This window comes from Acidovorax sp. (assembly GCF_046341535.1).
In the GTDB taxonomy this organism is placed as follows: Bacteria; Pseudomonadota; Gammaproteobacteria; order Burkholderiales; family Burkholderiaceae_C; genus Acidovorax.
The window spans coordinates 1-53,179 of sequence record NZ_JBKDRI010000042.1 but is presented as its reverse complement, the minus strand read 5'-3'; the positions used below and the strand labels follow the sequence as shown (position 1 = coordinate 53,179).

The 53,179-nt window shown below is 65.1% G+C and carries 42 protein-coding genes; 15 read left to right on the top strand and 27 right to left on the bottom strand.

What is annotated here, in order from left to right:
* Positions 1–326: 326 nt before the first annotated feature.
* Positions 327–1,328, bottom strand: a complete 1,002-nt coding sequence (locus tag ACK543_RS03005; RefSeq protein WP_409941376.1) for an IS1595 family transposase — start codon at positions 1,326–1,328, stop codon at positions 327–329.
* Positions 1,329–1,594: 266 nt separating this feature from the next.
* Here ACK543_RS03005 and ACK543_RS03000 point away from each other — a divergent pair, with 266 nt between their 5' ends.
* Positions 1,595–2,632 (top strand): bifunctional nicotinamide-nucleotide adenylyltransferase/Nudix hydroxylase, encoded by a 1,038-nt coding sequence (locus ACK543_RS03000; protein ID WP_409941375.1) that lies wholly within the window; start codon positions 1,595–1,597, stop codon positions 2,630–2,632.
* 167 nt (positions 2,633–2,799) lie between these two features.
* Here ACK543_RS03000 and ACK543_RS02995 read toward each other — a convergent pair whose 3' ends face one another.
* The 6 genes from ACK543_RS02995 to cphA (ACK543_RS02970) form a co-directional block, all read right to left on the bottom strand.
* Entirely contained in the window at positions 2,800–3,219 is a 420-nt protein-coding gene (locus ACK543_RS02995; protein ID WP_409941374.1) for an HU family DNA-binding protein, read from the bottom strand.
* A 114-nt stretch (positions 3,220–3,333) separates the two neighbouring features.
* Positions 3,334–4,692 (bottom strand): SPOR domain-containing protein, encoded by a 1,359-nt coding sequence (locus tag ACK543_RS02990; protein ID WP_409941373.1) that lies wholly within the window; start codon positions 4,690–4,692, stop codon positions 3,334–3,336.
* A gap of 205 nt (positions 4,693–4,897) precedes the next feature.
* On the bottom strand, positions 4,898–5,896 hold the full coding sequence (locus tag ACK543_RS02985; protein WP_409941372.1) for a DUF533 domain-containing protein: 999 nt from the start codon (positions 5,894–5,896) through the stop codon (positions 4,898–4,900).
* A gap of 169 nt (positions 5,897–6,065) precedes the next feature.
* Positions 6,066–6,527 (bottom strand): CreA family protein, encoded by a 462-nt coding sequence (locus ACK543_RS02980; protein ID WP_409941379.1) that lies wholly within the window; start codon positions 6,525–6,527, stop codon positions 6,066–6,068.
* Positions 6,528–6,568: 41 nt separating this feature from the next.
* A complete protein-coding gene (cphA, locus tag ACK543_RS02975; RefSeq protein ID WP_409941371.1) occupies positions 6,569–9,148 on the bottom strand; it encodes a cyanophycin synthetase in 2,580 nt (859 codons plus the stop codon).
* A gap of 96 nt (positions 9,149–9,244) precedes the next feature.
* Entirely contained in the window at positions 9,245–11,449 is a 2,205-nt protein-coding gene (gene cphA / locus ACK543_RS02970; protein ID WP_409941370.1) for a cyanophycin synthetase, read from the bottom strand.
* A gap of 236 nt (positions 11,450–11,685) precedes the next feature.
* On the opposite strand from cphA (ACK543_RS02970), the gene ACK543_RS02965 reads away from it, so the two are divergent.
* The 3 genes from ACK543_RS02965 (at position 11,686) to ACK543_RS02955 (ending at position 15,581) form a co-directional block, all read left to right on the top strand.
* Positions 11,686–14,007, top strand: a complete 2,322-nt coding sequence (locus ACK543_RS02965) for an ABC transporter ATP-binding protein (RefSeq protein ID WP_409941369.1) — start codon at positions 11,686–11,688, stop codon at positions 14,005–14,007.
* A 22-nt stretch (positions 14,008–14,029) separates the two neighbouring features.
* Positions 14,030–14,533 carry a DUF1854 domain-containing protein gene (locus ACK543_RS02960; protein ID WP_409941368.1) on the top strand — a complete coding sequence of 168 codons (504 nt, stop codon included), beginning with the start codon at positions 14,030–14,032 and terminating at the stop codon, positions 14,531–14,533.
* A gap of 616 nt (positions 14,534–15,149) precedes the next feature.
* Positions 15,150–15,581, top strand: coding sequence for a hypothetical protein (locus tag ACK543_RS02955; RefSeq protein WP_409941367.1), 432 nt, complete (start codon positions 15,150–15,152; stop codon positions 15,579–15,581).
* A gap of 3 nt (positions 15,582–15,584) precedes the next feature.
* On the opposite strand, the gene ACK543_RS02950 is transcribed toward ACK543_RS02955, so the two are convergent.
* Positions 15,585–16,562 (bottom strand): 5'-nucleotidase, encoded by a 978-nt coding sequence (locus ACK543_RS02950; protein ID WP_409941366.1) that lies wholly within the window; start codon positions 16,560–16,562, stop codon positions 15,585–15,587.
* Positions 16,563–16,585: 23 nt separating this feature from the next.
* On the bottom strand, positions 16,586–17,818 hold the full coding sequence (gene gspF, locus ACK543_RS02945) for a type II secretion system inner membrane protein GspF (protein ID WP_409941365.1): 1,233 nt from the start codon (positions 17,816–17,818) through the stop codon (positions 16,586–16,588).
* A 289-nt stretch (positions 17,819–18,107) separates the two neighbouring features.
* Between gspF and ACK543_RS02940 the strand changes: the two genes are divergently transcribed.
* Positions 18,108–18,893, top strand: coding sequence for a hypothetical protein (locus ACK543_RS02940; RefSeq protein ID WP_409941364.1), 786 nt, complete (start codon positions 18,108–18,110; stop codon positions 18,891–18,893).
* 330 nt (positions 18,894–19,223) lie between these two features.
* On the opposite strand, the gene ruvC is transcribed toward ACK543_RS02940, so the two are convergent.
* From ruvC to ACK543_RS02920, 4 genes are all read right to left on the bottom strand, one after another.
* Entirely contained in the window at positions 19,224–19,772 is a 549-nt protein-coding gene (ruvC, locus tag ACK543_RS02935; RefSeq protein WP_409941363.1) for a crossover junction endodeoxyribonuclease RuvC, read from the bottom strand.
* A 57-nt stretch (positions 19,773–19,829) separates the two neighbouring features.
* The gene (locus tag ACK543_RS02930) at positions 19,830–20,822 is read right to left on the bottom strand and encodes a phosphatidate cytidylyltransferase (protein ID WP_409941362.1); all 993 of its coding nucleotides are present in this window, start codon (positions 20,820–20,822) and stop codon (positions 19,830–19,832) included.
* A gap of 96 nt (positions 20,823–20,918) precedes the next feature.
* Entirely contained in the window at positions 20,919–21,692 is a 774-nt protein-coding gene (locus ACK543_RS02925) for a lysophospholipid acyltransferase family protein (protein WP_409941361.1), read from the bottom strand.
* Positions 21,693–21,763: 71 nt separating this feature from the next.
* Positions 21,764–22,675, bottom strand: coding sequence for an AraC family transcriptional regulator (locus ACK543_RS02920; RefSeq protein WP_409941360.1), 912 nt, complete (start codon positions 22,673–22,675; stop codon positions 21,764–21,766).
* Between the two features lie 76 nt (positions 22,676–22,751).
* Between ACK543_RS02920 and ACK543_RS02915 the strand changes: the two genes are divergently transcribed.
* A complete protein-coding gene (locus ACK543_RS02915) occupies positions 22,752–24,200 on the top strand; it encodes a cytochrome P450 (RefSeq protein WP_409941359.1) in 1,449 nt (482 codons plus the stop codon).
* Positions 24,201–24,205: 5 nt separating this feature from the next.
* Here the strand turns inward: ACK543_RS02915 and ACK543_RS02910 are convergent, their stop codons facing one another.
* From ACK543_RS02910 to ACK543_RS02890, 5 genes are all read right to left on the bottom strand, one after another.
* On the bottom strand, positions 24,206–25,156 hold the full coding sequence (locus ACK543_RS02910; protein ID WP_409941358.1) for an MBOAT family O-acyltransferase: 951 nt from the start codon (positions 25,154–25,156) through the stop codon (positions 24,206–24,208).
* Between the two features lie 63 nt (positions 25,157–25,219).
* On the bottom strand, positions 25,220–25,954 hold the full coding sequence (gene mtgA / locus ACK543_RS02905) for a monofunctional biosynthetic peptidoglycan transglycosylase (RefSeq protein ID WP_409941357.1): 735 nt from the start codon (positions 25,952–25,954) through the stop codon (positions 25,220–25,222).
* A 146-nt stretch (positions 25,955–26,100) separates the two neighbouring features.
* Complete coding sequence (aroE, locus tag ACK543_RS02900) at positions 26,101–26,943, bottom strand: shikimate dehydrogenase (protein WP_409941356.1); 843 nt, start codon at positions 26,941–26,943, stop codon at positions 26,101–26,103.
* Between the two features lie 101 nt (positions 26,944–27,044).
* Complete coding sequence (locus ACK543_RS02895; protein WP_409941355.1) at positions 27,045–27,905, bottom strand: TonB family protein; 861 nt, start codon at positions 27,903–27,905, stop codon at positions 27,045–27,047.
* A 63-nt stretch (positions 27,906–27,968) separates the two neighbouring features.
* Positions 27,969–30,044 carry a ribonuclease catalytic domain-containing protein gene (locus ACK543_RS02890; RefSeq protein ID WP_409941354.1) on the bottom strand — a complete coding sequence of 692 codons (2,076 nt, stop codon included), beginning with the start codon at positions 30,042–30,044 and terminating at the stop codon, positions 27,969–27,971.
* 169 nt (positions 30,045–30,213) lie between these two features.
* Here ACK543_RS02890 and ACK543_RS02885 point away from each other — a divergent pair, with 169 nt between their 5' ends.
* Complete coding sequence (locus ACK543_RS02885; protein ID WP_409941353.1) at positions 30,214–31,803, top strand: Wzy polymerase domain-containing protein; 1,590 nt, start codon at positions 30,214–30,216, stop codon at positions 31,801–31,803.
* 166 nt (positions 31,804–31,969) lie between these two features.
* Here ACK543_RS02885 and ACK543_RS02880 read toward each other — a convergent pair whose 3' ends face one another.
* Both ACK543_RS02880 and ACK543_RS02875 read right to left on the bottom strand, forming a co-directional pair.
* Positions 31,970–32,944, bottom strand: a complete 975-nt coding sequence (locus ACK543_RS02880) for a hydroxymethylglutaryl-CoA lyase (protein ID WP_409941352.1) — start codon at positions 32,942–32,944, stop codon at positions 31,970–31,972.
* Between the two features lie 8 nt (positions 32,945–32,952).
* Positions 32,953–33,372 carry an Lrp/AsnC family transcriptional regulator gene (locus tag ACK543_RS02875; RefSeq protein WP_409941378.1) on the bottom strand — a complete coding sequence of 140 codons (420 nt, stop codon included), beginning with the start codon at positions 33,370–33,372 and terminating at the stop codon, positions 32,953–32,955.
* A 174-nt stretch (positions 33,373–33,546) separates the two neighbouring features.
* Between ACK543_RS02875 and ACK543_RS02870 the strand changes: the two genes are divergently transcribed.
* Entirely contained in the window at positions 33,547–34,653 is a 1,107-nt protein-coding gene (locus tag ACK543_RS02870) for an ornithine cyclodeaminase (RefSeq protein ID WP_409941351.1), read from the top strand.
* 88 nt (positions 34,654–34,741) lie between these two features.
* Here the strand turns inward: ACK543_RS02870 and ACK543_RS02865 are convergent, their stop codons facing one another.
* Both ACK543_RS02865 and ACK543_RS02860 read right to left on the bottom strand, forming a co-directional pair.
* The gene (locus tag ACK543_RS02865; RefSeq protein ID WP_409941350.1) at positions 34,742–35,170 is read right to left on the bottom strand and encodes a polyhydroxyalkanoic acid system family protein; all 429 of its coding nucleotides are present in this window, start codon (positions 35,168–35,170) and stop codon (positions 34,742–34,744) included.
* A 258-nt stretch (positions 35,171–35,428) separates the two neighbouring features.
* Positions 35,429–35,755, bottom strand: coding sequence for a DUF3579 domain-containing protein (locus ACK543_RS02860; RefSeq protein WP_409941349.1), 327 nt, complete (start codon positions 35,753–35,755; stop codon positions 35,429–35,431).
* A gap of 252 nt (positions 35,756–36,007) precedes the next feature.
* Between ACK543_RS02860 and ACK543_RS02855 the strand changes: the two genes are divergently transcribed.
* The 7 genes from ACK543_RS02855 (at position 36,008) to kynA (ending at position 42,854) form a co-directional block, all read left to right on the top strand.
* Positions 36,008–37,204, top strand: coding sequence for an aspartate aminotransferase family protein (locus ACK543_RS02855; RefSeq protein WP_409941348.1), 1,197 nt, complete (start codon positions 36,008–36,010; stop codon positions 37,202–37,204).
* A 17-nt stretch (positions 37,205–37,221) separates the two neighbouring features.
* Positions 37,222–38,154, top strand: a complete 933-nt coding sequence (argF, locus tag ACK543_RS02850; protein ID WP_409941347.1) for an ornithine carbamoyltransferase — start codon at positions 37,222–37,224, stop codon at positions 38,152–38,154.
* Positions 38,155–38,461: 307 nt separating this feature from the next.
* Positions 38,462–39,142 carry a hypothetical protein gene (locus ACK543_RS02845; RefSeq protein ID WP_409941346.1) on the top strand — a complete coding sequence of 227 codons (681 nt, stop codon included), beginning with the start codon at positions 38,462–38,464 and terminating at the stop codon, positions 39,140–39,142.
* A gap of 167 nt (positions 39,143–39,309) precedes the next feature.
* Complete coding sequence (locus ACK543_RS02840; RefSeq protein ID WP_409941345.1) at positions 39,310–39,642, top strand: YkgJ family cysteine cluster protein; 333 nt, start codon at positions 39,310–39,312, stop codon at positions 39,640–39,642.
* Between the two features lie 103 nt (positions 39,643–39,745).
* Positions 39,746–40,396 carry an arylformamidase gene (gene kynB / locus ACK543_RS02835; protein ID WP_409941344.1) on the top strand — a complete coding sequence of 217 codons (651 nt, stop codon included), beginning with the start codon at positions 39,746–39,748 and terminating at the stop codon, positions 40,394–40,396.
* Positions 40,397–40,485: 89 nt separating this feature from the next.
* Positions 40,486–41,823, top strand: a complete 1,338-nt coding sequence (gene kynU, locus ACK543_RS02830) for a kynureninase (RefSeq protein ID WP_409941343.1) — start codon at positions 40,486–40,488, stop codon at positions 41,821–41,823.
* 143 nt (positions 41,824–41,966) lie between these two features.
* The gene (gene kynA, locus ACK543_RS02825; RefSeq protein ID WP_409941342.1) at positions 41,967–42,854 is read left to right on the top strand and encodes a tryptophan 2,3-dioxygenase; all 888 of its coding nucleotides are present in this window, start codon (positions 41,967–41,969) and stop codon (positions 42,852–42,854) included.
* Between the two features lie 176 nt (positions 42,855–43,030).
* Here the strand turns inward: kynA and ACK543_RS02820 are convergent, their stop codons facing one another.
* The 5 genes from ACK543_RS02820 to ACK543_RS02800 form a co-directional block, all read right to left on the bottom strand.
* A complete protein-coding gene (locus ACK543_RS02820) occupies positions 43,031–44,665 on the bottom strand; it encodes a SpoVR family protein (RefSeq protein WP_409941341.1) in 1,635 nt (544 codons plus the stop codon).
* The gene (locus ACK543_RS02815; protein WP_409941340.1) at positions 44,662–45,927 is read right to left on the bottom strand and encodes a YeaH/YhbH family protein; all 1,266 of its coding nucleotides are present in this window, start codon (positions 45,925–45,927) and stop codon (positions 44,662–44,664) included. Before ACK543_RS02815 ends, ACK543_RS02820 begins: the two co-directional genes overlap by 4 nt.
* A 273-nt stretch (positions 45,928–46,200) precedes the next feature.
* On the bottom strand, positions 46,201–48,123 hold the full coding sequence (locus ACK543_RS02810; RefSeq protein WP_409941339.1) for a PrkA family serine protein kinase: 1,923 nt from the start codon (positions 48,121–48,123) through the stop codon (positions 46,201–46,203).
* A 343-nt stretch (positions 48,124–48,466) separates the two neighbouring features.
* The gene (locus tag ACK543_RS02805; RefSeq protein ID WP_409941377.1) at positions 48,467–49,735 is read right to left on the bottom strand and encodes an FAD-dependent monooxygenase; all 1,269 of its coding nucleotides are present in this window, start codon (positions 49,733–49,735) and stop codon (positions 48,467–48,469) included.
* Between the two features lie 23 nt (positions 49,736–49,758).
* Entirely contained in the window at positions 49,759–52,278 is a 2,520-nt protein-coding gene (locus tag ACK543_RS02800) for a putative bifunctional diguanylate cyclase/phosphodiesterase (RefSeq protein WP_409941338.1), read from the bottom strand.
* Positions 52,279–53,179 lie beyond the last annotated feature (901 nt).

Sequence of the window (53,179 nt, the reverse complement as noted above, 5' to 3'; positions counted from 1 at the left end):
GGGGCCGGTGTGCCTGGTTACCACGCCATAGCCTTTTGCAGCACATCAAAGCCCTGGCCAGAGCACTTGGCAGCCCAAAATCAACAGAAAAACTCGCTTCGCTCCGCCTTCGACCAATTGCCGTGAAATATTCGGGTTAGCCCAATGACGCTGCACAGCAGCTCAATCGTCGGAAAGACGTTGTGCGTCTTCCAGTAGGATCGCAGGCCTGCCAAATACTTCTCGTCGTTCACCACGTTCTCCCTCGAACACTTGTTCGCGTAGAGATACTGTATGCATAAAAGGGGTATCTATTTAGCTCCAGCAGCCCCATTGATGCTGTGATTTCATCCAGCCATCGTATCCGATTGCCCATCCCCGCTGCTCTTGCTCACAACATCCCCATAGGTCACTGGCGGCGTCACTACCGCCTGCTGCAGCAAGCGGTAAAAAAGCATCCCGCGTGAGCTGGATGTGCGTCGGTTGAACCGGAACACGAATTCATCGAGATAGGCGTCCAGGTGGTCTGGCTGCACGGAGCCATGATGCGTTCCCAGCACCCAGCGCTGCACCAATGAGGCGACCCGGTGCACTCCCGCCATGGAGACATGGGCAGGTACGCCTGAGCCGAGCATGACGGTGCGCTGGTGGGTGTAACCCAGCTCTCCCAGAGCGCGGTAGGCCGCCGAACCATCCGTGCGGACCTGGGCTCCGGGCTCGACCACTTCCTGCACGAAGGGGATGACGTGGTTGGTGGAGTCCCGGTCAATGCGGCGCAACCGGATGCGCCCGAACCCCTTGGGCTCCACGATCTCCACCGCCATGACCATCAACACTTTGGTGGTGCTGCTCTTGCGCCCTGCTGGAGTAGCGGGATTTTTGCGATCCGTGATGGACAGGTACGTTTCGTCCACCTCGACAAGCCCCTTGAGCTTGTCCCGGCCCGGGCGGACCATGGCGCGTCGGAACCGGTGCAGCATGGTCCAGGCAGTCTGGTAGCTCCCCAAACCCAATACGCGCTGCAGCCCCAGGGCGCTCACGCCTTGTTTCTGATTGGTCAGGTACCAAGCCGCAGCCAGCCAGACACGCAGCGGTGTGCGAGTCTTGTCAAAGATGGTGCCTGAGGTCACTGTGCCCTGGTACTGGCATGAGCGGCACATCAGGCGGGTGCGGCTGGCGCGGTACACATCACCAGCGTTGCCGCAACGCGGGCAGACGAAGCCTTGGGGCCAGCGAAGCTTCTCCAGGAACGCCTGGCAGGCTTCTTCGGTGGCAAACCAGTCAAGAAATTCATTCCAGGTGCGAGGGTGGTCCTGCCCGGGAGTTGGCGTTAGCATCTGGGTTTCCATCCAGCTATTGTGGCGCTGCTGGAGCTAAATAGACACCCCTTTTATTTATACAGTCATCATATCCGATGGATGCGTTTTGGCGCTACTGCTTTCGTCAGCAACTGGCCCCGAGCGATGCCGCCTGCACCCGGCGTCGCGCTAAAATCACTATAAAAAAAGTAGCATCAGGGGCAATCGCAAAAGGCGCCCGTGGTCAAAAATACCTTCAAAGCCAGCCTGAAGGCAGCCCTCAGTGCTGCGTCGGCTGTACCCACCACTGGAGGCATATGCACGATATCGCCATCTACATCGGTCGCTTTCAGCCGGTGCACAGCGGCCACCTGGCCCTGCTGCAGCGAGCTCTGGCCAGCGCGGCGCAGGTCATCGTGGTGGTGGGTTCTGCCTGGCAGGCACGCTCGCCGAAGAACCCGTTCACCTGGCAGGAGCGCGAGGCCATGCTGCGCGCGGCCTTGCCCGCTGCCGACCGTGCCCGGATGCGGGTGCTTCCGATGCGCGACTGCTACAACGAGGCCGTGTGGGCGAACGCCGTGCGCGCCGCCGTTGCGGGCCTGGCTCCCGAGGGCGCGCGTATCGGTTTGGTCGGGCACTTCAAAGATGCCACCAGCAGCTACCTGCGCGCCTTCCCAGACTGGGACCTGATCAACGTGGGGCGCCAGGGGAATATTGATGCCACTGCGGTGCGCGATGCCTACTTTGGCGCGGCGGCAGGGAAGGCCCTACAGGCGCTGGCACCGCTGGCGGCCCAGATTCCCCCAGGTACCCGGGTCGCGCTGGAGGTTTTTGCCGACACGCCCGCGTATGCTGCCTTGCAGGAAGAATGGCGCATGCTCCGGGGGTACCGCGCGGCGTGGGCTGCCGCGCCCTACCCGCCTGTGTTTGTCACGGTCGATGCCGTGCTGCGCTGCCAGGATCAAATCCTGCTCATCCGCCGCGCCCATGCACCGGGCAAGGGCCAGCTGGCTGTGCCGGGCGGGTTCATCGAGCAGCGCGAAACCCTGTGGCAGTCGTGCCTGCGCGAACTGGCCGAAGAAACGCATTGCACGCTACCCGAGGCCACCATGCGCGCGGCGCTGCAGGCCGTAGCCGTGTTTGACCATCCGGATCGCAGCCAGCGTGGCCGCACCATCACCCACGCGCACTACTTTGACCTGGGCAACACCGCCTTGCCCCATCTGACGGCCGATGATGACGCGCAGGAAGCGCTGTGGGTGCCGATCGACGCGCTGGGCGGCCGCGAGGAGGAGTTCTTCGAGGATCACTTTCACATGCTCGACCATTTCCTCGGCCTGAGGCTGCGGCCCTGAAGCGTAAGGCGAACACGCACGCCGGCGGCTGGGGCTTGCGTGCAGCGCAGAGTGCATCCACAGGAGGCTGACCACCACCCCAGTGCCCAGCAAAAAGGACCTTGCGCCGCATGGCACAAGGTCCCCGTGGATTCGCGGCGGCTGCCGACGATGGAGCCGTGGCGCGATCAGACCGTGGCGTCCTTGAGCTTTTTGAGCGCGCGCGTCTTGATTTTTACGGAGGCGGGCTTGGCCGGGAACCAGCGTTCTTCGCCCGTGAACGGGTCCTTGCCAAAACGCTTTTTCTTGGCCGGGACCTGCTGCAGACCGATCTTCAGGAGGCCTGGCAGCGTGAATTCTCCGGAACCCTTCTTGTGCACCGAGCCCAAAATGGCGGTTTCCAGCGCGGCCAGCACGGCCTTGGCGGCCTTGGGCTCCACACCCGATTGCTCGGCAAGATGGGCCACCAGCGTGGTCTTGTTGAAAGCCGTCTTGATCGGCTTGAGCGCAGCGGGCGCGGGCTTTGCAACAGGCGCTGCCTTCTTGGCGGGTGCAGCCGCCTTGGCGACTTTGGTGGCGGGGGTGGTGGGTTTCTTTGTCGTTGCCATGATGTTGTCTGATTGGGTCTGTGTTGTTGGCTCTTGAGCTCCAAGAGCCCTCTGATTTTAGGTGCGCCTTGCGGGGGGGCGATGCGGGCGCACGCTGACACCCGTCTGGCAGTCCTACTGCTTGAAGACCACCGCCTCCAGTTGCATGGCCTTGATCGTGTCCGCCGCCTTGTTTGCCAGCGCGCGTGTCGGGTACGGGCCCACGCGCACCCGAATGCGGCGCCCCGCAGGCGTTGACAGCTCCTGGCGGAAGGCGGGCAGCCCTTCGTTGAGCAGCCGTGCCTGCGCTTTGCGTGCGTTGGCTTCTTGGGCGAACAGCCCCACATTGATGTAGTAGCCCGGCAGACTGCCGGCCGGTGGGGGCACCGCGTCATCCGAGGTAGCTGGGGTGCTGTTGCTTGCCGATGCAGAGGCCGCCGATGCGTTCTTGGGGGGCTTGCTGGCAGCGCGTGATGCCGCAGTTGCCGCAGAGGGTGTGGCTTGCGCGGTTGCTTTGCGCTGGCTGGCCGTGTCGCGTGGCAGCGGGCTGGCAGGCTTGCGGGGCGGGGATGCGGCAGAGGCGGGCGCTGCCGCTGCGGCGGGGGGATCAGGAGGGGTTAGTGGAGCGGGGCCTTCGGTGTCGGGCGCGCGAGTCTCGGAAACCGCCGCCGCGGGCGGGGCAGACGGCGCAACGGCAGACGCTGGTGTGGCGGTGGCTGCAGGCGCAACGGAAGCAGTGTCCTGGGCAGCGTTGGGCGCGGCAGTTGAGGCGGCTGCGAGCGGTGTCGCGGGCGCTTTCGTCTCAGCCCCCACGGCCTCTGCAGCCACAGGTGCGGAGGCCGCTGCGCTGGCGGAGGCGGCCTGTGCCACGGTCAGCTCGGGCTCCATCGCAAACGGTCGGTTGCTGGTGTCTTGCGGGATCAGCAGGTATGCCACTGCGGCGGCCGCCACGATGGCCACGTGCCCCAGCACCAGCAGTTGCAGGCGTCGTCGCGTACTGGCCTGGCCCGCCAGCAGTTCGCAGGCCTCGGGTACCGTGCGCGATGCGGCGAGCGCGCGGGTGATGCGCTTGCGGATGTCGTTGTGCAGCAGGGCGTTGCCATACAGGCCCGGCACGGCAAACGCCAGCAGTGCCACAGTGGCCAGAACGCCCCATTCGATACCCTGCGGCCACTGCAGCAGCACGAGGCACAGCGCAAACACCAGCAGAGCCAGCCCCTCGGCGGCCGCCACGTACACCAGTGCCGGCCCCCACAACTGGCGAAACACCATCCAGCCCAGCGTGAACAGGCTGGCGGCCCAGTTCCAGGTGGTCGTGGTGCGCCCCGTCGCGTCAAAGCGCTCGAACACGGGCAGGTAGTACGCGCTGTTGAGCGGCCCGAGCGCCGCGCGGTACAGCGCGTTCATGGCGTTGTCCGACGTCGAATCCAGCGACGTGGCGGGAATCTTGGAGTCGGCGGGGTCCGGGTTGGCGCGCATGCCCAATTCTGTCATGCACAGCCGTCATGCCGGGCCCCCCGGCGCTGTGCAGCGCCTGTGGCGTTGCGCGCGGGCATCGCCGGGCACGCCGCTCACGGTGGCGCGGGCGTGCTGCAGTCGCAGTCCGGCCAAAAATGTTAATAAAAAATGTCTATCGCGCTTGTTTGTATTAGATTTATAGCTACAAAAAACGTAGCAATAAGACAGGCGGGCGGTCGCGTCAAGCGCCGCGCACCATCGCCATGATCTTGCCGGCATCCAGCGTGGCGGCCTTGTCGCGGATCTGTGGCAAGTAGTCCGCCTGCATCTTCTTGGCGGGCGCCAGCAGGCCTTCAAAGGTTTCGCGCAGCACAGCCGTGCTCATCACGCGGCCACCCGCGTAGTAGCGCCGCGCCAGTTGCCCCAGGGCATAGGTGGTGGCAAACGAAAACGCCATGCCGGTGGCGGCACTGCCCAGACCGCCGATGGTGCGGCCGGCTGCCTTGCCCAGCAGACCCCCGAGCAGCTTGCGGCCAAACTGCTCCAGGTACTGCGACGTGAGGCCCACCCCCGCTGCAGCGATGAACTCTTTGATGTGGCCCTGGTCCAGCTCCACGCCGTAGGTCTTGCCAATGCCGTAGACCATCTTGACCTGCATGGGAATGATGGCCATCGAGGCCCAGGACTGGGGCAGCATTTCCAGCGCTCCGTTGATCAGGGCGTAGTTCAGGATGGACTTGTCCATCGCCGCCTCTTGTGCCGCTGGCAGCACCGTGGTGGCCGGGCCCGCGCTGGAGGTTTTGGGCGCGGCGGGGGTGGGGGCGTAGCCCACGCTGCTGCGGATGGGCGCGGCCTCTTGTGCCACATCGACCATCGCATCGGCTTGCAAGTCAAAGGCGGCGGTTTGCTGCGCATCCAGTTGCAGGGCGGACTTGAGGGTGGCCAGAAACGCCCGCTCGGCGTCGGTCTGGCGGCCGTCCACATCGCACACGCACACGGCCATCTCATATGCCAGCTGGCGGTGCGCGCTATCGCTCAAGCCCGCAGCCGCAGTCTGCACCGTGGTGCGCTTGAGCAGCACATCCTGGTAGATGCGGGGCAGGCTGGCAATGCCCGCGTCGCTGCCCAAGGCGTGGGCGATGCGGCGGATTTCCTCGCGCTCCGCGTCGTCTTTGTTGCCGTCGGCGAACGCCGCCAACAGCGCGATGGCGAGGATGGATGTTTGCTGGTCGATGTTCATGGGCAAGGGTGGCAAGGCGAAAGGGCTCGTCAGATGCAGTCTAGGCAGTGCGAATTCAACGCCACAGTCCGTGGGGATTTGCGTCGGCGCAGCGGGCGCCGCTCTTATCGCCCCTGCAGCGCCTGGCACCGAACGCGCACACAACGCCCAGGTCCACGGCCTGGCTCGCTCACTTGCGTACCGGGATGGGGGTGGCCCGGTCGACCGGCACGGCCGTCACGCTGTTTTGCGGCGATCCGTCAATGAGCTTTTCCGAGTACGTCAGGTACACCAGCGTGTTGCGGGTCGAATCGACCATGCGCACGATGCGCAGGCGCTTGAACAGGATGGACATGCGCTCGCTGAAGACTTCCTCCTGCCGCTTCAGCGGCCCAGGAAAGCTCACGGGCCCCACCTGCCGGCAGGCAATCGAGGCTTCGGCACGGTCTTCGGCCAGCCCCAGCGACCCCTTGATGCCACCCGTGCGGGCGCGCGAGACATAGCAGGTCACGCCGGGAACGGACGGGTCATCGTAGGCTTCCACAATGATGTCGTGGTCGCGGCCGATCCATTGAAAGGCGGTGTCGACCGTGCCCACTTTGTCGCCAGCTGCAGCGCGGGCCACGCCCGCTGCTCCCAGCAGGTGGAACATGGCAAAGAGTGCGGCGGCGGCAGCCGCGGTGGCAGCGCGCTTCACGCTGTGGCGCCTGCTTCGGCGCAGCGCTTGGTCAGGTGGGCGAGGGCTTCTTCCACCTGATCGACCAGGACCAGGCACAGGTCGCCGGGTTGCAGGCGCTCCAGCGCAGCATCGATGGCGATGAATTCGCCCCGGATCTCTTCCACGTGCCTGGTGCGGCTCGCGCCTGCCAGACCTTCGCGCAGCAGCGCCATCACTTCGCCGTCGCCCCGGCCGCGCTGGGCGGCGTCCTGGTACAGGATCACATCGTCAAATGCCGCACCCAGGATGACGGTCTGCTCGCGGATGTCCTCGTCGCGGCGGTCGCCCGCACCGCTGATGACCACGCTGCGGCGCTTGCCGGGCAGGGCATCCACGGCACCCACCAGGGCGCGCATCGCATCGGGGTTGTGGCCGTAGTCAGCGATCACGGTGGCGCCACGGTAATCCATGATGTTGAAGCGGCCGGGGGCGTTGTCGCTGTCGTTCACAAAGCCCGACAGGCCCCGGCGGATGGTCTGCCAGGGCATGCCCACGCCCCAGGCAGCGGCCACGGCGGCCATCACGTTTTCGACCTGAAAACCGATCTTGCCATTGCGCGTGATGGGCACATCGCGCAGGTGGATGGTTTCGCGCCATGAGCCTTCAGAGGCCACGATGGAGTCCCCATCCACATACACGGAGCGGTGGCCCTGCGCGCGGTGCGTGGCCATCACGGGGTGGTGGCGGTCGCTGGCAAAGAAGATGATCTTGCCGGGGCAGGACGGTGCCATGGCTGCCACGACAGGGTCAGCGGCATTGAGCACGCCGTAGCCGTTGCTCGCCACGTTTTGCACGATCACGCGCTTGACGACGGCCAGGTCTTCCACCGTGGTGATGTAGTTCATGCCCAGGTGGTCACCCGCGCCGATGTTGGTGACAACGGCCACCGAGCAGCGGTCAAAGCCCAGCCCTTCGCGCAGGATGCCGCCGCGCGCGGTCTCAAACACGGCGGCGTCCACCTCGGGGTGCAGCAGCACGTTGCGAGCGCTCTTGGGGCCGCTGCAGTCGCCGCTGTCGATCTGGCGTCCATTGACGTACACGCCGTCGGTATTGGTCATGCCCACGCGCAGGCCCTGCGCCGTGAACAGGTGCGTAATCAGGCGCGCCGTGGTGGTCTTGCCGTTGGTGCCGGTCACCGCCACGGTAGGGATGCGGCCATCCTCGCCCGGGGCGTAGAGCTTGTCGACCATGGACTGACCCACATTGCGCGGCTTGCCGTAGCTGGGGGCCAGGTGCATGCGCAGGCCGGGCGCGGCGTTGACTTCCACAAAGCCGCCGCCCTGTTCTTCCAGCGGGCGCAGCACGGTCTCGGCCACCATGTCCACCCCGCAGATGTGCAGGCCCACCATTTGCGCAGCGGCCACCGCGCGGGCCGCCACGTCGGGATGCACGTCGTCGGTCACGTCGGTGGCGGTGCCGCCGGTGGACAGATTGGCGTTGTTGCGCAGAATCACGCGCTGGCCCTTGGCGGGCACCGATTCGGGCGTCAGATCCTGCATGGCCAGGCGTGCGACGGCGATGTCATCCAGCCTGATCTTGGTGAGGGATGTGGCATGGCCTTCGCCTCGGCGCGGGTCCAGGTTGACCTGCTCTATCAGTTGACGCACGGTGTGCTGGCCGTCGCCCAGCACCTGGGGCGGCTCGCGCCGGGCGGCCGCCACCAGCTGGTCGCCCACCACCAGCAGACGAAAGTCGTGGCCGGGGAGAAAGCGCTCGACCATCACCGTGCCGTACTCGGCGGCGTTTTGATAGGCTGCTTCGAGCTGGGCGCGGTCGGTGATGTTGACCGTGACCCCCTTGCCCTGGTTGCCATCCTGGGGCTTGACCACCACGGGCAGGCCGACCTTGAGGGCGACTTCCCACGCTTCATCCACCGTATTGACCGGTTTGCCCAGCGGCACCGGCACACCGGCGGCGTGCAGCAGACGCTTGGTGAGGTCTTTGTCCTGACCAATGGATTCGGCCACTGCGCTGGTGGTGTCGATCTCGGCGGCCTGGATGCGGCGTTGCTTGGAACCCCAGCCAAACTGCACCAGACTGCCGCGCGTCAGGCGCCGGTAGGGGATGCCCCGCGCCACCGCGGCATCGACGATCGAGCCCGTGCTGGGGCCCAAGCGCTCGTCCTCGTCCAGCTCGCGCAGCTCGGCAATCACCGTCTCCGCGTCGAAGCTGCCGTTGCCCAGTGCGGCGTCGATGAGCTGCCGTGCGCATTCGAAGGCGCGGCGTCCTACGGCCTCTTCGCTGTACTCCACCACCACTTGGTACACGCCGGGGTCTATGGTGGCGGAGGTGCGCGCAAAGGTTACCGGACAGCCCGCCTGGGCCTGGAGCGCCAGTGCGGCAGCTTGCAGCACGTGGGCCAGCGAGACATCGGAGTCACCGCCCTCGGGGTGCAGCGCGCCGATGGCCGGAAACAGGGCCCGCAGCCGCGTCTCGAAGCCCTCGATCCGCGCCATGGCGCGTTCCGATTCGGTGCAGGCCACCACGGCCTCGATGGCCATGTGGCGGCTCCAGAGATTGGGGCCACGCAGGGCCCGGGTGCGGGATACATCCATGGGATCTCTTTCAGTAATCGATGCGATCAGGGCTTGCGGGCAACGCGCAGAGGCTGCAGCCGTTCGTACGGAGGCCGCGGGATGTGGCGCTGTTCATCAGCTTGTCAGGCCGGCGCGCACGGGCAGCTCCGGCTCGAAGGTTTTGATGCCAGCGCCGATCAGGTCGGGCGCAATGTCCAGCGCCCAGGCTGCGCCGATGGCGGCAAGCAGCGCATCGGTATCCGGCACCACGGCGTTGCGGCCGAAGGTGAGTTCGGTGAGCGTCCCCAGCACATGTTCGGCGTTGCCAGTGGCCAGCACCACGCGGCCGTTCTTGACCAACACCGCCCGGCCGCTGCCATTGGCACGGTGCGCCACCACCACGGGCAGACTGGCGTCCTGGGCGTAGAGCACCACGGCTCCATCGGACAAAGGTGCCAGCTCGGCCACTTGCGGTATGGCGGCATTGAGCACCGCCGCGCCTTCAGGGAGCACCACATCCACCTGGGTGCGCATGACCTTGGTCATCTGGTCCTGTTCGTGCACATCAAATTCGGCCAATGTCTCCACGCCGTCCATGTCGGTCACCACGCCCACCTGGCAGCGGTCGTAGGCCAGGCCGTCGCGCAGGATGGTGCGTGCGTTGCTCTCGATCACAGCGGCCTGCACCATCTTGTTCATGAGCAGGCGGTGTGCGGCCTCCCAGTGGGTGCAGTCGGTGGTTTCCATGCAGCGCCGGTCCAGGAACATGCCTTCGGTGCACGCCAGGCCGGTGTGATGGCCGCCCAGGTGCAGCAGCCAGCCCACCAGCCGTGCAATGGTGGATGTGCCGCGCGTTCCAGCCACGCCCACCACCGGGATGCGGCCCGGCAGCGCATCGCCGTCTTCGCTGGGAAACAGGTGCTCCACGATGGCCTGGCCGACCGGGCGTGGCGCGCCTTCTGCGGGCTTGAGGTGCATCAGCAGGCCAGGGCCGGCGTTCACTTCAACAATCGCACCGCCCTGCGCCTGCAGGGGTTTGGAGATGTCCGTGACCACCAGATCGATGCCCGCAATATCGAGGCCCACCACCTTGGCCGCGAGGGCAGCGGTGTAGGCCACCTCGGGATGCACTTCGTCGGTGCATTCCACGGCCACGTTGCCGTTGCGCTCGATCACCACCTGCCGACCGGCGGCAGGCACCGCATCGGCGTGCAGATCCTGGCGCTTGAGTTCGAGCTGCACCTTGGGGTTGGTGGCGATGTCGATGATCTCAAGCGGGTACTCCTCCTCGTAGCCGCGGCGCGGGTCGGAGTTGAGCTGGCTGTCGATGAGCTCGCGCACGGTGGAGCGGCCGTTGCCGGTGATGCTGACCACCTCGCCGCGGGCGGCCGCCACCAGCTTGCCGTTGACCACCAGCAGGCGGTGTTCGTTACCGGGGATGAAGCGCTCGACCATCACGTCGCTGCCCTCGGGGTAGGCCACGTGGTAGGCCGCCTCGATGTCTTCCTTCTTGCGCAGGTCCAGCGTCACGCCGCGGCCATGGTTGCCGTCCGAGGGCTTGACCACCACGGGCAGGCCGATGTCCTGCGCGGCTTCCCAGGCTTCTTGGGGGCTGTTGACCACCTGGCCTTCGGGAATGGGTACGCCGCACGACTTGAGCAGGCCCTTGGTCAGATCCTTGTCGCTGGCGATGCCTTCGGCGATGGCGCTGGTGTATTCGGTCTCGGCCGTCCAGATGCGGCGCTGGCTGGCGCCATAGCCCAGCTGCACCAGGTTGCCGTCGTTCAGGCGGATGTGCGGAATGCCGCGGTCGGTGGCCGCGGTGACGATGCAGGCGGTGCTGGGGCCGAGGTACTGGTCATCCACCTCGGTGCGCACGCGCGCCACGGCGGCCTTCACGTCAAAAGGCTGGTCGTTGATGGCCGCCATGATGAGTGCGTGGCCCTGTGCCAGTGCCACGCGGGCGACCTGCTCGTCACGGGCGCGAAACACCATGCGGTACACACCGCGCTGCGAGGTGCTGCGGGTTTGCCCGAAGCCGGTGGGCATGCCGGCCAGGTTGAGCAGCTCGATCACAATGTGTTCAAGCACATGGCCACACCAGGTGCCTTCTTCCAGGCGCTGCAGGAACCCGCCGCGCTCGCCCACGCCGCAGTGGTGCTCGATCAGTGCGGGCAGCCACTGTGTCAGCCGGGCGTTGAAGCCTGGGATGGTGTGCGATGGGTAGTCTTCCAGCTCACCCAGATCCAGCCAGACTTCCAGCACGGGGCGGTAGGTCCAGATATTGGGGCCGCGCAGGTAGTTGATGCGAAGCAGTTGGATATCGTTGAGTTTCGCCATGAATTGCAGCGGTTGTGTTGGCTTGCCCGGGCGGCTAAGACCGGACTTGAAAGGAAATCGCCCGAGATTGTGCGACAGTCTGGCGCCGCAGGGCAGTGTCAGCGAACTGCGGGGGTTGGGCGTTAGTCTGAAGATGCGTCCTGCCAAAGTGCCGCTGTGCGGAGACATCGCGCAGAATGCGCTGTGCCGTGTGGCCAATGGCCCCACGCCGCCACAGTCGGAATAACCAGATAAAAATGCAACATCACCATTCTGTGGACGCCTCGGGTGTCTTCGCTGGCCCTGTGGGGGCGGATCTACGGGCCCTGCTTTCTTCCTCTGAGAACGTGCTGGCTGCGCTGCAGGTTGACCTGAGCGCAGATCTTCGGTTTGCCCAGGGCTGGGTGGTGGTCACCTCCGAGCGGCTTCTGGCTTGCCCGGCCGGCAGCACCCAATGGCAGTCGTGGTCGCTCGGTGGTGGGCTGGTCCTTCACCTGCAGGACCACGGCGGCGTGGGCGCGCTGTCGCTGCACGACGCAGGTGCGCGGCTGGCGTTGTGGCGCTTTACCCTGACCCACCATGCCCAGGCGCTGCGCCTGGTGCAGCGCTTTGAGGACCAGAGCGCCCGCGTGGTGGGCGGCGCCCAGCACGGCCACCTGTATCCCGATGCCGAGGAGCCCGCCTGCACGGTCTGCCACACGCCGTTGCCGCCCGATACCGATGAGTGCCCCGCCTGCGCGCGCGCCCAGCCGCCGCAGACGTCCACCTGGGTGCTGCTGCGGCTGTGGCGTTTTGCGCGACCCTACCGTAACCAGTTGGCGGCTGGGTTTGCCCTTACCCTGGCGTCCACCGCTGCCACCCTGGTGCCGCCCTACCTGACCATTCCGCTGATGGATGACATCCTGATTCCGTTCCAGAACGGCAAGCAGATCGAACCCGGGCTGGTGCTGCTGTACCTGAGCGGACTGCTGCTGTCCGCCTTGGCGGCCTGGGGTCTGAGCTGGGCGCGCACTTATATCCTGGCGTTGGTCTCAGAGCGCATTGGTGCCGACCTGCGCACCACCACCTACGAGCACCTGCTGCGCCTGTCGCTCGATTACTTCGGCGGCAAACGCACGGGTGATCTGATGGCGCGCATCGGTTCGGAAACCGACCGGATCAATGTCTTTTTGTCCCTGCACGCACTGGACTTCATCACGGATGTGCTGATGATCCTGATGACGGCTGTGATTCTTTTTTCGATCAATCCCTGGCTGGCACTCGTCACGCTGGTGCCCCTGCCGTTCATTGGCTGGATGATCCATACGGTGCGTGACCGGTTGCGCACCGGCTTCGAGAAGATCGACCGCGTATGGTCCGAGGTGACCAACGTGCTGGCGGACACCATTCCTGGTATCCGCGTCGTCAAGGCGTTTGCCCAGGAAAAGCGCGAGGCGCAGCGCTTTCGCGATGCCAACCAGCACAACCTGGAGGTCAACGACAAACTGAACAAGACCTGGAGTCTGTTCACCCCCACCGTCTCGTTGCTCACCGAAATCGGTTTGCTGGTGGTGTGGGCGTTTGGCATCTGGCTGGTGTCGCGCAACCAGATCACCGTGGGCGTGCTGACGGCTTTCATTGCCTACATCGGCCGCTTTTACGGCCGGCTGGATTCGATGAGCCGCATCGTGTCGGTCACGCAAAAGGCCGCGGCGGGCGCCAAGCGCATCTTTGACATCCTGGACCATGTGAGCAACGTCCCTGACCCGGCCCAGCCGGTCAGGGTGGACAAAGTCCAGGGAGCCATCACCATGCAGGGTGTGGGTTTCCGCTACGGCAGCCGGTCGGTGATCAAGGACCTGAACCTGGAGATCCGGCCGGGTGAAATGATTGGCCTGGTGGGGCACAGCGGCTCGGGCAAGAGCACGCTGGTGAACCTGATCAGCCGCTTTTATGACGTGAGCGATGGCTCCATCCAGGTCGATGGCATCGATATCCGCCGCTTTGCAGTGGCCGACTACCGGCGCCATATCGGTCTGGTGCTGCAGGAACCCTTCCTCTTTTTTGGCACGATTGCCGACAACATCGCCTATGGCAAGCCCGAGGCAACGCGGGAGGAAATCGTGGCGGCTGCCCGCGCTGCACATGCCCACGAATTCATCCTGCGCCTGCCGCATGGCTACGACTCGCTGGTGGGCGAACGCGGTCAGGGCCTGTCGGGTGGCGAGCGCCAGCGCATCAGCATTGCCCGCGCCCTGCTGATCGACCCGCGCATCCTGATCCTGGACGAAGCCACGTCGGCGGTGGACACCGAGACCGAAAAGGAAATCCAGAAAGCGCTGGACAACCTGGTACAGGGCCGCACCACCATTGCAATTGCCCACCGGCTGTCCACCCTGCGCAAGGCCGATCGGCTGGTGGTCATGGACCGCGGCGAGGTGGTCGAGGTCGGCCCGCATGACGAACTCATGGAAAAGCAGGGCGCTTACTGGCGCCTGTACGAGGCCCAGGCGCGCCGCGCGGAGGAAGACGCGCAGGCCGCCGGGGTGATCATTGACAGCAGCCTGCTGCATCCGGCCCACCCTGCGGGCCAATCCTGAACCCTCGGACGCCCTCTGCGCCATGCATACCGCCACCATGACCCCATCGCCCCGCCAACCCGCTGCCGTCCATTTGTCGCGCAATGCCCACGGACGGCTGGTACTGGTGCTGGCCGACGGCGCCCGCCACGAAGGGGTGACACCCGTGCGCGCGTTCCCGATCGCTGCGCCCGCAGAGGGGCTTTCGCTCGTCGGCCAGGATGGCCATGAGTTGCTCTGGCTGGACCACCTGGATCAATTGCCCGCAGACGCGCGCCAGCTGGTGGAAGACGAGCTGCAGGTGCGCGAGTTTGTGCCCGCTATCGAAAAGATCGTGGCGGTATCGAGTTTTTCGACCCCAAGCACCTGGGATGTTGTGACCGACAGGGGTCCCGCCCGTCTGGTGCTCAAGGCCGAGGAAGACATTCGTCGGCTCGGTGGGCGCACACGCCTGCTGATTGCGGGGGGCGATGGCGTGCAATTTCGCATCGCGGACACCACGGCTCTGGATCGCCCGTCCCGCCGGATCCTGGAGCGATTCCTCTGACCGGCTGACCGCCGGGCACAGCGCCATCGACTCCAACTGCCCTGGCACAGCGCCAGCGCAGTGTGCCAACGTAGTCCGCCATTGCCCGCGGTCGTCCCGCTCTGTTGTCCTCAGACGGGCTTGACGGGCTTTTCCCGACGGTCAATGTGAGGTTGCCCGCCAGATGCCTGCGCCATTGGCCCATGGGCCGCCAGCCAGCCGCGCTTTAACCTAAAAACGGCAGTTGGATGCATTTGCCAGCGCTGCTGTTGGGGTGCCCGGCTCGGCGCGACGACGCGGCAGGCTCTGGCCTGCACGGAGGAGCAACACCGCATGGCGCTCCAAAAGCGGTGCTGGCAAGTGCATAGCGCTGTCACCCCAAAGGTGAGGCTGCAAAAAACAACCCAAGGCCCGAGTCCATGCGGTGTGCGGCAAGATGACAAGCGGTCAACTGCCGTTTTTAGGTTTAAGCCGTTTTCCCCGCGTGGCGCGCTAGATTGCATCGATAAGCTAAGTAAAAACCCTAATTTTTGATTGATCCCGCAAAAAAGCCTAAATTTGCCCTTCTTTTTGCCGTAATGCAGGTACGAGGACGTCGTAAAGCGTCCGACCACCTTTCAACTTTTGGGCCATTGTCATGCAACTGCCACCTGTCGACCGATCGCCAAGTTGGCGTCCTCAGGGCGCTGATTTGTATTCCACTGGCGCCTCTGGTGCTCCCCCCGTGCGCCCGATCAACGCGCCCAACCCCGTGGAGTCCATGGACCGCATGGGGGAGGGCGCCATCGTGAAATCACCCGACAAACCGTCTGCGCCAGACTCGCCGAACCGGGACTGGACCGAGGTCAAGAAAAAAGAAACGGTGCAGGAGCCGCCCGAGCCGCCCAAGGAACCCATCTACAAGCAACTGCTGGAACTGATCCAGTCGATGTGGCGCGCCAGCGGTACGGCGGTTGAGGTGGCCCAGGACATCAACAAGATGACGATGCAGGAACGCCTGTCCCAGCAGGTCAAGAACGAACCGCTGACCTATTCCGATCCGAAGATCAAACGCACGGGCGGTTTGTAAGCGTTAGCTGTTCTTGGGCTCAACCAGCCCGGGGGGCTGATCTGCCGCCCGTTGTGCTGGCCTTTCGTTGCCCGCGCCCGCCAGATTGGTGATTCCACTGCTCACATGCCCTGCCGGCACGTGGCGTGCTGCGGACTGGACGTGGCCCGTCTGGTCATCGAAAAAGAAGTCCGGCTCAAACTCCCTCAAAAAAGGCCCTTTCTCCAGACCGCCGAGAAACATGGCCTCGTCCACGTTGATGCCCCAGTCCAGTAGCGTGCGAATAGCCCGTTCATGCGCGGGCGCACTGCGGGCAGTGACCAGCGCCGTGCGGATGCGCATGGTGTGCGAAGCGTGCGCGCCCTGTTGCAGGCGGTGCAGCGCCGCAAGCAGTGGCTTGAACGGCCCGCTCGCCAGTGGCAGGCTTGCTTTGTCGGCTTCGTTTTCCTGGAAAGCGGGCAATCCAGCAGTCTGAAAAACCCGCTCCGCCTCGTCCGAGAACAAAACCGCGTCTCCGTCAAAGGCAATGCGCACCTCATTCGGAAAACGGTCCCCCGCCGGCGTTGAATCCGTCATCACGCGTGCCGCCGGGAAACCGATCGACAGGGCCTGACGCACATCGGCCTCATTGGCAGACAGAAAAAGGTGGGCCCCCAGGGGGCGCAGGTAGGCAAAAGGATCGCGCCCCCGCGTGAATACTCCGCGCTCGACCCGCATGCCCGCCGCTTTCGCCGACGCAAAGACGCGCATTCCGCTGGCGGGGTCGTTGCGCGACAGCATCACCACCTCCACGTGCTGAGCATCGGGCGTATTGAAGGCCAGCAGCTTACGAACCAGCGAAAACGCCACGCCCGCGCGCGCCGGCTGGTGCACCAGCGCGAGCTGGTGGCGCATGTAAGCCTCTTCGTCGCCCGATTCGAAGAGCAGGTTTTCCTCTTCAAAGTTGAACAGCGCGCGCGACGAGATGGCAACCACCAACTTGTCGTCCAGGGTGACGGCCATGGAAGATTTCCTTGAAAGGGAGGTCACTTGACAAACTGGTTGAGCTGGATGATGGGCAGCAGCACCGCCAGCACGATGAGCATCACGATCAGGCCCATGCCCACGATGAGCAGGGGCTCAAGAATGGTCGCCAGCTGCATGGCGCGGCGCTGGACCTCGGTGGAGAGCTGGCGCGCCGCGCGTTGCAGCATCAGTGGCAACTGCCCGGTCTGCTCGCCCAGGCGCGCAAACATCGACACCAGCCCCGGAAACCGTTTTTTCTGTGCCAGGGCGGATGCCAGCGGAGCGCCCTCGCGTACCAGCACCAGCGCATCCAGGGCGTCGGCGCGAAGTGCGCGGTTGTTCAGCGTTTCGGCGGCCGCCTGCAGCGCCTTGAGGATGGGTACGCCCGCACCGGTCAGCATGGCCAGCGTGCCTGCAAAGCGTGCGGCGTTGTAGCCGCGAGCCAGCTTGCCAACCAGCGGCAGGTTGAGCCAGGCGGCGTCAAAACGCTCGCGCAAGGCAGGCACGGTCAGTGCCCACCGCATGCCCATCGCACCCAGCCCCACAACGATGAACATGGCCCACCCGTAGCCACGCACCAGTGCGCTCAGGCCCAGCATGGCCGTGGTCAGAAAGGGCAGCGCCCGCTTGCTACCGGCAAACACGCTGGCCACCTGGGGCACCACATACCCCACCAGAAACAGCACGATGACGATGGCCACGACGGTGACGATGGCCGGGTACAGCGCTGCGCCCACCAGCTTGGCCTTGAGGGCCTGGCGCTCTTCCAGGTCATCGGCCAGGCGCTCCAGTACCAGGCCGAGGTTGCCGCTTTGCTCGCCCGCGCCGATCACCGCGCAGTAAATGTCCGAGAACTCGCGTGGATGCTGTGACAGCGCGCGCGCAAAGCTTGATCCGGCGTTGACCTCGGAGCGCAGTGCTGCCACCAGGTTGCGCTGGCGTTCGTCGTCGGCTTCGTCAGACAGCGCAGTGAGTGCACGCTCCAGCGGCAGGCCTGACGAGACCAGGCCCGCGATCTGCCGCGTCCAGATGGCAAGCCCCGTGGCGTTGAACACCGGCCGGGTCAGCAGCCGCTGGCCCAGGCTGGCGCTGGTGCCGTCCATGGAGCGCCCCGTCTGGACCTGTTCCACCGACAGCGGCACCAGAGCCTGGGCGCGCAGCATGCTGCGGGCAGCCTTTGCAGTGTCGGCCTCCATCAGCCCCTTGCGGGTCTGACCTTGGGCGTCGAGGGCTTCAAAAGAAAAGGCGGGCATGCAACAGACGGTGTTCGCGGTGAAACAACAAAACCGCCATCCTATCTTGTGGCGTTGGGTGGGGGTTTTACGGACGCGGCGGCCCGCCGCCCAGCCTTGGCTCTGGCATACGCTGCTAAAACCCGCCCTCCCGTGCGAAGGTTTGTGGCGCCTTGCACACGATTTATGGGCATGGTGAAACTGATCATGCGGTACTTTGGATGGGTGCGATTAAGATATCTTTCGGATTGAGGGGGAGTCGTGTTAAAGCGGCCGTCTCTTGCTTGCGCTCACGAAGGAGAAAGTTTCAATGATCAACAGGTCTGTTTGGGGTGGGTTACTGGCAGCATTCGCCCTGGCGGGGTGCGGGGGGGGAAGCAGTGGGGATGAGGCGGCAGCGCCGCCGCCGGTGAAACCACCGTCCACCGTTGTGACCGGCGCCGAAGGTCTTTGGACAGGTCGAACGCCTGATGCGCTGAACGTTCAGGCCGTCCATCTCGAAAATGGCGAAACCTGGAGCGTGCTGAGCGCTTTGGACGGCACGATCGTGGCGTTCTCCCAAGGGAATATCCAGGCGTCGGCTCCAGACCAGATTACCGGCACGGGTCGATATTTCAATGTGGTGGATCAGGCATCCGTGGCCCTGCGCAGAATCGATCCGGTCAGTTACTTTGGCCGGTTCTCGGTCAGGGATTCGGTCCAAATCACCGCTCCCAACGAGTTGAAGTACGCCGGCACTTACGACGTGCTGTACGAACAACCGGCAGCGATCACCGAAGTGGTGGGCACGTATGTCGGCTCGGCCATTGGCAATCAGGTCAGGATCCCGCAGATTACCCTGTCGATAACGACGGGTGGCTTGGTATCGACCAACTCCTACGCTGGCTGCTCCGTTCGCGGAACCCTGGTTTCCCGCGCCAGCGGCCGGAACGTGTTCGACCTGCCCCTGACGTTCAACGGTTCAGCCTGTCCGGTGGGTAATGGCGTGGTGATCAATCAAGTCGTGATTTACAACCCAGCCACCCGTCTGATCTCGCTCATGGGTCAGAGCGCCAAAAAGGACGAGACCTATATCTATGTCGGGCAGAGGAGCTGACCTGGCTCTTTGAGGCAAGCGCTGTATTAGTCCGGCGAGTCTGCTCCAGCGCAGCCCGCCTGGATCATGCAAAGGTTCCCGGGCGGCCTCCTCGCACTCGACTAGCCCGGCGAGGGCTTGGATCACAGCATCCAGCGACAGCGACCGCAGGCGCAGCGACGGGTTGTCGATATCACCCACCAGCTTCAGCCCGTCGGCGTCTGTGGCCTCAATGCGGTGCGTTTGCGCCGTCCCCCCTGTCCGGCCCGTCCATCACGGGCGCGGCCAAAACGTTGCGGATCGCCGCAGGTTCGCGCAGTGGCAGGCAGGCTTGGAAGCGGCCGGCCGAGCTCAGTAGCTGCGCCCCCCCTTGTACATCGCATGTTGCCGCCGGTTCAGCGCAGCGGTCTCGCCCAGCCTGCCCATGGCGGCCCCTGCGTGCGCGTGGGTGATCGCCAGCCCAAGCCCGTCGGCCGCATCGGTGCCGGGCAGGCCGGGCAATTGCAGCAGCCGCCGCACCATATCCTGCACCTGGCTTTTGGCCGCGCGGCCGTGGCCGACCACGGCTTTTTTCATTTGCAGCGCGGTGTATTCGGCCACGGGTAGATTTCTGGCCACCAGCGCGGTAATGGCCGCGCCGCGTGCCTGACCCAGCAGCAGCGTGGACTGCGGGTTGACGTTGACAAACACGATTTCAACCGAGGCCACATCGGGCTCATAGCGCGCCGCAACTTCGGTGATGCCGTCAAACAAGATTTTCAGGCGCCCGGGCAGATCACCCAGCGCCAGCGTGGTGGTGCGTATGGTGCCGCTGGCCACGTAGCGGAGCTTGTGGCCGTCCACGTCCACCACGCCGAAGCCGGTGGTCTGCAGGCCAGGGTCGATGCCTAGGATTCGCATTGCTATAAGTTTAGTAGCTATCAGGGCAATACAGTCGCGCGGAAGTGGCTTTTTTGACTATAAACCGAAGTACCAGCGCACGGAATGGAAGAACACGGGCGCAGCAAAGCACAGCGCGTCCACCCGGTCGAGCAGACCACCCGCGCCCGTGACCGACATGCCCTGCATGCCCCAGCTGGTGATGCCCCGGTCGCGCTTTAATGCCTTCATCACCAGATGCCCCAGGCTGCCGGCCAGGCAGGCCAGCAGCGCCATGCCCAGCGCCTGCCCGGGCTTGAAGGGTGTGATGAATGTGAGCAGCGCGCCCGCCAGCCCACCGGCTGCCACGCCAGCCAGCCAGCTTGCCCACTGAAAGCTCTGGCTCACGTTGGGTGCCACCGGGGTGTGCGGAAAGCGCCGCCCCAGCAGGTGCTGCACCACCATGCAGGTCTGCACCACAAACACCAGAAAGAACACCAAAAACGCGCCTTCCTCGCGGTAGCCCGGAAAGTCGAGCAGCAGCAGCGCGGGCACATGGCTCATGCCGTACACGCAGACCATGATGCCCCACTGCAGCTTGGCGTTGCGCTCCAGAAAACGCTCCGGGTCATTGGCCAGCGCGCTTGACACCGGCAGCGCCAGAAACACGTACACGGGGATGAACACCGTGAACAGGTTGAACATTTTGCTGCCCACAATCCAAAACTGCAGCGGCAGCACCACGAAGAACGCCAGCACCAGGCTGCGGTGATCGCCGCGCCGGGTGGGCGAGAGCGTAATGAACTCGCGCAACGCAAAAAACGAGACGACCGCAAACAGCACCGTGGCCATCGTCTCGCCCAGCACCCAGCCCACCCAGAACACCGTGGTCATGCCCCACGATGTCTTGAGCAGCCCCCAATAGCGCCGCGCCTGCATCGCCCGCGCCTCGGAGTCGAGCGTATCGCCATGGTGCATACGCAAACTGTGCACAAAGGCCCATGCGGTCACGATGGCCAAAATGCCGAACACCACCACAAACAGTGCGCCCACCTGCTGGGTGGCCGACAGGCCGCGCAAAAACTGGTTCATGGCGCAGCCCCATCGACAGGCGAGCGCATGTGCCCTGAGCACTGCACTGCACACAGCCTGGTCGTATCGTGTGACACCGTCGATGGATGGCGCATGTCAGATGTCCCTCAGCGCCAGCACGGCGGCCCGCGCACGGTTCAGGAAGGGGCGGCGATCCTCGCCGCGCTCGAGCGCGATCGGCGCGCCAAACGTCACCGAGCACAGGATGGGCACGGGCACGACTTCGCCCTTGGGCATGACCCGTTGCACGTTGTTGATCCAGGCAGGCACAAGCACCACGTGCGGAAACATCTGCGCCAGCTTGAAAAGGCCCGACTTGAACGGCTGCGGCTCATCGCCATGGCCGCGCGTGCCTTCCGGAAAGATCACGATGGAATCACCGCTCTCGAGTGCCCGCACCAGCGGCGCGAGCGGATCGCCCGGGGGCAGGGCGGCGCGAAGTTCTTCGGGCGTGGGTGCGCGGGGCGGGGCCTCGGGCGACGGATCGGGCCCGCCCGCCATCGCAGTGTCTGCATCGGCCGCGGCGCGGGCCATGTCGCCGAGCACACCCGCGCCATCGGCCGGTGCCGCCAGGGCCGCACGGGGCGGCGTGGCCTGCCGGTCCACATACACCGCGTTGAAGACCGCCGTGGTGATCCACTGGCGAAACGGGGTCTTGGTCCAGTAATCTTTGGCCGCAATCGGGCGGGTGATACTGCGCAGCTCTTCGGGCAGCGCCGCCCAGATCAGCACCATGTCGGCATGGCTCTGGTGGTTGGCAAAGTAGATGCGCTGCTCGGCCTTGGGCGGGCAGCCATACCAGCGTGCCTGGGAGCCCGTGAGGAAGCGCACCACCCCCAGCAGAAGAAAACTCATCAACTTGGCAAGCATGGCGGGGATGATACGGGGCGTGGTGGCTCGCACATCGTCCAGCGTGCTCGGCGGCTGTGCTGCCCAATCACCTAGGTCCAGATCCGGTACACCCAGAAAGGTTCTTCTGTGCAGATGCCGTCAAAAAGCGCCTGTGGAGCAAAGCCGGTGATGCGGCGTGTGACGCGGCACAGGTGGGGCTGGTCGGAAAAGCCGGCGCTCGCCGCCACATCCGCCCAAGGGACCGCACCATGAAGCGACTCGGCCGCCAGGGCGTCAAAAAAGGCCTGCTCTGCCTTGCCAAAGCCGCGCAGCTCGCGCAGCGGCAGGCCCGCCCAGCGCTTGATGCGCCGCTCGAGCTGGCGCAGGCTGCGGCCGGGGCCGGAGATGGCCGCGCGCTGCGCCAGGTGAACGGCCCAGTCGCCATAGCGCTGCGTGGACAGTCGCTGCGTGGGGCGGCATGCTTGCCAGCAGGGCTCCAGAAAGGATTCCAGGCAGTCCATGCGCGCGGCGTTGTCTAGCTGGCGCTGCACGTCTTCGCACATGGCGATCCAGTCGCGGGGGAGGACGGTTTGGGCATCCACCATCCGGTCGGTCAGCGCTTCCGGCTCGATGCCGGTGAGTTGATGCAACGCATCGGGCATGAACATCACCATCATCGCGTGCGTCGGTTCGGCGCAGTAACTCGCGCTGGGTCTGGTTTGTGGGCCAGCCAGCACCCAGCGGCCCGGGTAGGCCTCGCGCGGGCTGTGCAGGTCTGGCACAGCGTCGGGGCGGTCCGCCACCAGGGCCTCGCTGCGGCCTTCGAACCACCAGCTCAGGCTGCACAGCGGTGTTGCCGGAAAGCGATTGATGCGTTGCGCGTCGCTCAGGCTGTAACCCACCGTGGTACGGACGATAGTGCCGCGCAGGCAGGCCGACAGGCTGGCACGCGGCAGCCACAGTTCCCCCGAGGGGATCAGGCCCTGCGGATGGCGTGGGGAGGGTGGGACCAGGGTTGCCATGCGCCGCGAGTGTAGGGCAGAGGTGATGTCGCATTCGTTCAATACCCGGCCGCTGTTGCATTGCACCATGCACGCCATGAATCACTCCACGCCGACTGCAATGCCTTCGATACCCGCATCGCCAGCTGAAACAACGCACACCGCACAAAACCCCAGCGTCCACGCCGGGGGGCCACCCAGCCGCTGGTGGGGCCTGCCCCTGCTGCGGGCGATGCGTTCCGACTACCTCGGTTTTGTGACGCGCCTGCAGCGCGACCATGGTGACCTGACGCGCATGTGCTTGGGCAATGAGGATGCGTGGGACCTGATGCACCCCGACCTTGTGCGTGAGGCGCTCGTCACGCATGCCGATAAGCTCATCCGCTGGGAGCGCGGCATCGCCGTGTTCGAACAGGTGTTCGGCCAGAGCGTGCTGGTGACGGAGGGCGATACCTGGCAACGCCACCGCCGCATGCTGATGCCGGCCTTTAGCCCCAAGCGGGTGGCGGGCTACGCACAACTGATGACCGACGCTGCCCGCAGGGCACTCGATGCCGCTGTGCCGGTCGGCCAGTGTGAATCCCTGGTGTCCATGGACACGCTCTGGACCGATGTGGCCATGGACGTCATCTTGCGTACGCTGTTCAGCGAATCCGCCCAGGCCGATGCGCGGGAAGCCGCCTGGGCGACCCAGACGCTCTCGGAAACCGCGTACCGCGAAATGTTCATGCCGTTCACCTTGCCCGATTGGCTGCCCCTGCCTGGCAAGGCGGCCAAGCGGCGCGCGCTCAAGGCACTCAAGGGTCTGGTGCAGCGCCATATCGACGCGCGCAGCCGGCAGGAGAGCGATGCGGTGGCTGCCCCACCGCGCACCGACCTGTTGCACATGCTGTTGTCGCTGCGTGACGACGCCACTGGCGAGCCGCTGTCGCCGCAGGAGGTGTTCGACCAGTGCATCGTCACCTTCCAGGCTGGGCATGAGACCAGCGCCACCGCCCTGCTGTGGTGGAGCCGCCTGATGACCGAGCACCCCGACGCTGCGCAGCGCGCGCAGGCCGAGGTGGATGCCGTGCTGCCACCTGGCATCACCCCCAGCCCCGAACACCTGGCCCAGCTGCCGTTTCTGGCTGCCACGCTCAAGGAGGCGTTGCGTCTGTACCCCCCGATTGCCGCGCTGATGACGCGGCGCACGATCGCCCCCATCATGCTCGGCGGCACGGCCGTGCCCCAGGGTGCCCTGCTGCGCGTCACGCCCTGGGTACTGCACCGCGACGAACGCTGGTTTGCCCAGGCCGACCAGTTTGTGCCCGAGCGCTTCATGGAGGGCGCCCCGGACATTCCCAAGGGTGCGTGGATTCCCTTCGGCATCGGCCCGCGGGTGTGCATTGGGCAGCACTTTGCGATGCTGGAAATGACCTTGCTGGCGGCGATGCTGCTACAGCGGTATCGGCTGCGGTTGCCGGAGGGGGCCGCATCGTGTGTGCCCAGGCTGCACGTCACTATGCGGCCCGAGGGAGTCGTGCGTTTGTGGTTGGAGAGACGGTAGTGGGGCTACCAGCCTTGGAGCCAGCCGGGCAGTCCGCGAGCGTAGAAAGGCGTCACTGAGTGAATGCTGGCGAAGAAGAACACAGACGATGTCAGATTAAAGGCCAGGGTAGCCACGATCCATGGGATGGCCATCCAGCTTCTTCTTGCCCTTACCCGAAGCGTCATGGCTGACGCGACGCCTTGGAGGGCGAAGAAGACAGTTTGATATCCCTGCACGCGCCCTATGGCCGCATAGAAGATCAGCTCGTGAAGCAGCGCTGACATTCCAAACACCATGAGCGTGGTCCGCACGGGAGCGCGATGGCCGCCCAGGGGTTTGAAGACGTCCTCCCAAAAAAACTGCTGCACGTTGCGGTTATAGCGCCGCCAGAAATCCGCGGGCGTCCGTGCCGCAAAAGGCTGACTCATGTAGTCCCGTGCTGCGCCGCCTGAAAGCCTCCAAAGGGCGGTTGCCGCGCAAAGCCCGCAGACTATGGCGCCCATCAGGCTTGTTACCTTGCTGATGTGTTCCAAGACGAACGTTCCGTCTCGCCAATCCATGCTGAAAAGCCAATCAAGGATCGTGATACCGACGGTGCAGCCAAGCGCCCCACCTACGACGCGAAGGATGTTGTCGCGCCGTTCAAGAGAACGCTCCAGCGGCAGACATCGCCGAACCAGAATGAATGGATTAACGAGGAAGGCGAAGAACTCACCACGCGTCTGTGGAGCGCCTCGTCGTTGATCCACCCAGGCATCGATGACCTTGATGGCAGTGAGGGCTGCGGACATGGCTGCGAGGAACCGAACTAGCGGCTCATCGGCCGGGATCAACCACGGCGAGAGCTGCATCAGCACACAACTGCCCAGTAGCAGCCCCGCCTGCATGGAGCTGGTCGCGCCCCGGTGCGTGACCCATGGAAAACAGGCCATCGCCAACAGAAACGGGGCAAGAAATCCGATGAGTTCAGACATGGGCAATGTGTTGTCTTGGCGTTCTCGCGCTACCTTCTCCTGCAGTGCCGCTCTGCGCATGCCTCATGGCAGCTCCGCACTCCCCATCCGCCCCAGAATCGTCCGCGCCCGCCCCGCGAGATACGCCGACCCCGGCATCTTCTCAAAGCGCTTGGGCGCAGGCAGCATCACCGCCAGGCGGGCGGCCTCGGCGGCGCTGAGCTGGCGGGCGCTTTTGCGAAAGTAGTGTTGCGCGGCGGCCTCCGCGCCAAAGACGCCCCGGCCCCACTCCACGTTGTTCAGGTAGATCTCCAGGATGCGCTGCTTGCTCAGCAGCTTTTCCAGCGCCATTGTCAGCACGAATTCCTGGCCCTTGCGCAGCATCGTGCGTTCGCCGGAGAGCAGCAGGTTTTTGGCCAACTGCTGGGTAATGGTCGAGCCGCCGCGGATTTTGGGTTCACGCACGGGGCGGTCGGGGGAGCGGGCCTGCGATTGGCTGGCCTGGGCTTCGGCCTTGGCGTTGCGCTCCCAGGCTTTTTCGATGGCGTTCCAGTCCACGCCCTCGTGGTTCACAAATCCGTCGTCTTCCGATGCGACCACGGCGCGCTTGAGGTGCTCGGAGATCTGCGCGTAGGGCACCCACTGCTGGCGCCACGGTATGTGGCCGGTGGTGGCGATGAGTGACCAGGCTTCCGAGCGCTGGAATGTGGTGGACTCAGGGTCGATGGCGGCCATCGCGGCAATCCGCAGCACAAAAAAAAGCTGCAGTGCCACCAGTGCGCAAAGCACCAGGCCCAGCCAGCGCAGGACGGCTTTCATCGCAGTGGCGTTCCTGGCATGTGGCGTGGGTGACGACTTGGCATGACCTTGCAGAACCTTGCTGGCTGAGCGTGCCCAAGCCTTGCGCGGCGCTTGGGCACGCTCAGCGTGAACGGTTCAGGGGGTGCATGCCGATCCATGATGGCTCATGCGGCCTGCCGCATCTCGTGCAGCACTTGCGCGGATGGCGGGCGCACGCCGCGCCACAGGGCGAATGCCTCTGCCGCCTGCTCGACCAGCATGCCCAGGCCGTCGCTGGGCACGGCACCATGGCTTTGCGCCCAGTTCAGAAAGCCCTCGGCCGCGGGGCCGTACATCATGTCGTAGGCCAGGCAGCCCGGGCGCAGCACGGTGGCGGGCACGGGCACCTCCGCGCCAGTCAGACTGCTGGCGGTGGCGTTGATGATGACATCAAAATTAACATCGAGCGCTTGCTGCGAAAGGGCCAAAAGCTCTGCTTTTTGTAGCGCAGCAAGCGTGCTGTGCGACGCAACCAAGGCCTGCGCCCTGGCCACCGTGCGGTTGGCAATGGTGATGTGGCGTGCCCCGGCCACCAGCAGCGGGCCCAGCACCCCCGCAGCCGCGCCCCCTGCGCCCACCAGCAGCACGCGCGCGCCTTGCAGGCTCACCCCGGCGTTGCGGGTGATGTCGGCCACCAGGCCCAGGCCGTCGGTGTTGTCGGCGTAGATGCCGCCGTCGGGCGCAAAGACCAGGGTATTGGCCGCGCCCGCCAGGCGCACGCGCTCGCTGGAATGTGTGGCCAGCGCAGGCGCCTCGAATTTGAACGGCACGGTGACATTGCAGCCGCGCCCGCCCTCGGCCACAAACGCGCGCACGCCCTCGGCAAACCCGTCCAGAGGGATCAGGCGGCTTTCATAGCGGATGGGCTGGCCGGTCAGCTCCGCAAAGCGGGCATGGATGGCGGGCGAGCGGCTGTGGGCTACCGGGTTGCCCATGACGCAGTAAAGATCGGCAGCGGTCGTCGTCATACAGGTGGGTGCGTGGTGCGGCAGGGGCGCAGAGCGGCAGCGGTTGGCATCCAGAGGCAGGGCAGGGCGCGGGGCTGCGGCGGCGCGTGGCAGGCCTGGCCCTATCGGACACTCGTCTCCAGCGTCTGGTCGCGCGTGAACTTGAAGCGCGCCACCATCGCAATCTGGTCGGCCTTCTTGCGCATTTCGGCGTCAAACGCGCCAAAAGGGCCTGCGGCACGGGCAATGGCTTCGGCGCGGCGGTCCAGGGTTCGGTTACCCGAGCTTTGGACCACGTCGGTCGCCAGCACGCGGCCATCGTGGTTGACGGTGACGATCATGGTCAGCTCACCGTACATTTTTTTGCCACCCTTTTCCGGAAAGTTCTCGGTGCCCTTGTCCTCCACCTTGCGGCGCAGTGCGTCGTAGTACACGGCGTAGGACTCTTCGCGCGTGGCGGGGCTGATGTAGCGCTTTTTGGGGCGGGAGTTTTCTTCGTTGATGCGCTTTTCAATCTCGGCCAGCAGTTTGACGAGCTGGCGGCGCCTTTCCTGCTCGGACATCTGCGCTGTGTTCTGGCTCGCCTTGCGCGGGTCGGGCTCGGGCAGGGTGGCCAGCTGCTGGCGCAACTGGGCGAGCAACTGGGTCTGTTGCTCTTTTACGGCGTCGAGCTTGCGCTGCTGCTCTTCGAAGTCGTCGCCGATGTTGGTGAGCGCCGAGTACGGCAGCGGGCTGGTGGCGCGGCCCTGGGCTGCATCGCCGCCGCCCGCCAGGTTGGACTGCGCAATGGCCTGGGCCTTTTCTGGGCGTTCGTTGGACTTTGCGTTGACCAGGATGACCTCAAGCGGCGTGTCCTGGAACACGCGGTTGAAGCCTTCGGGGTCAATGAAGCGCACCGAGATCAATGCGGCATGCAGCGCGGCCGACACCATTAGCGCCACTTGCAGGGTGCTGAGCGTGTGGAAAAAGGCGGGCAGTTTCATCGAAGGTGGCGTGCGGGGATGGGCGGTGGCTTCAGGCTGCCGGATTATCCTCGCGGTGCGGCATCAGCCGCCAGCGGCGGGGGCTGCAGCGGATTCGGCGTCGGCCATGTCCACCGCAATGGCGATCGGTCCGGCCACGGCATCGTCGTCCTCGGCGTCGTCCATCACGGGGCCGTCGTCGCTGGGGTCGGCCGGGTCGTCCAGCCGCTCGATCACGGTGCCGTGGATGTCCAGGGTGATCTCGTCCACCGCGCCCAGCCGCACCTTCAGGCGTGCGCCGCGCGGCAGGTTGGACGCACCCAGCACCGGAAAGACCAGCGGAATGTCATCCGCCCGCACCAGAAAGCTGCCGCCCGGGCCTTCCTTGAAGACGGTGGCGTTCAGCTCGGTGATGCCGTTTTGTTCCACGTATTTCAGCGTCCAGAAGCGCTCCATGCCTGCCTGGTAGCCGTTGTAGGCGCTGTAGGCCGCATCGAAGCTGCTGATGATGGAAAAAAGGTCGGCATCCTTGGGCTTGAAGGGCGCGGCCAGCGCGGCGGTGGCACCATGGCGCGCGCAGGCAATGATTTGCCACTGGTTGACCAGGTCGGTGTAGCGGCGCAGGGGCGATGTGGCCCACGAATACGCTTTGACACCGATGCCCGCATGCGGCAGCGCCTTGGTGCCCATGCGTACTTTCACGCCGGGTGCCATGCTGGCCTGGCTGCGGTAGATGCCGGGCACGCCCAGCTCGGCCATCCAGCTGCCCCAGGTGCTGTTGGCCACGATCATGGCCTCGGCCACGATCAAATCCAGCGGCGCGCCGCGCTGGCGCACGCTGATCTGCACCTGCTCGTGGCCTGTGGGCTCGGCACCGTCGTTGCCCACCAGGCGGAAGTTGTAGTCCGGCCGGTTGAAGTTCTCGGGCTTGCCGCGCACCAGTTCGCGCCGGGCCTTGAGTGCCTGGGCCAGACGGTACAAAAATGATAGCTGCGGGCGCAGCTCCGACAAGCGCGGGTGGGTGTTTTGGTGCTCAAACGCGGGGTTGGTGAGCCAAGCTTCGGTCACCAGGCTGTCGAGCTGGTCGTGGCGCAGGTTGGCGGCCACATGCACGCGCTCGATTTTTGTCTCTGAACTTTTGAATTCCAGCGTGGCCTCGTCCATGGTCACGTACAGCGACACGGCAGGGTTGGCACGGCCCTCATCCAGCGTGTAGGTCTGCACCACGTCGTCGGGCAGCATGGTGATCTTGTAGCCCGGCATGTACACGGTGGACAGGCGGGCGCGGCCGATCTGGTCGATGGCGCTGCCGGGCTCAATCGCCAGGCCCGGCGCGGCAATGTGGATGCCCAGCACCACGGTGCCGGTGCCCAGGCCTTGGACCGACAGTGCATCGTCGATTTCGGTGGTCTGCGAATCGTCGATGGAGTAGGCCTGGGCGGGCGACAGCGGCAGCTCGAGCGCAATGGCGGGGGCCGTGAGCGCCGGAAAGCCGGTGCCCTTGGGGAAGTTCTCGAACAAAAACCGCTTCCAGTGGAACTGGTAGGCCGAGTCGATGGCTCCGGCTTTCTGGAGCAGCTCGAGCGGCGCGGTGTGCGTGGCCCGGCTGGCTTCGACCACGGCCTTGTACTCGGGCGCGTTCTTGTCCGGCTTGAACAAAATTTTGTAGAGCTGCTCACGGATGGGCTGCGGGCATTCGCCCCGGCCCAGGGCGGCAGCCCAGTCGTCGATCTGCGCGAGGATGGCTTTTTTCTTTTCGATGGCGGCCAGCGCCTGCTGCAGGATCTCGGCGGATGCCTTTTTGAACCGGCCCTTGCCGGCGCGGCGGAAATAGTGGGGCGCGTCGTGCAGGCGCAAAAGCGCTCCGGCCTGCTGCGCCAGCGTGGCGTTGTCAGAAAAGTAGTCGCGCGCCAGGTCGGCAAAGCCGAACTCGTCTTCAGGGGCGAACTCCCAGGCCAGGTCCAGCTCGATGGATTCGGCCACGCTCTGTGCCTGGGCGATGAATTCGGCCGGGGCTGGTTTTTCAAACCGAAGGAGGATGTTGGCCGCCTTGGCCTTGACCCGTTTGCCCGAATCGAGCTCGATCTGGGCCGATGTATCGGCTTCGGACAGGATGCGACCGGCCATGAACTTGCCGGCTTCTTCAAACAATGCGTGCATACCGGGGATTGTCCCATGGGGCGCGCCGACGCCCGTCCTGATGGAAGCAGCACCATGGGCTCGCGCTGCCGAGCGCGCCCCGAGCCGTGCGCGTGACGCAGCACCTATGATCGATCCATCGGCGGCGGCGTTGCCTGACCGCTGCGCCCCGTATCGATCCACACGCCCCATGCTCCTTGACGCTGTTGCTGCGCCGCTGTTTGTGATGGCGGTGTCGCTGCCCTTCGTGTTTGGCTACACCGCGCCTCCCATCGCCAATTTTTGGCCTTTGACCTTTGCGTGGGCCTGTGGTGTGGTCGCCATGCTCTGTTTCGTGCGGTGCACCCGCGCGCTCGGCGGGGTGCAGGGCCGCTGGGTGATGGCCCGCCAGGTGGCAGCGGCCATGCTGCTGGCGGCGCTGGTGGGGGGGCTGATCGGGTTGGCGCAGTACGTGGCGGGTGATCTCGGGTGGTCGCCGTGGGTACAGGCCTCTGTGCCTGGCCAGGCGATGGGGAATCTGCGCCAGCGCAACCAGCAGGCGTCCCTGCTGAGTCTCGGAGTCTGGGCCTTGTTGTGGATGGTGATGCAGACCCGGGCGCGCAGCGATGCGGGCGCGAGCGCCGCGTCGGCTCCGCCATCGCCCGCCGCAGGGCTGCGTGTGTGGCGCTCGTGGCTGGTGGGCGGTCTGATCATCGGGGGGCTGGCGTTTTTGGCCGTGGCCAGCGCTGCAACCACGTCGCGCACAGGGGCGGTGCAATGGTTGTTGATCGTGGGGCTGGTGATGCTGTGGCGCGCCCGGGGCGGGGCTGCGGACCTGGGGCTGTCGGTGGCGGGGGTGGGGCTGTATGTTCTGGCAGCGTGGTGGTTGCCTGGCCTGTTGCAGGAATGGACCGGGGCGACCGCCGAGAGCCTGGTCACGCGCCTGCACGGCGAGGCGTCTGGCTGCACCAGCCGCCGGGTGCTCTGGGCCAATGTGATTCACCTCATCGCTCAAAAACCATGGTTGGGCTGGGGTTGGGGTGAGCTGGACTACGCGCACTACATCACCCAGTTTCCTGGTGCGCGGTTCTGCGTGCTCCTCGATAACGCCCACAACCTGCCGTTGCATCTGGCTGTGGAGCTGGGCCTGCCAGCGGCGGGCCTGCTGTGCCTGGTCGCGCTGGTGTGGGTCATGCGCGCCAAACCGTGGCGCGAAACCGACCCGGCGCGTCAGCTGGCCTGGGGTGTGTTGGCGATCGTGGGCTTTCACAGCCTGCTGGAGTTTCCGCTGTGGTACGGCCCCTTCCAGGTCATCACGCTGCTGGCCGTGGCGCTGCTCTGGCAATGGCCTCTGCCCGCCTGGGCGGCCACACGCGCCGCGCAGGCAGCCGGTGTCGCTGGATTGGTATGCGCAGCGGCGGTGGCCCTGGCTGCGGTCTGGGACTACTACCGCGTCAGCCTGCTGTACCGGCCCGCGCATCTTCGGCCCGCCGCCTACCAGCAGGACACGGCGGCCAAGGTCTCCGATGCGGTGTTTTTCTCGGATCAGGCCGACTTTGCCTGGCTTTCGACCACCACGCTGACGCAGGAAACCGCGCCACGCAGGTATGCCGTGGCCTTGTCACTGCTGCATTTTTCGCCGGAGCCCCGGGTGATTGAAGCGTTGATCGGCAGCGCGGAGCTTCTGGGTCAGGACGGCGAGGCAGCGTTTCACCGCGAGCGCTACCGAATCGCCTATCCAGCGGACTTCCAGCGGTGGGCGGGGGCAAGGGCCTTGGCGGCATCGGTGCCAGACTATTGAGTCGGCATCAACCAACTTGAATGCGTTGATGCGGTTCGAAGCTCTGCGCAAGGCTTCGACAGGCTCAGCCCGAACGGCTGGTTCAAGTTCAAAGGTGCCGACTCAATGATCAGGCAAAGGAATCGCGCAGCGCATCCCCTGGGCGACCCCGGACGCCTGTGGCGGGTCAGCCCGCGTGGTGGGCTGCGCCTGGCGCTGACAGCACCCAGCCCTGGGGCAACCCTGCCGCGGGCGTCATGCCATACAGCGGCTCGCCGGGCAGCCCGGCCTGGAGCGGCAGCCGCGCGGCCATGAGCAGGTTCAGGTCCACCCCGGTGGGGATGCCCATGGCCTCGAACATGAAGACCAGGTCTTCGGTGACCACGTTGCCCGATGCACCCGGTGCGTAGGGACAGCCGCCCAGCCCGCCCAGGGACGCATCGAATGTGCGCACCCCGGCCTCGTATGCCGCCAGACAGTTGGCCAGGCCCAGGCCGCGCGTGTTGTGCATGTGGGCCGCGCCCGCCTGGGCTGCCAGCTCGGCCCGCAGCCGGGTGAACAGACGGCGCACCTGCGCCGGGTTGGCCATGCCCGTGGTGTCCGACAGGCCCACCTCGTTCACCCCGGCCTGCGCGCAGGCCACGGCCATGCGGATCACGTCGTCCTCCGGCACGGGGCCTTGCAGCGTGCAGCCAAATGCGGTGGACAGGCCCACCTCCACCTGTACTGCCGGGGCCCGCGCATCGCGCAGGGCCACCACGGCACGCACTTCGTCAAGCATGGCCTCGGGCGTCTTGCGCACGTTGGCCAGCGAATGCGCGGGGCTGACCGATACCGGCAGGGTGACTTTGTGCGCCCCGGCGGCGATGGCGGCCTCGGCCCCGCGCAGGTTGGGGGCCAGCGCCATCACGGTGATGCCTGGATGCGTCAGCGCATGGCGCACCACGTCGGCCGCATCGGCCATCTGTGGCAGCAGCCGGGCGGGCACAAACGAGCCCACTTCGATCTCGCGCAGGCCGGCGGCCGCCAGCGCGTCAATCCAGCGCAGCTTGTCGGCGGTGGGCATGGTGGCTTGGACGGACTGCAGCCCGTCGCGCGGACCCACCTCGCTGATGAGGACATGGTGGGTGGTCGGGGTGGGGGTGCCGGCAAGCTCGCGCATGGGGCGGATCAGCGGTAGGTGGACAGATGGATGTTGGTCTCGGTGCTGCGGATGCCGGACACCAGCCGGATGCGTTCGAGCACCTGCGACAGCTCGGCCATGGACCGCGCCTCCAGCTCGGCCAGCAGGTCCCACCGGCCGTTGGTGTCGTGCAGCGACGCCACGCCCGGCTCGCCCAGCAGGCTGGCCACCACCGTGCGGCCGTGGTTGCCCTCGACCATGATCCCCATCCACGCACGGATGCGGTCCGGCTCGGCCTCGGGCCGCAGCTTCACGGTGTAGCCCACGATCACCTGGCTGTCTTCCAGCTTGCGGATGCGGTTGGTCACGGTGCCGCGCGATACGCCCAGCTTGTGCGCGAGATCGGCAATGTTCATGCGCGCATCCTGCCGCAGCAGGCGGATGAGGGATTGGTCGATTTCGTCCATGGGGCTGTGGCCGCCATGCACGGGCTGACGGCATGGCTTGGCAATTTTGAAATGAAGGTCTGTCATTTTGGCAAAACTTGCCCCGAAACGGCACATTTCTGCCGCTTCCAGTTGGCGCGCACCGGGCAGACACTGCCCCCAACAGACCAGCCATCGCGTCCAGGAGACCACGCCATGACCGCCCGCCGCGCCCCCACCCACCGCAAGCCCGTCACCCTGTACCTGAGCGCGCCCGAGGCCGCCCGGCTCATTGGCGCCAAGGGGCTGCCAGCCTGCCTGCAAGGCATTGCCGACTGCATTGCGGCCGACTTTCTGCGCTGGGGCGACTTCGACAAGTCCGCCCGGGTGGCCAGCTACTCGCCCGGCGGGGCCATCGAACTGATGCCGATTGCCGACGATGCAACCTACACCTTCAAGTACGTGAACGGCCACCCGGGCAACACGCGCCTGGGCCTGTCCACCGTGATGGCGTTTGGGGTGCTGGCCGATGTGGCCACCGGCACCCCCCGCTTCCTGAGCGAGCTCACGCTGACCACGGCCTTGCGCACGGCGGCCATGTCCGCCCTGGCGGCCCGTGCGCTGGCGCGGCCGGACAGTAGGGTGATGGCGCTGATCGGCAACGGGGCGCAAAGCGAGTTTCAGGCCCTGGCGTTCCAGCACCTGGTCGGCATCCGCGAGCTGCGCCTGTTCGACACCGACGCGCGCGCCACGGCCAAGCTCACGGCCAACCTGGAGGGCTCGGGCCTGGCCATCGTGGCGTGCATCAGCGCAGCCGAGGCCGCCAGGGGCGCGGACATCATCACCACCATCACGGCCGACAAGCGCCGGGCGACCGTGCTGGGGGCCGACATGGTCGCGCCGGGCACGCACATCAATGCCGTGGGCGGCGACTGCCCGGGCAAGACCGAGCTGGAGGCCGCCGTGCTCACGCTGGGGCCTGTGTTTGTCGAGTACACCCCGCAGACCCGCGTAGAGGGCGAAATCCAGCAAATGCCTGCCGATTTCCCCGTGACCGAGCTGTGGGAGGTGCTGGCTGGCCGCGCGGCGGGACGCCGCACGCGTGACGAGATCACCCTGTTCGATTCGGTGGGCTTTGCGCTGGAGGACTTCTCAGCCCTGCGCTTCATGTACGGCGCGGCCCGTCAGCTGGGCATGGGCACGCACATCGAACTGGTGCCGGACCTCGACGATCCGCGGGACTTGTTTGCCCTGCTGCGCCCCACGCTGCAGCGCGCCCCGGCAACCGCGTGCGACGACGCCGCGCAGGCGCAGCCGGCATGACTGGCCAAGCGTTCCATGGCGGCGCGGGGCAGGAGCGCTGACCCAACAGCGCGGCTGCTATACAAGCAGCGCCTCAGTGCAGGGGCGCTCAGGGCTTTTTGGCTTTGGCGGCGGGCTTGGCCGTGGCGGCCTTCGCGGCGTGCTTGGCAGCGGGCTTGGCAGCGGGCTTGGCAGCGGCCTCCGGCGACTTCTTCTTGTCTGCCGCGTGCGCCTTCGCACCCGGGTGGGGCGCGTTGAGCAAGGCATCGAGCTGCTCGCCAATCTCGGCCTCGATGCGGTCCTTGAAAGCGCCGAACAAAAAGCCCAGTTGCGCTCGCATCTCGAACTGGTGGCCATCGACCAGCAGCGTCCCCTTGACGCCCGTGCGGCTGAAGGTGAGCAGGTCTTCGGTTTTGCCTTCTTCGTAGGTGCATTCCATATCGAACTTCGCTTCTGCCTGTTCAGCCCAGGCAAAAGCGACCTTGCGGGCTTCCTTGAAGCCCAGGTGGTGTTCGCGATGGATGTGAATGTCTGGCACCGGGTGTCTCCTTGGGGCGTGGGTTGTTTTTTGGGGGCGCTCTAGGAGCCTGTCGGACTTGGAAATCGTCGGCTGCAAATCGACCGCAGCGGTCCATTTTTACCCGCCTTTTTGCCCCAGAGCTCGGCTATGGGGCTGCAAATTCGGCAAAAACTGTCCTCGCTCTCGCCGATTTTCGCTTTCGACGCTCCAAGTCCGACAGGCTCCTGGTGCAACAGGAGACCCGCACACGGGTCGTGCGGGAGACGACGCGGTCGCTCAGCGTGTGGGTAGCTGGGGAGGGTCCGGCAGCAGGCAGGCTTGTGCCACCTGCAGGTTGTTGTCGCGCGCAAAGTTGATGACGAAATCCCAGGCCATGGGCTCGTGGTCGCGCAGATCACTGTGCACCACCACGCACTTCACGCCACTGATCACGGTCGGAATGCACCAGGGCGAATAACTCAGGTGGCTGCCTGGCCGGGCCCCGCCCGGGCGAAAGCTGCTCATCACCCCGGCCAGCCGTTCAGCCCAATCGCTGGGACGAAAGGTTTTCCCATCCTGGGTGATGCCCTGGATGAAGACTTCTTTGGCGGAGGGGGAAACCATCGGGGATTGGAGTGGTGGGGGTGGCGCAGGCACAGGATCGCTGCATGCTGCACTGCAACCGGGATTCTAACTCTTATATAAGAGCTGGCGCCCCCCCTCCACCGCGCGCCGCGACCGGGCTGCGAGGCCCGCATTGCAGTGATGCGGAAACATCAACAGATGCCCCGCACGCTCCACCTAGAATCGTGCTTCGCTTTCTGGGGCAGACGGCCACAAGCCGCCCCACCACCGTACCGTCTGGAGATTTGTGCAATGACCGCTTCCACACCGGCAGCTTCGCCCCACGTGATGAACACCTATGGCCGCGTGCCCATCGCGCTGGCCCGTGGGCAGGGCAGCCGCGTGTGGGACGTGAACGGCAAGGAATACCTCGACGGCCTGGGCGGCATTGCCGTGAACACGCTGGGCCACAACCACGCCAAGCTGGTGCCCGCGCTGCAGGATCAGCTCACCAAGCTCATCCACACGTCCAACTATTACCACGTGCCGCTGCAGGAAACGCTCGCCTCCAAGCTGGTGGAACTGTCGGGCATGACCAACGTGTTCTTCTGCAATTCGGGCCTGGAGGCCAACGAGGCGGCCCTGAAAATCGCGCGCAAGTACGGCGTGGACAAAGGCATTGCCCGGCCGGAGATCGTGGTGTACGAAAAGGCCTTTCACGGCCGCTCCATCGCCACCATGTCGGCCACCGGCAACCCCAAGATCCACAGCGGCTTCGGCCCGCTGGTCGAGGGCTTTGTGCGCGTGCCGGTGAACGACATCGAGGCCATCAAGAAGGCCACCGAAGGCAACCCCAACGTGGTGGCCGTGTTCTTCGAGACCATCCAGGGTGAAGGCGGCATCAACCCCATGCGGGCCGAGTACCTGCAGCAGCTTCGCAAGCTGTGCGACGAGCGCGACTGGTTGATGATGATCGACGAGGTGCAGTGCGGCATGGGCCGCACCGGCAAATGGTTTGCCCACCAGTGGGCCGGCATCGTGCCCGACGTGATGCCCCTGGCCAAGGGCCTGGGATCGGGCGTGCCGATTGGCGCGGTGGTGGCAGGCCCCAAGGCCGCCAATGTGCTGCAACCCGGCAACCACGGCACCACCTTTGGCGGCAACCCGCTGGCCATGCGCGCGGGGGTTGAAACCATCCGCATCATGGAAGAAGACGGCCTGCTGGCCCACGCCGCCACGGTGGGCGCGCACCTCAAGGCCGCCTTGCAGCGCGAACTGGGCAGCCTGCCCGGCCTGAAGGAAGTGCGCGGCCAGGGCCTGATGCTAGGCATCGAGCTGAACAAGCCCTGCGGCGCACTGATTGGACGCGCTGCCGAAGCGGGCCTGCTGCTGTCGGTCACGGCCGAGAGTGTGATCCGCCTGGTGCCACCGCTGATCCTGACCACTGCCGAGGCCGATGAAATCGTCGCCAAGCTGGTGCCGCTGGTCCAAGCCATCCTGGCCGAATGAACAAGAGCAACACCGCCATGACGACGACGCTGAAACACTACCTGCAGTTCACCGACCTCACCGCCGACGAATACGCCTACCTGTTCGAGCGCGCCGCGCTCATCAAAAAGAAGTTCAAGGCCTACGAAAAGCACCACCCTCTGGTGGACCGCACGCTGGCCATGATCTTCGAGAAGGCCAGCACCCGCACGCGCGTGAGCTTTGAGGCCGGCATGTACCAGTTGGGCGGCAGCGTGGTGCACCTGACCACCGGCGACAGCCAGTTGGGGCGCGCCGAGCCGATTGAAGACAGCGCCAAGGTCATCAGCCGCATGGTGGATCTGGTGATGATCCGCACGTTTGAGCAAAGCAAGATCGAACGCTTTGCCGCCAACTCGCGCGTGCCCGTCATCAACGGCCTGACCAACGAATACCACCCCTGCCAGATCCTGGCCGACATCTTCACCTACATCGAACACCGCGGCTCCATCCACGGCAAGACGGTAGCCTGGGTGGGCGACGGCAACAACATGGCCAACACCTGGCTGCAGGCGGCTGCGCTGCTGGGCTTCAAGGTGCATGTGAGCACGCCCCGTGGCTACGAAATTGATGAAAAACTGGCCGCCGGCGCGGGTGGCATAAGCCCTGATTGCTATCAATTTTTTAGCAACCCGCTGGATGCCTGCCAGGGCGCCGACCTGGTCACCACCGACGTGTGGACCAGCATGGGCTACGAGGCCGAAAACGAAGCCCGCCGCATCGCCTTTGCCGACTGGTGTGTGGACACCGAGATGATGGCTGCTGCCAAGCCCGACGCCCTCTTCATGCACTGCCTGCCCGCGCACCGAGGTGAAGAAGTGGACGCTGACGTGATCGACGGGCCACAGTCCGTGGTCTGGGATGAAGCAGAAAACAGGATGCACGTGCAGAAGGCACTCATGGAGTACCTTCTGCGCGGCCGCGTTGCATGACATGCAGCGCGGTGGCGCGCCAGCGCCAGCAGCCTGTTTCGGCGCAGGCTCATGTCCGCGCAGCGGACGTGAAGCAGATGTGAAGCGGACGTGAAGCGGCCGCAGGCCGCGGGCCGCAGCCAAAACGCCATGCACGTGCAAAAGGCACTCATGGAGTAACTTTTGCTCGGCCGCGTCGCCTAATATCCATATGCATCTGGCAATACCGATCCGTTCACGCTGAGCTTGTCGAAGCGCCGCGCGAGGCTTCGACAAGCTCAGCCCGAACGGCTTGCCAGATCGAACGGACATCCCTCTGACCTTTCCTATGCCCTGGCGCCGCCCGCCCGCCCTCAGCGCCGAATTGCTGGCGCACTGGCAAGCCCTGGGCCAAGCGCTGGGGTGCGACACGCCCGCCTGGCGTGCTGAAGGCCAGCGCCTGCTGCGCAGCTGGGCGCGCTGGCCACGCGCCTATCACGACACCACCCACCTGTGGGCCTGCCTGCGGCATGGGCAAGCCGTTCAGGATCAGCAGCCCGGCGCCCTGGACAACCCGCATGCGGTTGCTCTGGCCCTGTGGTACCACGACGCCATCTACTGGCCATGGAGCCAGCACAACGAAGAGCGCAGCGCCGCCTGGGCCAGCCGCTTCATCCTGAGCCAGGGCCTGCCGGACACCCTGGCCCAGACCGTGCACCAGCACATCCTGGACACCCGCCACACCCCAGGCCCGCTGACGGGCGATGCACAGTGGGTGGTGGATATCGACCTGGCCATCCTGGGCCAGAGCGACGCGGTGTACCGCGACTTCGAGCGCAACGTACGGCGCGAATATCTTTTTGTGCGCTGGCCACGTTATGTAGCGGGGCGCAGCGCGGTGCTGCAGGGGTTTCTTGACCGGCCACGCATTTACGGTACGGACCTGTTTTACCAACGGTATGAAGCGCAGGCGCGGATCAACCTGGGCATGGCGCTACAGGCCCTGGACCAAGGGCTGCTGTATTGCTGATTCAGCCCACCTGGCAGGGCTGCGCATCCTGTCACAGACTCGTCTGCGCGCCGTCGCAACACACGCTGAAGCGCCGCAAAGCGCTCGGTTTTTTCGTTAGCATCCAGCGCGAAGCGCGGTGCCCGGGGGCATCGCATCCTGCCTCCGTTCTTTTTTGTTTGCGCCCGATGTCCGACACCACCCACCCCTGCCTCACCTGCGGCGCCTGCTGCGTGAACTTTCGTGTGGACTTTGCGGTGTACGAGTTGCAGGCGATGGGCGGCACGGTGCCCGACGATCTGGCGGTGGAGGTCAACGGCAGCAAGTGCCGCATGCGTGGCACCGACCGGGTGCCCATTCGCTGTGTGGCGCTGACGGGCACGGTGGGCGAACAGGTGGCTTGCGGCATCTATGCCTCGCGCCCGTCACCCTGCCGCGAGTTCGAGGCGGGTGACTATGCGTGCAACAAGGCGCGCCTGCGCCATGGTCTGACTCCACTGCAAGAGGGCTTTGTTCTCTGAATCGGGGCCTCGCCGCAGCGGTCTGGTTGCGGCCTTCACAATTTTCGGGGGCTGTTGGAAATAACCGACACCACGGTTTTTGCCGGGCTGCAAACTTTGCGGCATGCCAGCCAGCCCAGCCCCTACCGCCCGCCAGCTCTGGGACATTTCACCGCCCGTGCACGCGGGCAGCCCCGTGTTTCCGGGCGATACGGCGTACCGCCAGCAGTGGTGCGCCACCATCGGCCCGGGCTGCCCGGTCAATGTGAGCGCCATCACGCTGTCGCCCCATGTGGGCGCGCACGCCGATGCGCCGCTGCACTACGACCCGCAGGGCACCAGCATTGGCGACGTGTCGCTAGACGCGTTTCTGGGGCCCTGCCGCGTGATCCACGCCATCGGCTGCGGCCCACTGATTACCTGGGAGCACATCGCTCACGCGGTGGACCGCCTACTGCCCCCGCGGGTGCTGGTGCGTACCTATGCCCAGGCCCCGGCCGACTGGGATGGCCAGCTCAGCGCCTACGCGCCCGACACCGTCGAGCGCCTGGCCGACCTGGGCGTGCTGCTGGTGGGCATTGATACCGCCAGCATCGACCCCGCGGACAGCAAGCTGCTTTCCAGCCACCAGGTGATCCGCCGCCGTGGCCTGCGTGTGCTGGAAAACCTGGTGCTCGACGCCGTGCCCGAGGGCGACTACGAGCTGATCGCCCTGCCGCTCAAGCTGACCACGGCCGATGCCTCCCCCGTGCGCGCCGTGCTCCGAGCCCTTTGATGCATTGAGTTCAGTGATTTTTTGCCCGCTTACGCACGTCAATAAACAACTTTTAGCTATTACTTTTGTAGCAATCTACCTAAATCACCATGACCGCCTCCCGGCAAGACTGCCGCGCGCTCGACGCGCAAGACCCCCTCGCACCACTGCGCGCTCACTTCAGCCTGCCCGCAGGCGTGATCTACCTGGACGGCAACTCGCTGGGTGTGCTGCCCCAAGCCGCGGCCGCGCGTGTGGCCGATGTGGTCACCCGCGAATGGGGCACGGATCTGATCCGATCGTGGAATACGGCAGGCTGGTTTGACCTGCCCCAGCGCCTGGGCAACCAGTTGGCCCCGCTGATCGGCGCGGGCCAGGATGAGGTGGTGTTCACCGACAGCACCTCCATCAACCTCTACAAGGTGCTGAGCGCGGCGCTGAACATCGCCCGTGACGACAGCCCCGCCCGCAAGCGCATCGTGAGCGAGCGCAGCAACTTCCCCACCGACCTCTACATGGCCGAAGGCCTGTGCAAGGAGCGCGGCCTGGAACTGCTGCTGGTGGAGCCTGAAGACCTTGCAGCAGCACTCACCCACGATGTGGCCGTGCTGATGCTCACGCACGTGAACTACCGCACGGGCGCCATGCACGACATGGCCGCCATCACCGCCGCCGCGCACGCCCAGGGCATTTTGTGCGTGTGGGACCTGGCGCACAGCGCGGGGGCGGTGCCGGTTGAGTTGAAGGGCGCGGGCGCAGATGACGAAGCCTGGACCGCATCGCCATCGGCCGATTTCGCCGTGGGCTGCGGCTACAAATACCTCAACGGCGGCCCCGGCGCACCGGCCTTTGTGTGGGTGCACCCGCGCCACGCCAGCCGTTTCTGGCAGCCCCTGTCGGGCTGGTGGGGCCATGCCGCACCCTTTGCCTTCACGCCCGACTACCAGCCCGCACCCGGCATTACGCGTTACCTGTGCGGCACGCAGCCCATCATCAGCCTGTCGGCCCTGCAGTGCGGGCTGGATGTGTTCACCGCCGCGCAGTCGCTGGGCGGCATGGCCGCGCTGCGCGCCAAGTCGCTGGCGCTGACCGACCTGTTCATCCAACTGGTGCAAGAGCGCTGCGCGGGCCACGGCCTGGGCCTGGCCACGCCGCGTGACCATGCCCGGCGCGGCTCGCAGGTGTGCCTGACGCGCGACGAAGGCGCGGGCGTGAACGGCCAGGGCAGCGGCGCCTATGCCATCGTGCAGGCGCTCATCGCCCGCGGCGTGATTGGCGACTTCCGCAAAGGCGACGGCGGCCGGCACAAAGACATCCTGCGCTTTGGCTTCACGCCGCTGTACATCGGCTTTGAAGATGTGTGGAACGCGGTGGAGCACCTGCGCCAGGTGCTCGAAAGCGGCGAGTGGCAGAAGCCCGAGTTCAACCAGACGCTCACAGTGACCTGAGGCCTGTCGGCATCAAAAAACACCTCAACCCGTTCACACTGAGCTTGTCGAAGTGCCGCGCAAGGCTTCGACAGGCTCAGCCCGAACGTTTCTGATGGATCGAGCGCTCCGTGTGAAACGGCGCGAACGCAGGAGACAAACCCATGTGCCCCTTTTCCCAAACAACCGATTCCTCCCACGCGACTCCGGGCACGGCTTTGCCCGAATCCATCGTGCACGATGAGCGCGCCCAGCTCGACTTGAGCGGCTGCATGAGCTACGGCGACTACCTGCAGCTTGACGCCATCCTCAGCGCGCAAAAGACGCTGTCACCCGCGCACGATGAGATGCTGTTCATCGTGCAGCACCAGACCAGCGAGCTATGGATGAAGCTGATGCTGCACGAGCTGCGCGCCGCCATCGGTCACATGGCGCGCGACGAGTTGCCGCCCGCGTTCAAGATGCTGGCGCGTGTGAGCAAGATCATGGAGCAGCTGGTGCACGCCTGGGACGTGCTGGCCACCATGACGCCGCCCGAGTACAGCGCCATGCGCCCGTACCTGGGGCAATCCAGCGGCTTTCAGAGCTACCAGTACCGCTGCATCGAGTTTGCGATGGGCAACAAAAACCGCGCCATGCTCAAGCCCCACGAGCACCGGGCTGACCTGCTGGCGCTGGTGCAGGCGGCCTACGCAGCCCCATCGCTGTATGACGAAGCCCTGCGCCTGCTGGCGCGCCGCGGCATCCCTGTGCCCGCCAGCCACCTGGAACGTGACTGGACCCTGCCCTACCAGGAAGACCCAGGCGTGGAGCAAGCCTGGCTGACGGTGTACCGCAACCCCAGGGAACACTGGGACCTGTACCAACTGGGCGAGGAACTGACCGATCTGGAAGACGCGTTTCGACTGTGGCGGTTCCGGCATGTGACCACGGTGGAGCGCGTGATCGGCTTCAAGCGCGGCACGGGCGGCACGGGCGGCGTGAGCTACCTGCGCAAAATGCTCGACGTGGTGCTGTTCCCGGAGATCTGGAAGCTGCGCACCGACCTGTGATGCGCGGCGGGCAGGCCACTGCGGAAAAATTCAGCATCAAAATGACCACCGCCGCTTGATGATGCTCGATTGTTTGCTATGAATTTTTAAGTAATTCACTCTCAGGACGTCGGAGCCCTGTCGCGGCCTGATGATCGATCTGGCGGGTTCGTTCGCGGCGCAGGCGGGCTGGGCGCTCAGGCGGCGGGCGACGGCACCGAGTGCAGCACCACCGGGTTGTCGCCCGAGGCATCCACCGCCTCGATCTGAACCCCGAAGCCCCACAGCCGCGCCACGTGCTTGAGCACCTCGGATGTGTCTGGCCCCAGCGGGCGCCCCTGGTAAGAGGTGTGGCGCAGGGTCAGGGTCCGGTCGCCACGCAGGTTCACGTTCCAGACCTGGATGTTGGGCTCGCGCGTGCCCAGGTCGTACTGCTGGGACAGCGTCTGGCGCAGGGTCCGGTAGCCGTCTTCGTCGTGGATGGCGCTGACTTCCAGCTCAGACCGGGAGGAGTCGTCGTGGATGGCGAACAGCCGCATTTCGCGGATCAGGTGCGGGCTGAGGTACTGGCCGATGAAGCTCTCGTCCTTGAAGTTGCGCATGGCATGGTCCAGCGCGGGCAGCCAGGGCGTGCCCGCGATGTCGGGGAACCACCGCCGGTCCTCCTCGGTAGGAGACTGGCAGATGCGCTGGATATCGCGGTACATGGCAAAGCCCAGCGCATAGGGGTTGATGCCGCTGTAAGCGCGGTGCCCCACGGGCGGCTGGTAGATGACGTTGGTGTGCGAGCCCAGCCACTCCAGCATCACCCCGTCGCTCAGGTAGCCATCGTCATACAGGGTGTTGAGCAAGGTGTAGTGCCAGAAGGTGGCCCAGCCCTCGTTCATGACCTGGGTTTGGCGCTGGGGGTAGAAATACTGCGCGATCTTGCGCACGATGCGCACAACCTCGCGCTGCCAGGGCTCTAGCAGCGGCGCATGCTTTTCGATGAAGTACAGGATGTTCTCCTGCGGCTCTTTCGGAAAGCGGTCGTGGCCCTGGGCGGGGTCGCCCTTTCCTGGGCGCGCGGGCAAGGTGCGCCACAGCTCGTTGACCTGCTGCTGCGCATAGGCTTCGCGCTGCTCGCGCTCCAGGCGCTCCAGCGCCAGGGTCTTGCGGGCGGGGCGGCGATAGCGGTCCACCCCCAGGTTGGAAAGTGCATGGCACGAGTCCAAAAGCCGCTCCACCTCGGCCATGCCATAGCGCTCCTCGCACTGGGCCACGTAGTCCTTGGCGTACACCAGGTAGTCGATGATGCTGGATGCATCGGTCCACATGCGAAAAAGGTAGTTGCCCTTGAAGAAGCTGTTGTGCCCATAGGCGGCGTGGGCAATCACCAGCGCCTGCATGGCGGTGGTGTTTTCCTCCATGAGGTAGCTGATGCAAGGGTTGGCGTTGATGACGATCTCGTAGGCCAGGCCCATGTGCCCACGGCGGTAGCGCCGCTCGGTGGCCAGAAACTCCTTGCCGTAGCTCCAGTGGCGGTAGTTCACCGGCATGCCCACGCTGGCATAGGCGTCCATCATCTGCTCTGCTGTGATGATCTCCAACTGGTTGGGGTAGGTATCGAGGCCGAAGCGTTCGGCGGTTGCCGCAATGGCCGCGTGGTAGCGCTCGATCAGCTCAAACGTCCAGTCGCTGGGGTCTGGCAAGGGCTGCGCGGGCCGTTCCCCGGCAGGCAGGGGCTGCTCAGGCACGGTGCGATGGCGGCGCTCGCCCACAGCGGCAGCGTTCCACGGGTTGTCGCTGGATCGACGTTCAAGAACCGGGTAGTGAGCCATGTGGTGCGTCATGCCTGTACCCCTTCTTTCCTGAACAGCTCTCGAAACACGGGGTAGATCTCGGAGGGATCGGACACCTTGCGCATCGCGAAGTGGGCGCAAAGCGGCAACAGCTGGCTGTATTCATCCCACAGGTTCTGCTCTTCCTCAGCCACCTGGACATACGCAAAGTAGCGCACCAGCGGCAGGATGCGGTCCATCAGAAGCTTGCGGCAATTGCCGCTGTCGTTGGTGAAGTTGTCGCCATCGCTGGCCTGGGCGACGTAGATGTTCCAGTCACCGCCTGCATAACGCGTGCGGATGACCTCATCGAGCAAGACGAGCGCGCTGCTGACCACCGTGCCGCCGCTTTCGGTGGAATGGAAGAACTGTTCCTCGCTGACCTCGGCCGCCTGGGTGTGGTGGCGGATGAACACGATGTCGATCTTTTCGTAGTGCCGTGTCAGAAACAGGTATAGCAGGATGAAGAACCGCTTGGCCAGGTCTTTGCGCGCCTGATCCATCGAACCGGAGACATCCATCACGCAAAACATCACCGCCTGGCTGTTGGGCACGGGCACTTTGGATCGGGCCCGAAAGCGCAGGTCGATGGGGTCCAGGTAAGGCACCTTGCGAATGCGCTCGCGCAGCTTCAGGATCTTGCCCCGCAGAGCCTCCAGCGCCTCGACGCTGGCGTCAGCGCGCGCCTGCATCGCATCGAGCTCATCCTCCAGGGCCTTTAGCTCGCGCTGCGGTGCGGTGGTGAGGGCCATGCGCCGCCCCAGCGCGCCTCGCATGGTGCGCACTACGGCCAGGTTGTTGGGCGTACCGTCCTGGCTGTAGCCCGCGCGGCGCGTCTTCCACTGCGGGTTGTCGCCAATATGGGTACGCAGCAGGTTGGGCAACGCCAGGTCCTCAAAAAAGAGCTGCATGAACTCTTCCTTGGTGAGGGTGAAGGTGAAATCGTCTTCACCCTCGCCGCTGTCGCTGGCCTGGGAGCCCTTGCCTTGACCCCCCTGGGGACGCTGAATGCGGTCACCACGCACATGGTCTTGGTTGCCGGGGTGGGCCGTGTCCCGCACGCCGCCCTGGCCGTGGTGAAACACGGGTTCGCTGATGTCCTTCCTGGGGATGGTGATGCTCTCGGCACCCTCAATGTCGCGAATACCGCGCTGCGAGACGGCGCGGCGCACCGCATCGGCGATCTGGTCCTTGTAGCGCCGCACGAAGCGCTCGCGGTTGCCCACCGATTTGTTTCTGCCTGCGAGCCTGCGGTCGATGATTTGCAGTGCCATCTACATGCTCCCGTGCCGCGGCGCTAGCCCGGATATTTCACCAGGGACGCGCCCGAGTGGGCTGTGATGCGGTGCGCTGGCAAGGCGATACAACGCTGCGGGCCCGTGCCCGCGAGGAGGAACATCGCAGCCAGCGCGCCGCAGCACGGCGCAATCGGGTGTGCAGAGCTCGATCCAAATCGGATTTGGCACTCGAAGCCAGGAAAGTGAGTATTCATGTAGTGTTGCAGCACATAGGGCAGCGACCTGATGCAATATGCGGGCTACCGCGCTCTAGCTGCTCTTTCGCACGCGCAGGTACCACTCGCACAAAAGGCGTACCTGCTTGGGTGTGTAGCCCTTGCCCACCATGCGCGTGACGAAATCCTCGTGCTTCTTGGCGTCCTCCGCACTGGCCTTGGCGTTGAAGCTGATGACGGGCAACAGGTCTTCCGTGTTGGAGAACATCTTCTTTTCAATCACCAGACGCAGCTTCTCGTAGCTGGTCCAGCTGGGGTTTCTGCCCTGATTGTTGGCGCGTGCGCGCAGAACGAAGTTGACGATCTCATTGCGAAAGTCCTTGGGGTTGGCAATGCCCGCGGGCTTTTCAATCTTCTCCAGCTCGGCGTTGAGGGCGCTGCGATCGAATACCTCGCCGGTGTCGGTGTCGCGGTATTCGTTGTCCTGGATCCAGTAGTCCGCATAGGTCACATACCGGTCGAAGATGTTCTGGCCATACTCGCTGTAGCTTTCCAGGTAGGCGGTCTGGATCTCCTTGCCGATGAACTCCGCGTAGCGCGGCGATAGCAATTCCTTGATGTAGCCGGTGTATTTTGTCTCCAGCTCCGCAGGGAACTGCTCGCGCTCGATCTGCTGCTCCAGGACATACATCAGATGCACGGGGTTGGCCGCCACCTCGGTGCTGTCGAAGTTGAACACCTTGGACAAGATCTTGAAGGCAAACCGTGTCGAGACGCCCGACATCCCCTCGTCCACGCCCGCGTAGTCACGGTATTCCTGGTAGCTCTTGGCCCGCGGATCGGTGTCTTTGAGGCTCTCGCCGTCGTACACCTGCAATTTGCTGAAGATGCTCGAATTCTCGGGCTCCTTCAGTCGCGTCAGCACGGCAAACTGCGCCATCATCTTGAGCGTGCCGGGCGCGCACACTGCGTTGCCCAGCGAAGACTCCCGGATGAGCTTTTCGTAGATGCGCGTTTCCTCGCTGACGCGCAGGCAGTACGGCACCTTGACGATGTAGATGCGGTCCAGGAAGGCTTCGTTGTTCTTGTTGTTGCGAAAGGCTTTCCATTCGCTCTCATTGCTGTGCGCCAGCACCACACCGTCAAACGGAATGGCACCAAAGCCCTCGGTCCCCTTGTAGTTGCCCTCCTGCGTGGCCGTCAGCAACGGGTGCAGCACCTTGATGGGCGCCTTGAACATCTCCACAAATTCCAGCAGCCCCTGGTTGGCCAGGCACAGCCCGCCGCTGTAGCTGTAGGCGTCGGTATCGTCCTGCGCAAAGCTCTCGAGCTTGCGGATGTCCACCTTGCCCACCAGGCTGGAGATGTCCTGATTGTTCTCGTCGCCCGGCTCCGTCTTGGCAATACCCACCTGCTTGAGGATGCTGGGATAACGCTTGACCACGCGGAACTGGCGGATATCGCCGCCGTACTCTTCCAGCCGCTTGACGGCCCACGGCGATAGCACGCGCTGCAGGTAGTGACGCGGTATGCCGAACTGCTCTTCCAGCAGGGGGCCATCCTCGGCAGGGTCAAACAACCCCAGGGGCGACTCATTGACCGGTGAACCCTTGAGGGAATAGAAGGGAACCTTCTGCATCAGGGCCTTGAGCCGCTCGGCAATGGAGCTCTTGCCTCCGCCCACCGGGCCCAGCAAGTACAAAATCTGTTTGCGCTCTTCCAGACCCTGGGCCGCATGGCGGAAAAAGCTCACCACCTGCTCGATGGCATCTTCCATGCCGTAGAACTCGGTAAACGCGGGGTAGCGCTTGATGACTTTGTTGGCGAACAGGCGCGACAGGCGCGGGTCGTTGCGCGTGTCCAACATCTCCGGCTCGCCGATGGCGGCCAGCATGCGCTGGGCGGCGGTGGCGTAGGCCGAAGGGTCGCGTTTGCACTCGGCGAGGTACTCGTCGATCGACATTTCCTCCTCGCGCGAACGGGCATAGCGTGCGGCGAAATTGCTGATGGCATCCATGGAAACCTCCTGTGACGGCACACGCCCCGGCCGACGCACGGCGGCGGTGTCACGCTTTGGAATCAAAACGTTTCGGGTACACACTTTGTAGCACTGCGGCTCGCGCTTGAACAGAGCAAACACCACCCGTTCTGGTGACTTCTTGGCGCTTTGCACCTGCCATGCCAGACTGTGGCCCGTTTTTCAGCGTCCCGCCGGCCGAAATTTGATTGCAGCATGGGTCGCAAGGTACAGCGCGCGCGGAAATCCAGTGGCCTTCGCTGCCTTTGAGCCAACGCGAACGGCGCGTGGGCCCCGCGAAAAACGGGTGAGTACGGGCAGCAGTTCGCCGGGCGGTCAATGCCTACTGCGTGCCGGCCCCTGCCCCGTCGCCGCGGTAGAGCCAGGGCACATCCAGCAACCGCTCGCCCAGCGACCGCAACAGCAGGTCCCGGCCCCAGCGCGTTGCCCCGGTGGCATGAAAGATACGCCCGTTGCGTGTGGACCTGGCCTGCACGCGCGCATTGCGCTGCCAACGGTTGACCGCGTAGCGCCGCAGGCGCAGAGGCACTTCAAGGTCGTGCATGGCCAGCGCATGCTGAAGCTCCATCGCATCCTCGATGGCCATGCCAGCGCCTTGCGCCAGGTACGGTCGCATGGGGTGCGCCGCATCGCCCAGCAAGGCCACCAGGCCACGGGCCATTTCATCGGCGCTCTGTACGGGCGGGCGGTCGCACACGGGCCACAGGCGCCAGCCGGCCGCGCAAGCCGCAGGCACGCGGGCTCCAACCGACGGGCAGTCGACAGCCGGCGCAGGCCCCGGCTGATGGGCTGCGCTGCGCACCAGGTCCTGCAAGGCCGTGCAGGTGCCTTGCAGCGCATGCTCCAATCCTGCGGCACTGGCGGCGTGATCCCAGTGGTCCAGGTCAGCAGGCACAGGCCCCTGCACGATGACGACCAGGTTCATCAACTCTCCTCGTCGAACCGGGTACTGGATGGCATGCAGGCGGGGCCCAAGCCAGGCGGTGACCTGGGCCGTGCGAAGCGCCGGCGGCAATTCTCCTTGAGCAATGAGTGCGCGGTACGCCAGGTGTCCTGTCACGCGGGGCGGCACCGCACCCAACAGCTGCGTGCGCGTGCGGCTCCACAACCCGTCGGCACCCACCAGCGCGTCGGCTTCGATCGCTTGGCCATGGCTGGTGCGCACGGTGACCACACCATCCGCGTCGGCAAACCCCTCCACGGGATGGTCAAGGTGACACTGCGTGTCGGTATCCTTGCCGACGGCTGCGAGAAGCAGGGCATGCAGGTCCGCGCGGTGGATGCAGGCATAAGGAGCGCCGTAGCGCTCCTCCATCGCCGCGCCCAGCGGCAATGCGGCGAGCGCGTCGCCGCTCAGGGCGCTGCGCACCTGCAGTCGCGCAGGAAAAGCCGCCGCGTCGTGCAACGGGCGCTGCAGGCCCCAGGCGAGCAGGCAACGCGTCACGTTGGGGCCCAGCTGCACCCCCGCGCCGACCTCGCCGAAAGCCGCCGCACGCTCGAGCAAACGCACACCCCAGCCCGCGCGCGACGCGCCCAGGGCAGCCGCCAGACCGCCAATGCCGCCGCCTGCCACCACCACCTGTTTCGTCATGCGCCCGGCTGAGGTGCGGGCCATCACCGGATCACCGGACGCATCGCGCGTTCCAGCAACTCAGCGGGCATGGGCCGTCCAAAAAGGTGGCCCTGATACGCCGTGCAGCCATGGCGCTGCAGGAACTCAAGCTGACCGGTGGTCTCCACGCCCTCGGCAACCACCGCAAGATCCAGACTTGCCGCCAGGGCAAGGATGGTGCGCACGATGGCGGCATCGTTGGGGTCGGTCTGCAGGTCACGAATGAACCCCTGGTCGATCTTGAGCTGATCGAGGGGCAATCGCTTGAGGTAACTGAGTGACGAATAGCCCGTGCCGAAGTCGTCGAGCGAAAAGGTCACGCCAAAGACGCGCAGCCGCTCCATGCGCGCAATGATGTCCTCGACATCTGCCAGCATCAGACTTTCGGTCAGCTCAAGTTTGAGCCGTTCAGGGTTGGCGCCGGTGGCTTGCAGTGCGCCCAGTACCTGCTCTGCAAAGTTCGGCTGGCGAAACTGTCGCACGCTCACGTTGACCGACAGCACGAACTGGCGCGTTAGCGGGCTTCGCGACCATGCCACCAGCTGTGCGCAAGCGGCCTCGATGACCCATTGGCCAAGCTGCAGGATCAAGCCGGTCTGCTCCGCCAGCGGGATGAATTCATTGGGCGACACCAGACCCCTGCGTGGGTGCTTCCAGCGCACCAGTGCCTCCGCGCCCAAAAGCCTTCCCTTGCCATCCACCACCGGCTGGTAGTACAGAACCAGCTCTCTTTCGTGCAGCCCGCGCCGCAGCTCCGCCTCGAGAACGGCCCGGGCGTTGACTGCGGCTTGCATGTCCGGGTCGAAAAAACGCTGCGTGTTGCGCCCTGCGGCCTTGGCCTGGTACATCGCAAGGTCGGCTTGCTTGAGCAGTTCATCAACGCTGCAAGGCTTGCTCCCAAACAGCGCGATCCCGATGCTGGGCGTGCTGTGGTAAGCGCCGTCGCCCAGTTCAAAGGATTTTGCCAACGTGGTGGAGATTTGGCAGGCGACCAGGGTGGCCTCTGAACTGGCGACCCCCGGCTCCGCGCTCAGGCCCTCGAGCAGCACCACAAACTCGTCGCCCCCAAACCTTGCCACCGTGTCGGACTCGCGCACACAGCCGGTCAGCCTTCGGGCGACTTGCTGCAGCAGTTGGTCGCCCACGTCATGGCCCAAGGTGTCGTTGAGGTCCTTGAAGTTATCCAAGTCGATGAACAGCAGGGCGCCCTGCGAGCCCGCCCGTCGCGCCGCCGCAGTGGCGTGCTGAAGACGGTCCACCAGCAAGCGGCGGTTGGGCAGGCCGGTCAGCGGGTCATAAAAGGCCAGGTGCTCGATCTGCAGCTCCGCCTGCTTGCGCTCCGTCACATCTCGCCCCACGCCACGGTAGCCCCGCAGAGCCCCGTGCTCGTCAAACACGGGCACGCCACTGACCGAGATCCAGTGCAAGCTACCGTCAGGCCGCTGATGCTGCAGCTCCAGGTCACGGAAAGGCTGGTGCGACTGCAGCGCAGCCCGGTGCATTTCCCAGTCCACCTCGGTCATGTTGAGAGCGCCAATCTCCCAAAGCGTGCGGCCTAGCACGCTCGAAATCGGGATGCCTTTGGTGCCGACATCGCCCGCCATCTGCACGAAACGCCCCTCTGCATCGTGTTCCCAATACCAGTCGGACGACAGGTCACTGAGCGAGCGAAAGCGCGTTTCACTCTCGCGCAAATCGCTCTCGACCCGCACATAGTCGCTCACGTCGGCAAAGGTCCGCACCAGGGCACCATCGGGTAGCTGGCAAGTGCGCACCTCCAAGGTTCGGCCGTCGCGCGTGGTTCGCCAGTACACCTCGGGCACCCTCCCCGAAGTCCCCTGGGCGACGTCGTGGTGGGCCCGGCGGTCCACGTGCGAGTCGCCGAGACCGAAGTCACCGCGCTCTCTCTGCAAGCGCGTCACGTCGGCGAGCGTCGGGCGCGTGGCCATCACGGATTCAGGCAGGTTCAGCAGCTCCAGCACCCGCTGGTTGTAGACGGTGATGCGCCCGTCGGGAGCCGTCTTCAAAATACCCTGCGTCATGCTTTCCAGGGTGCCTTGCAAGGCCGCGCGCTGCTCCTGAAGCCGCGCCAGTGCCTCGCTGGAAATGACCGTATCAACCCCAGGAGCCGGCTTGCGCGCGGCCCGGCGCCCTTGCAGCAGCTCCCCCAGTCGCCATGTCAGCTCAGGCAGGTGGGAGACATCACCGGCCGGCGGGCGCACCACATAGTCGCCCAGGCCACTACGGAAAGCGCGGGCTGCCAGCGCCTCCTGCGCTGCCGTGATGCACATGAGCACGACGGAATCCGCGCACAGTTCCAGCAGGGCCGGCAAATGCTGCACATCGGGCTCCAGGCAAAGCACAACCGCGTCCCATGGGTGCGATGTGAAAGCGCTGGCCCCCGCGTCAAGCGTCGGCGAATGCACCAACGCCCAGTCCGGCTGATGCTCGGCGATCAGCTGCCGGACCTGCAAGGCGTGCGCGGCATCGCCATCGATCCACAGGATCGCCGCTGCAGTCATGAACCAGACACCCTGCTACGCACGACCGCGAGCACAGCGCCCGGAACCGTTACACATGCAGGCACAGTCCATCGGGCGGCGCACATCAGATGGGACATCGGCGGATCAAAGGGCATGGTCGAGACACACTGCCAAGCAGTTGGGCCGGTAAATCCAGAAAGTGTAACGAGCGTATCGTCAGCCCGCGCGTCTTCGTCGACATTTTGTTGCAGTGGGGGATGCAGCTTTGTCCGGGAGAGCGCGGGGCATGGCGGACCACCCGCCCAACTGCGGGCTGCGAGCCCAAGCGGCTCTTTGGGCCACATGTCCGTCCCCGCGCCTTCGTCGAGCACGGTGCCGCTGCGCACTGCCCAAAAGAGTTTGCACGAAAACAGGTGGATGCACCCTCTGCCTTGCAAATCTGTGTCCATCCATCGCCAAAACTACGATTTCAATGAACCGATTGCGAGCGATTCAGGAGGATCTGGATCACTCTGATCATTCAATCTGTCCCCGAAAGGGCTGAGCGGTGCCGCTGTCTCCGGTTAAGAACCGCTGCCATCGCGAAGCAGGGGCTATTTCAACGCCCAGCGATATTCCTGGTTGAGCAGCCTGATGGGAAATGAAGACACGCCACATTCGGAATGGCGAACCACCAACCCTGCTGCACAGCACGTCGGTTTTTGATTGCGTACCGATCGATACACCCAACGCCCCGGAAGATTCAGCAATACCGCCGACAGGATGCGTCAAAAGGCCCGAGCCGATTGCAGGGCATTCTTTCTCCTGAATCCGTGACCCCAATCCCCCGGGTTCCGTAATCGCACAGAAACCGGGCAGAGAAACCCCGATATTCACCCCCAGTCCGGCCATTTCAACGCAACAAACCCGACCGGCACCCCAGATATACGCTCATCATGCC

What these genes read in the sequence shown, in the direction of transcription:
- ACK543_RS03005 (WP_409941376.1), bottom strand. Translation starts at nt 1,328, where the DNA reads ATGGAAACCCAGATGCTAACGCCAACTCCCGGGCAGGACCACCCTCGC.
- ACK543_RS03000 (WP_409941375.1), top strand. Translation starts at nt 1,595, where the DNA reads ATGCACGATATCGCCATCTACATCGGTCGCTTTCAGCCGGTGCACAGC.
- ACK543_RS02995 (WP_409941374.1), bottom strand. Translation starts at nt 3,219, where the DNA reads ATGGCAACGACAAAGAAACCCACCACCCCCGCCACCAAAGTCGCCAAG.
- ACK543_RS02990 (WP_409941373.1), bottom strand. Translation starts at nt 4,692, where the DNA reads ATGACAGAATTGGGCATGCGCGCCAACCCGGACCCCGCCGACTCCAAG.
- ACK543_RS02985 (WP_409941372.1), bottom strand. Translation starts at nt 5,896, where the DNA reads ATGAACATCGACCAGCAAACATCCATCCTCGCCATCGCGCTGTTGGCG.
- ACK543_RS02980 (WP_409941379.1), bottom strand. Translation starts at nt 6,527, where the DNA reads ATGTTCCACCTGCTGGGAGCAGCGGGCGTGGCCCGCGCTGCAGCTGGC.
- cphA (WP_409941371.1), bottom strand. Translation starts at nt 9,148, where the DNA reads ATGGATGTATCCCGCACCCGGGCCCTGCGTGGCCCCAATCTCTGGAGC.
- cphA (WP_409941370.1), bottom strand. Translation starts at nt 11,449, where the DNA reads ATGGCGAAACTCAACGATATCCAACTGCTTCGCATCAACTACCTGCGC.
- ACK543_RS02965 (WP_409941369.1), top strand. Translation starts at nt 11,686, where the DNA reads ATGCAACATCACCATTCTGTGGACGCCTCGGGTGTCTTCGCTGGCCCT.
- ACK543_RS02960 (WP_409941368.1), top strand. Translation starts at nt 14,030, where the DNA reads ATGCATACCGCCACCATGACCCCATCGCCCCGCCAACCCGCTGCCGTC.
- ACK543_RS02955 (WP_409941367.1), top strand. Translation starts at nt 15,150, where the DNA reads ATGCAACTGCCACCTGTCGACCGATCGCCAAGTTGGCGTCCTCAGGGC.
- ACK543_RS02950 (WP_409941366.1), bottom strand. Translation starts at nt 16,562, where the DNA reads ATGGCCGTCACCCTGGACGACAAGTTGGTGGTTGCCATCTCGTCGCGC.
- gspF (WP_409941365.1), bottom strand. Translation starts at nt 17,818, where the DNA reads ATGCCCGCCTTTTCTTTTGAAGCCCTCGACGCCCAAGGTCAGACCCGC.
- ACK543_RS02940 (WP_409941364.1), top strand. Translation starts at nt 18,108, where the DNA reads ATGATCAACAGGTCTGTTTGGGGTGGGTTACTGGCAGCATTCGCCCTG.
- ruvC (WP_409941363.1), bottom strand. Translation starts at nt 19,772, where the DNA reads ATGCGAATCCTAGGCATCGACCCTGGCCTGCAGACCACCGGCTTCGGC.
- ACK543_RS02930 (WP_409941362.1), bottom strand. Translation starts at nt 20,822, where the DNA reads ATGAACCAGTTTTTGCGCGGCCTGTCGGCCACCCAGCAGGTGGGCGCA.
- ACK543_RS02925 (WP_409941361.1), bottom strand. Translation starts at nt 21,692, where the DNA reads ATGCTTGCCAAGTTGATGAGTTTTCTTCTGCTGGGGGTGGTGCGCTTC.
- ACK543_RS02920 (WP_409941360.1), bottom strand. Translation starts at nt 22,675, where the DNA reads ATGGCAACCCTGGTCCCACCCTCCCCACGCCATCCGCAGGGCCTGATC.
- ACK543_RS02915 (WP_409941359.1), top strand. Translation starts at nt 22,752, where the DNA reads ATGAATCACTCCACGCCGACTGCAATGCCTTCGATACCCGCATCGCCA.
- ACK543_RS02910 (WP_409941358.1), bottom strand. Translation starts at nt 25,156, where the DNA reads ATGTCTGAACTCATCGGATTTCTTGCCCCGTTTCTGTTGGCGATGGCC.
- mtgA (WP_409941357.1), bottom strand. Translation starts at nt 25,954, where the DNA reads ATGAAAGCCGTCCTGCGCTGGCTGGGCCTGGTGCTTTGCGCACTGGTG.
- aroE (WP_409941356.1), bottom strand. Translation starts at nt 26,943, where the DNA reads ATGACGACGACCGCTGCCGATCTTTACTGCGTCATGGGCAACCCGGTA.
- ACK543_RS02895 (WP_409941355.1), bottom strand. Translation starts at nt 27,905, where the DNA reads ATGAAACTGCCCGCCTTTTTCCACACGCTCAGCACCCTGCAAGTGGCG.
- ACK543_RS02890 (WP_409941354.1), bottom strand. Translation starts at nt 30,044, where the DNA reads ATGCACGCATTGTTTGAAGAAGCCGGCAAGTTCATGGCCGGTCGCATC.
- ACK543_RS02885 (WP_409941353.1), top strand. Translation starts at nt 30,214, where the DNA reads ATGCTCCTTGACGCTGTTGCTGCGCCGCTGTTTGTGATGGCGGTGTCG.
- ACK543_RS02880 (WP_409941352.1), bottom strand. Translation starts at nt 32,944, where the DNA reads ATGCGCGAGCTTGCCGGCACCCCCACCCCGACCACCCACCATGTCCTC.
- ACK543_RS02875 (WP_409941378.1), bottom strand. Translation starts at nt 33,372, where the DNA reads ATGGACGAAATCGACCAATCCCTCATCCGCCTGCTGCGGCAGGATGCG.
- ACK543_RS02870 (WP_409941351.1), top strand. Translation starts at nt 33,547, where the DNA reads ATGACCGCCCGCCGCGCCCCCACCCACCGCAAGCCCGTCACCCTGTAC.
- ACK543_RS02860 (WP_409941349.1), bottom strand. Translation starts at nt 35,755, where the DNA reads ATGGTTTCCCCCTCCGCCAAAGAAGTCTTCATCCAGGGCATCACCCAG.
- ACK543_RS02855 (WP_409941348.1), top strand. Translation starts at nt 36,008, where the DNA reads ATGACCGCTTCCACACCGGCAGCTTCGCCCCACGTGATGAACACCTAT.
- argF (WP_409941347.1), top strand. Translation starts at nt 37,222, where the DNA reads ATGACGACGACGCTGAAACACTACCTGCAGTTCACCGACCTCACCGCC.
- ACK543_RS02845 (WP_409941346.1), top strand. Translation starts at nt 38,462, where the DNA reads ATGCCCTGGCGCCGCCCGCCCGCCCTCAGCGCCGAATTGCTGGCGCAC.
- ACK543_RS02840 (WP_409941345.1), top strand. Translation starts at nt 39,310, where the DNA reads ATGTCCGACACCACCCACCCCTGCCTCACCTGCGGCGCCTGCTGCGTG.
- kynB (WP_409941344.1), top strand. Translation starts at nt 39,746, where the DNA reads ATGCCAGCCAGCCCAGCCCCTACCGCCCGCCAGCTCTGGGACATTTCA.
- kynU (WP_409941343.1), top strand. Translation starts at nt 40,486, where the DNA reads ATGACCGCCTCCCGGCAAGACTGCCGCGCGCTCGACGCGCAAGACCCC.
- kynA (WP_409941342.1), top strand. Translation starts at nt 41,967, where the DNA reads ATGTGCCCCTTTTCCCAAACAACCGATTCCTCCCACGCGACTCCGGGC.
- ACK543_RS02820 (WP_409941341.1), bottom strand. Translation starts at nt 44,665, where the DNA reads ATGACGCACCACATGGCTCACTACCCGGTTCTTGAACGTCGATCCAGC.
- ACK543_RS02815 (WP_409941340.1), bottom strand. Translation starts at nt 45,927, where the DNA reads ATGGCACTGCAAATCATCGACCGCAGGCTCGCAGGCAGAAACAAATCG.
- ACK543_RS02810 (WP_409941339.1), bottom strand. Translation starts at nt 48,123, where the DNA reads ATGGATGCCATCAGCAATTTCGCCGCACGCTATGCCCGTTCGCGCGAG.
- ACK543_RS02805 (WP_409941377.1), bottom strand. Translation starts at nt 49,735, where the DNA reads ATGACGAAACAGGTGGTGGTGGCAGGCGGCGGCATTGGCGGTCTGGCG.
- ACK543_RS02800 (WP_409941338.1), bottom strand. Translation starts at nt 52,278, where the DNA reads ATGACTGCAGCGGCGATCCTGTGGATCGATGGCGATGCCGCGCACGCC.